Origin of the sequence: Micromonospora sp. NPDC047707 (assembly GCF_040704235.1) — a bacterium.
Taxonomy (GTDB): domain Bacteria; phylum Actinomycetota; class Actinomycetes; order Mycobacteriales; family Micromonosporaceae; genus Micromonospora.
In genome coordinates this window covers 57,080-111,471 of the sequence record NZ_JBEYSU010000014.1, presented here as the reverse complement: position 1 = coordinate 111,471, position 54,392 = coordinate 57,080, and the positions used below count along the sequence as shown (strand labels likewise).

60 protein-coding genes, 1 tRNA gene and 3 pseudogenes (2 of these 64 running past the window's edge) are annotated in these 54,392 nt (G+C 71.4%); 37 read left to right on the top strand and 27 right to left on the bottom strand.

Features of this window, described 5'->3' with window-relative positions; genetic code table 11:
- Positions 1-128, top strand: partial view of a hypothetical protein gene (locus AB0873_RS17715; RefSeq protein ID WP_366600816.1) — the 3' end only. The gene continues 769 nt to the left of window position 1, outside the view; the window shows 128 of its 897 coding nt (coding positions 770-897); its start codon lies off the left edge, out of view; it ends in the stop codon at positions 126-128.
- Here AB0873_RS17715 and AB0873_RS17710 read toward each other — a convergent pair.
- From AB0873_RS17710 to AB0873_RS17690, 5 genes are all read right to left on the bottom strand, one after another.
- Complete coding sequence (locus AB0873_RS17710; RefSeq protein ID WP_366600779.1) at positions 103-813, bottom strand: ion channel; 711 nt, start codon at positions 811-813, stop codon at positions 103-105. The genes AB0873_RS17715 and AB0873_RS17710 overlap by 26 nt on opposite strands.
- 192 nt (positions 814-1,005) lie before the next feature.
- Complete coding sequence (locus AB0873_RS17705; RefSeq protein ID WP_155333237.1) at positions 1,006-1,185, bottom strand: DUF4236 domain-containing protein; 180 nt, start codon at positions 1,183-1,185, stop codon at positions 1,006-1,008.
- 183 nt (positions 1,186-1,368) lie between these two features.
- Positions 1,369-1,878, bottom strand: a complete 510-nt coding sequence (locus AB0873_RS17700) for a GNAT family N-acetyltransferase (protein ID WP_366600778.1) — start codon at positions 1,876-1,878, stop codon at positions 1,369-1,371.
- Positions 1,878-2,333 carry an Rrf2 family transcriptional regulator gene (locus AB0873_RS17695; protein ID WP_366600777.1) on the bottom strand — a complete coding sequence of 152 codons (456 nt, stop codon included), beginning with the start codon at positions 2,331-2,333 and terminating at the stop codon, positions 1,878-1,880. Before AB0873_RS17695 ends, AB0873_RS17700 begins: the two co-directional genes overlap by 1 nt.
- A 7-nt stretch (positions 2,334-2,340) precedes the next feature.
- The gene (locus AB0873_RS17690; protein ID WP_366600776.1) at positions 2,341-3,312 is read right to left on the bottom strand and encodes an AraC family transcriptional regulator; all 972 of its coding nucleotides are present in this window, start codon (positions 3,310-3,312) and stop codon (positions 2,341-2,343) included.
- A gap of 264 nt (positions 3,313-3,576) precedes the next feature.
- On the opposite strand from AB0873_RS17690, the gene AB0873_RS17685 reads away from it, so the two are divergent.
- A complete protein-coding gene (locus tag AB0873_RS17685; protein WP_366600775.1) occupies positions 3,577-4,353 on the top strand; it encodes an SDR family oxidoreductase in 777 nt (258 codons plus the stop codon).
- A gap of 149 nt (positions 4,354-4,502) precedes the next feature.
- Here the strand turns inward: AB0873_RS17685 and AB0873_RS17680 are convergent, their stop codons facing one another.
- Positions 4,503-4,934, bottom strand: a complete 432-nt coding sequence (locus AB0873_RS17680) for an SsgA family sporulation/cell division regulator (protein ID WP_007457244.1) — start codon at positions 4,932-4,934, stop codon at positions 4,503-4,505.
- A gap of 294 nt (positions 4,935-5,228) precedes the next feature.
- Here AB0873_RS17680 and AB0873_RS17675 point away from each other — a divergent pair, with 294 nt between their 5' ends.
- Positions 5,229-5,786, top strand: a complete 558-nt coding sequence (locus AB0873_RS17675) for a TIGR02611 family protein (RefSeq protein WP_366600815.1) — start codon at positions 5,229-5,231, stop codon at positions 5,784-5,786.
- 50 nt (positions 5,787-5,836) lie between these two features.
- Positions 5,837-5,908 (top strand) — tRNA-Val (locus AB0873_RS17670).
- Between the two features lie 77 nt (positions 5,909-5,985).
- Here the strand turns inward: AB0873_RS17670 and AB0873_RS17665 are convergent.
- From AB0873_RS17665 to AB0873_RS17655, 3 genes and pseudogenes are all read right to left on the bottom strand, one after another.
- Positions 5,986-6,640, bottom strand: a pseudogene (locus tag AB0873_RS17665) (site-specific integrase).
- A gap of 213 nt (positions 6,641-6,853) precedes the next feature.
- Complete coding sequence (locus AB0873_RS17660; protein WP_155333138.1) at positions 6,854-7,438, bottom strand: HD domain-containing protein; 585 nt, start codon at positions 7,436-7,438, stop codon at positions 6,854-6,856.
- A pseudogene (locus AB0873_RS17655) lies at positions 7,435-8,561 on the bottom strand (helix-turn-helix transcriptional regulator). Before AB0873_RS17655 ends, AB0873_RS17660 begins: the two are co-directional and overlap by 4 nt.
- A gap of 233 nt (positions 8,562-8,794) precedes the next feature.
- Here AB0873_RS17655 and AB0873_RS17650 point away from each other — a divergent pair.
- The 4 genes from AB0873_RS17650 (at position 8,795) to AB0873_RS17635 (ending at position 10,191) form a co-directional block, all read left to right on the top strand.
- Entirely contained in the window at positions 8,795-8,971 is a 177-nt protein-coding gene (locus AB0873_RS17650; protein ID WP_366600774.1) for a hypothetical protein, read from the top strand.
- A 171-nt stretch (positions 8,972-9,142) separates the two neighbouring features.
- Entirely contained in the window at positions 9,143-9,361 is a 219-nt protein-coding gene (locus AB0873_RS17645; RefSeq protein ID WP_366600773.1) for a hypothetical protein, read from the top strand.
- Positions 9,358-9,531: a hypothetical protein gene (locus tag AB0873_RS17640; RefSeq protein WP_366600772.1), complete on the top strand. Its 174-nt coding sequence runs from the start codon at positions 9,358-9,360 to the stop codon at positions 9,529-9,531. Before AB0873_RS17645 ends, AB0873_RS17640 begins: the two co-directional genes overlap by 4 nt.
- A 357-nt stretch (positions 9,532-9,888) precedes the next feature.
- A complete protein-coding gene (locus AB0873_RS17635) occupies positions 9,889-10,191 on the top strand; it encodes a DUF4193 domain-containing protein (protein ID WP_366600814.1) in 303 nt (100 codons plus the stop codon).
- Positions 10,192-10,200: 9 nt separating this feature from the next.
- Here the strand turns inward: AB0873_RS17635 and AB0873_RS17630 are convergent, their stop codons facing one another.
- Positions 10,201-10,419, bottom strand: a complete 219-nt coding sequence (locus tag AB0873_RS17630; RefSeq protein WP_366600771.1) for a hypothetical protein — start codon at positions 10,417-10,419, stop codon at positions 10,201-10,203.
- Positions 10,420-10,655: 236 nt separating this feature from the next.
- Here AB0873_RS17630 and AB0873_RS17625 point away from each other — a divergent pair, with 236 nt between their 5' ends.
- On the top strand, positions 10,656-10,871 hold the full coding sequence (locus tag AB0873_RS17625; protein WP_366600770.1) for a hypothetical protein: 216 nt from the start codon (positions 10,656-10,658) through the stop codon (positions 10,869-10,871).
- A 169-nt stretch (positions 10,872-11,040) separates the two neighbouring features.
- Positions 11,041-11,535: a GNAT family N-acetyltransferase gene (locus AB0873_RS17620; RefSeq protein WP_366600769.1), complete on the top strand. Its 495-nt coding sequence runs from the start codon at positions 11,041-11,043 to the stop codon at positions 11,533-11,535.
- A 443-nt stretch (positions 11,536-11,978) separates the two neighbouring features.
- Here AB0873_RS17620 and AB0873_RS17615 read toward each other — a convergent pair whose 3' ends face one another.
- Positions 11,979-12,419: a VOC family protein gene (locus AB0873_RS17615; RefSeq protein ID WP_366600768.1), complete on the bottom strand. Its 441-nt coding sequence runs from the start codon at positions 12,417-12,419 to the stop codon at positions 11,979-11,981.
- 97 nt (positions 12,420-12,516) lie between these two features.
- Positions 12,517-12,690 (bottom strand): hypothetical protein, encoded by a 174-nt coding sequence (locus AB0873_RS17610; RefSeq protein WP_366600767.1) that lies wholly within the window; start codon positions 12,688-12,690, stop codon positions 12,517-12,519.
- Between the two features lie 368 nt (positions 12,691-13,058).
- Between AB0873_RS17610 and AB0873_RS17605 the strand changes: the two genes are divergently transcribed.
- From AB0873_RS17605 to AB0873_RS17565, 9 genes are all read left to right on the top strand, one after another.
- Positions 13,059-15,383: a DUF4132 domain-containing protein gene (locus AB0873_RS17605; protein WP_366600766.1), complete on the top strand. Its 2,325-nt coding sequence runs from the start codon at positions 13,059-13,061 to the stop codon at positions 15,381-15,383.
- A gap of 401 nt (positions 15,384-15,784) precedes the next feature.
- Positions 15,785-16,330 (top strand): hypothetical protein, encoded by a 546-nt coding sequence (locus AB0873_RS17600; protein WP_366600765.1) that lies wholly within the window; start codon positions 15,785-15,787, stop codon positions 16,328-16,330.
- 245 nt (positions 16,331-16,575) lie between these two features.
- Positions 16,576-17,442, top strand: a complete 867-nt coding sequence (locus AB0873_RS17595) for an NAD(P)-binding domain-containing protein (protein ID WP_366600764.1) — start codon at positions 16,576-16,578, stop codon at positions 17,440-17,442.
- 123 nt (positions 17,443-17,565) lie between these two features.
- The gene (locus tag AB0873_RS17590) at positions 17,566-18,426 is read left to right on the top strand and encodes a helix-turn-helix domain-containing protein (protein WP_366600763.1); all 861 of its coding nucleotides are present in this window, start codon (positions 17,566-17,568) and stop codon (positions 18,424-18,426) included.
- Between the two features lie 144 nt (positions 18,427-18,570).
- On the top strand, positions 18,571-19,473 hold the full coding sequence (locus tag AB0873_RS17585) for an alpha/beta hydrolase (RefSeq protein ID WP_366600813.1): 903 nt from the start codon (positions 18,571-18,573) through the stop codon (positions 19,471-19,473).
- 215 nt (positions 19,474-19,688) lie between these two features.
- On the top strand, positions 19,689-20,531 hold the full coding sequence (locus AB0873_RS17580) for an arpA protein (RefSeq protein ID WP_366600762.1): 843 nt from the start codon (positions 19,689-19,691) through the stop codon (positions 20,529-20,531).
- 21 nt (positions 20,532-20,552) lie between these two features.
- Complete coding sequence (locus tag AB0873_RS17575) at positions 20,553-21,404, top strand: hypothetical protein (protein WP_366600761.1); 852 nt, start codon at positions 20,553-20,555, stop codon at positions 21,402-21,404.
- Between the two features lie 22 nt (positions 21,405-21,426).
- Entirely contained in the window at positions 21,427-23,232 is a 1,806-nt protein-coding gene (locus AB0873_RS17570) for a choline/carnitine O-acyltransferase (RefSeq protein ID WP_366600760.1), read from the top strand.
- Between the two features lie 100 nt (positions 23,233-23,332).
- Positions 23,333-23,938, top strand: a complete 606-nt coding sequence (locus tag AB0873_RS17565) for a YdeI/OmpD-associated family protein (protein WP_366600759.1) — start codon at positions 23,333-23,335, stop codon at positions 23,936-23,938.
- A 69-nt stretch (positions 23,939-24,007) separates the two neighbouring features.
- On the opposite strand, the gene AB0873_RS17560 is transcribed toward AB0873_RS17565, so the two are convergent.
- Positions 24,008-25,048 (bottom strand): questin oxidase family protein, encoded by a 1,041-nt coding sequence (locus AB0873_RS17560; protein ID WP_366600758.1) that lies wholly within the window; start codon positions 25,046-25,048, stop codon positions 24,008-24,010.
- Between the two features lie 34 nt (positions 25,049-25,082).
- Positions 25,083-25,757: a uridylate kinase gene (locus tag AB0873_RS17555; protein ID WP_366600757.1), complete on the bottom strand. Its 675-nt coding sequence runs from the start codon at positions 25,755-25,757 to the stop codon at positions 25,083-25,085.
- Between the two features lie 263 nt (positions 25,758-26,020).
- On the opposite strand from AB0873_RS17555, the gene AB0873_RS17550 reads away from it, so the two are divergent.
- Positions 26,021-26,671: a hypothetical protein gene (locus AB0873_RS17550; RefSeq protein WP_366600756.1), complete on the top strand. Its 651-nt coding sequence runs from the start codon at positions 26,021-26,023 to the stop codon at positions 26,669-26,671.
- Between the two features lie 49 nt (positions 26,672-26,720).
- On the opposite strand, the gene AB0873_RS17545 is transcribed toward AB0873_RS17550, so the two are convergent.
- Together AB0873_RS17545 and AB0873_RS17540 are read right to left on the bottom strand one after the other, a co-directional pair.
- Positions 26,721-26,984, bottom strand: a complete 264-nt coding sequence (locus AB0873_RS17545) for a type B 50S ribosomal protein L31 (protein ID WP_155333099.1) — start codon at positions 26,982-26,984, stop codon at positions 26,721-26,723.
- A pseudogene (locus AB0873_RS17540) lies at positions 26,981-28,260 on the bottom strand (GTP-binding protein). The gene AB0873_RS17545 and the pseudogene AB0873_RS17540 overlap by 4 nt, the downstream one beginning before the upstream one ends.
- 231 nt (positions 28,261-28,491) lie before the next feature.
- On the opposite strand from AB0873_RS17540, the gene rpmB reads away from it, so the two are divergent.
- The 15 genes from rpmB to AB0873_RS17465 all read left to right on the top strand — a co-directional run bounded on the left by rpmB (position 28,492) and on the right by AB0873_RS17465 (position 42,159).
- Positions 28,492-28,728 carry a 50S ribosomal protein L28 gene (rpmB, locus tag AB0873_RS17535; RefSeq protein WP_155333097.1) on the top strand — a complete coding sequence of 79 codons (237 nt, stop codon included), beginning with the start codon at positions 28,492-28,494 and terminating at the stop codon, positions 28,726-28,728.
- A complete protein-coding gene (gene rpmG, locus AB0873_RS17530; protein WP_095565727.1) occupies positions 28,728-28,895 on the top strand; it encodes a 50S ribosomal protein L33 in 168 nt (55 codons plus the stop codon). Before rpmB ends, rpmG begins: the two co-directional genes overlap by 1 nt.
- Positions 28,895-29,200, top strand: a complete 306-nt coding sequence (rpsN, locus tag AB0873_RS17525) for a 30S ribosomal protein S14 (protein WP_366600755.1) — start codon at positions 28,895-28,897, stop codon at positions 29,198-29,200. The genes rpmG and rpsN overlap by 1 nt, the downstream gene beginning before the upstream one ends.
- A 139-nt stretch (positions 29,201-29,339) precedes the next feature.
- Complete coding sequence (locus tag AB0873_RS17520; protein ID WP_366600754.1) at positions 29,340-30,812, top strand: choice-of-anchor M domain-containing protein; 1,473 nt, start codon at positions 29,340-29,342, stop codon at positions 30,810-30,812.
- Between the two features lie 129 nt (positions 30,813-30,941).
- Positions 30,942-32,195: a DUF916 domain-containing protein gene (locus tag AB0873_RS17515; RefSeq protein ID WP_366600753.1), complete on the top strand. Its 1,254-nt coding sequence runs from the start codon at positions 30,942-30,944 to the stop codon at positions 32,193-32,195.
- Between the two features lie 25 nt (positions 32,196-32,220).
- A complete protein-coding gene (locus AB0873_RS17510) occupies positions 32,221-33,807 on the top strand; it encodes a TIGR03773 family transporter-associated surface protein (protein ID WP_366600752.1) in 1,587 nt (528 codons plus the stop codon).
- Complete coding sequence (locus tag AB0873_RS17505; protein ID WP_366600751.1) at positions 33,804-35,399, top strand: anchored repeat ABC transporter, substrate-binding protein; 1,596 nt, start codon at positions 33,804-33,806, stop codon at positions 35,397-35,399. Before AB0873_RS17510 ends, AB0873_RS17505 begins: the two co-directional genes overlap by 4 nt.
- Positions 35,399-36,391: a choice-of-anchor M domain-containing protein gene (locus AB0873_RS17500; protein ID WP_366600750.1), complete on the top strand. Its 993-nt coding sequence runs from the start codon at positions 35,399-35,401 to the stop codon at positions 36,389-36,391. Before AB0873_RS17505 ends, AB0873_RS17500 begins: the two co-directional genes overlap by 1 nt.
- On the top strand, positions 36,388-37,131 hold the full coding sequence (locus AB0873_RS17495) for an anchored repeat-type ABC transporter ATP-binding subunit (RefSeq protein WP_366600749.1): 744 nt from the start codon (positions 36,388-36,390) through the stop codon (positions 37,129-37,131). The genes AB0873_RS17500 and AB0873_RS17495 overlap by 4 nt, the downstream gene beginning before the upstream one ends.
- A complete protein-coding gene (locus AB0873_RS17490) occupies positions 37,131-38,006 on the top strand; it encodes an anchored repeat-type ABC transporter permease subunit (RefSeq protein ID WP_366600748.1) in 876 nt (291 codons plus the stop codon). Before AB0873_RS17495 ends, AB0873_RS17490 begins: the two co-directional genes overlap by 1 nt.
- A gap of 62 nt (positions 38,007-38,068) precedes the next feature.
- The gene (locus AB0873_RS17485; protein ID WP_366600747.1) at positions 38,069-38,716 is read left to right on the top strand and encodes a choice-of-anchor M domain-containing protein; all 648 of its coding nucleotides are present in this window, start codon (positions 38,069-38,071) and stop codon (positions 38,714-38,716) included.
- Entirely contained in the window at positions 38,713-39,366 is a 654-nt protein-coding gene (locus tag AB0873_RS17480) for a choice-of-anchor M domain-containing protein (RefSeq protein ID WP_366600746.1), read from the top strand. The genes AB0873_RS17485 and AB0873_RS17480 overlap by 4 nt, the downstream gene beginning before the upstream one ends.
- Before the next feature lie 214 nt (positions 39,367-39,580).
- The gene (locus AB0873_RS17475) at positions 39,581-39,973 is read left to right on the top strand and encodes an SCO5389 family protein (RefSeq protein ID WP_366600745.1); all 393 of its coding nucleotides are present in this window, start codon (positions 39,581-39,583) and stop codon (positions 39,971-39,973) included.
- Positions 39,963-41,054, top strand: coding sequence for an LLM class flavin-dependent oxidoreductase (locus AB0873_RS17470; RefSeq protein ID WP_366600744.1), 1,092 nt, complete (start codon positions 39,963-39,965; stop codon positions 41,052-41,054). The genes AB0873_RS17475 and AB0873_RS17470 overlap by 11 nt, the downstream gene beginning before the upstream one ends.
- 127 nt (positions 41,055-41,181) lie before the next feature.
- Complete coding sequence (locus tag AB0873_RS17465; RefSeq protein WP_366600743.1) at positions 41,182-42,159, top strand: ATP-binding protein; 978 nt, start codon at positions 41,182-41,184, stop codon at positions 42,157-42,159.
- 56 nt (positions 42,160-42,215) lie between these two features.
- Here the strand turns inward: AB0873_RS17465 and AB0873_RS17460 are convergent, their stop codons facing one another.
- The 10 genes from AB0873_RS17460 to AB0873_RS17415 form a co-directional block, all read right to left on the bottom strand.
- Positions 42,216-42,875, bottom strand: a complete 660-nt coding sequence (locus tag AB0873_RS17460; RefSeq protein WP_366600742.1) for a DUF1775 domain-containing protein — start codon at positions 42,873-42,875, stop codon at positions 42,216-42,218.
- Positions 42,872-44,560 carry a copper resistance protein CopC gene (locus AB0873_RS17455; protein WP_366600741.1) on the bottom strand — a complete coding sequence of 563 codons (1,689 nt, stop codon included), beginning with the start codon at positions 44,558-44,560 and terminating at the stop codon, positions 42,872-42,874. Before AB0873_RS17455 ends, AB0873_RS17460 begins: the two co-directional genes overlap by 4 nt.
- Position 44,561: 1 nt before the next feature.
- Positions 44,562-45,305, bottom strand: coding sequence for a YcnI family protein (locus tag AB0873_RS17450; protein WP_366600740.1), 744 nt, complete (start codon positions 45,303-45,305; stop codon positions 44,562-44,564).
- A gap of 195 nt (positions 45,306-45,500) precedes the next feature.
- Positions 45,501-46,964: a PepSY domain-containing protein gene (locus AB0873_RS17445; protein WP_366600739.1), complete on the bottom strand. Its 1,464-nt coding sequence runs from the start codon at positions 46,962-46,964 to the stop codon at positions 45,501-45,503.
- A 131-nt stretch (positions 46,965-47,095) separates the two neighbouring features.
- Positions 47,096-49,063 carry a cytochrome c oxidase assembly protein gene (locus AB0873_RS17440; protein WP_366600812.1) on the bottom strand — a complete coding sequence of 656 codons (1,968 nt, stop codon included), beginning with the start codon at positions 49,061-49,063 and terminating at the stop codon, positions 47,096-47,098.
- Positions 49,064-49,320: 257 nt separating this feature from the next.
- A complete protein-coding gene (locus AB0873_RS17435; protein WP_366600738.1) occupies positions 49,321-49,905 on the bottom strand; it encodes a copper resistance CopC family protein in 585 nt (194 codons plus the stop codon).
- A 20-nt stretch (positions 49,906-49,925) separates the two neighbouring features.
- Positions 49,926-51,128, bottom strand: a complete 1,203-nt coding sequence (locus AB0873_RS17430; protein WP_366600811.1) for a Dyp-type peroxidase — start codon at positions 51,126-51,128, stop codon at positions 49,926-49,928.
- Between the two features lie 23 nt (positions 51,129-51,151).
- Complete coding sequence (locus tag AB0873_RS17425; RefSeq protein WP_366600737.1) at positions 51,152-51,745, bottom strand: copper chaperone PCu(A)C; 594 nt, start codon at positions 51,743-51,745, stop codon at positions 51,152-51,154.
- Positions 51,746-51,842: 97 nt separating this feature from the next.
- On the bottom strand, positions 51,843-52,595 hold the full coding sequence (locus AB0873_RS17420; RefSeq protein ID WP_366600736.1) for a zf-HC2 domain-containing protein: 753 nt from the start codon (positions 52,593-52,595) through the stop codon (positions 51,843-51,845).
- 69 nt (positions 52,596-52,664) lie between these two features.
- Positions 52,665-53,231 (bottom strand): sigma-70 family RNA polymerase sigma factor, encoded by a 567-nt coding sequence (locus tag AB0873_RS17415; protein ID WP_366600735.1) that lies wholly within the window; start codon positions 53,229-53,231, stop codon positions 52,665-52,667.
- A 133-nt stretch (positions 53,232-53,364) separates the two neighbouring features.
- On the opposite strand from AB0873_RS17415, the gene AB0873_RS17410 reads away from it, so the two are divergent.
- On the top strand, positions 53,365-53,979 hold the full coding sequence (locus tag AB0873_RS17410) for a superoxide dismutase (protein ID WP_366600734.1): 615 nt from the start codon (positions 53,365-53,367) through the stop codon (positions 53,977-53,979).
- Positions 53,980-53,985: 6 nt separating this feature from the next.
- Positions 53,986-54,255, top strand: coding sequence for a superoxide dismutase (locus AB0873_RS17405; protein ID WP_366600733.1), 270 nt, complete (start codon positions 53,986-53,988; stop codon positions 54,253-54,255).
- A 58-nt stretch (positions 54,256-54,313) separates the two neighbouring features.
- Here AB0873_RS17405 and AB0873_RS17400 read toward each other — a convergent pair whose 3' ends face one another.
- Positions 54,314-54,392, bottom strand: partial view of a LysE family translocator gene (locus AB0873_RS17400; protein WP_366600732.1) — the 3' portion only. The gene runs 545 nt beyond the window's last position; the window shows 79 of its 624 coding nt (coding positions 546-624); its start codon lies beyond the right edge, outside the window — the gene reads right to left on this strand; the stop codon is at positions 54,314-54,316.

The window sequence follows — 54,392 nt, the reverse complement described above, 5'->3', positions numbered from 1 at the left end:
CCGTCTACCGGGCCGCGGACGTGCAACGGGCGCTGACCGGGCTGCTGCACTCCGGCGCCGTGACCCGCGACCCGGAGCACGGCCGGCTCGGCGGGGACGCCGTCATCGCCGCGGGCCCGCAGCCGTAGCGCCGGGCTCTCCCGGACTCGCCCCATCCTGCGGCCCGTTCGGCCGGGAACCACCCGGCCCCGGTTCCGGCCCATCCTGCGGCCCATCCTCCGGCCCCGCCTGCGGCCCGCTCGGCCGGGAACCCGCCGGCCCCGGTTCCGGTGGAACGGCCGGCGTCAGCGCCGACGGGGCGGGCGGGGACGTGCCCGGGACCAGCCTCCGGACCACGATCGACACCCCGGTGGCGATCACTCCGATGCTGAAGACCATCTGCGCGCAGACCGCCGCGCGAGCGAGCTGTCCGTGCGGGTACACGTCCCCGTAGCCGATGGTGGTGAGGGTGGTGAGGGCGAAGTAGAGCGCGTCGATCCGGGTCTCCAGGTTGGCGAACTGGCCGGGAAGACTGCGGGCGATGACGAAGTCCGCCAGCGCGAAGGCGAGAATGCCGGCCACCAGGGCGACGGCGAGCTTCAGCAGCGACGGCACCTCCCGGCCGGCCGCACTCTCGTCGACGCGAAGCTGCCGGCGCACCTGCCGGGTGACCAGCCAGGCGATCGACGCCACCAGCACCCCGGTGATCGTGCTGCGGACCAGCAGCCGGGCCCGGTCCGGGTCGGGCTCCACCGGCACGACGAAGTACGCCACCAGCAGGAGCAGGCAGGCCAGCAGGGCACGGCGGCGCTCTCGCCGCCAGGGCCGGGTCATGCCGCGATTCTCCGCCCCACCGTCCGCCGGCAGGGCCGGTTTCGGCGAGTGCCGGTGCCGTGCCGGGGCGGCGGCGGTGCGGGGTGCCGTCGGTCGGGGAGGCCTATCGCCTCGCGCCGCCGCCGGTGCCGGGACACGGCGAAGGGACCCTTCCGCAGCGGCGGGCAGGGTCCCTTCGTCGTGCCGCAGCCGTCAGGTGCGGGACTTGTCCTGCTTCCAGGACAGCGGGCCGGGCAGGTCGACGCGGTGCGCCCGCGCCCGGGAGTTCCACGACCAGCGGCCGATCTTGATGCTCCAGGAGGAGAAGCCGTTCTCGGTGAAGTTCAGAATGATCGGGCCGTACTTCTTGCGCTTGCGGAACATGAGACCCATTGCGGGGCTCCCTTCGGTATCCCTTCCCTGCCGTGTCGAACCTGAACATGCCCGGACGGTCTTTCCGCGAAACCCGGCTGCTGCTCCACCGTGGACGGCCCGGCCGCCGGCATCAGCGCCTCCCGTCGCTGTCCATGCAGGAGGCGGTCCACCGACCGGTGGGCGGGCCTCGCCGGCCCGGGATCAGCCGGCCGGCGTGACGGCCAGGACGCGGGTGGCAGTGCCGTCGGCCTCCGTGATGTCGCGCTCGTGGCTGAAGCCGATCTTCCCCAGCAGGGCCAGGCTGGCGTGGTTGGCGTCGGCGACCGTCGCGTACACCACCGGCAGGGCGAGCGTGTCGAAGCCGTACCGCACCAGGGCCCGAGCCAGCTCCGTGCCGAGGCCGCCGCCCCAGGCCGGCTGGGCGAGGGCGTACACGATCTCGTGGCCGTCGACCTGGTCGGTGCGCTTGATCTCGGCGTGCCCGATGTAGCTGCCGCCACGGCGGACGGCCCACACGTCGAACAGGTCGTTCGCGTAGACCTTGCTGAACACGCGGCCGAACAGCGCGCCCGCCTCCTCGGCGTCGAGCGGGCCGTCGCCCATGAACCGGCCCACCTCCGGGTCGGTGAAGAGGGTGACGAAGTCCTCGGCGTCGTCCGGACGGTACGGCTCCAGCAGGAGACGGTCGGTGTGCAGCACGGGGGTGGGCATCAGCGGGGCTCCCAGGCGTCGGGCGGGGCCGTCAGTCTGCGCACGTGCGCGGGGAGCCGGCCGCTGACGATCTCGGCGAGGCTCACCTCGTCGACCACCCGCCGCACGGCCGCCCGGACGGCCACCCAGAGGCCGGGCAGGTTCTCCGCCGCGCCCTCGTACCGCGTCTCCTCCGGACGGAGGCCGCGCACCCCGGCGAGCGGGCCCTCCACGGCCCGCAGGACCGCGCCGACCGTCACCTCCCGCGGCGGCCGGGCCAGGGTGTAGCCGCCCTCGGCGCCTCGCTGCGCGCGGACGACGCCGGCCCGTCGCAGGTCGGCCAGGACCGCCTCCAGGAACTTGCGGGGCAGGTCCTGCTCCGCCGCGATGGCCTGGGTGGAGAGCAACCGGGGGTACGCGGTGGCGAGGCTCAACGCCGCCCGCACCGCATAGTCACCGCGCGCTGAGATCTGCACCAGGCCATCATGCCGGGCGCCGGTCTCCCGCGGTGTCGGCAGGTGGGCGTGGGCGGACGACGCGCCCGGCCGCCCCGGTCTCCCGGCCGGGATCGGCGGGTGGGTCCGGCGGCTCGTGGGCCCGGCCGGGCTCGGGCTCGGGCCGGCCGGGCTCGGGCTGCCCGCGGGCGGCGCGGAAGGCGCCCGGGCTCATCCCGACCTCGCGGGTGAAGAACCGCCCGAAGTTGGTCGGCTCGGAGAAGCCGAGGCGGCGGCCGATCCGCGCCACCGGCTCGTCGGTCGCGGCGAGCAGCCGTCGGGCCTGGAGGGCGACCCGGTCGTCGACCACCTGCTTGGCGCTGCGCCCGGTGACCGCGAGACACGCCCGGGTCAGGGTCCGGACCGAGCAGCCCAGGTGGGCGGCGTAGTCCTCCACCCGGCGGGTGTGCTGGTAGCCGCGCTCGACCTCCCGGCAGAGTCGCTCGAAGGTGATCATTTCGGCACGTGGTGCGGGCCGGACGGCGTCCGGCAGCAGGGCCAGGCGGAGCAGCAGCACGGCCAGTTGGTGGCGGAGCAGGCCCGCCGCGGCGGCCACGCCCCGGTGCCGCTCGCAGTCCACCGCGAGCTGGCTGACCTCGGTGATGATGGCGTCCTCGTCCTCACCGGCCAGTTGGAGCCAGGCCGGGACGGCATCGGGGTCGACATCCAAACCCCGCAGTGCCTCCGGCCGCCAGCGCACCACGGTCGCGTCCAGTTCGGGAAGCGCGCACCGGAGCACCTGGCCGGCCCGGGCCCGCAGCAGTGTGCCCGGCCGGCACGGCAGGGCCTGGAAGTCCAGCTCAGTGCGGCCGTGCCCACCGGTGACCAGCACCAGCAGGTCCCGGTCCAGCAGGAGCGGACGCCGCCACGCCGGATCGGCCACCAGGTCACCCAGGGTGAGCGTCTCGATCTCAGGAGGCGCGGAGAACGGAACGGGGGAGGGCTGACCAGGAGAAACCATCACCTGCGACGGTAGCCCGGGGCGACGATCATCGCATCTCCGAGCGCGTATCCGCCGCGCCCGCCGATGCCCGCGCCCGCCCATTGTGCTGGGCGCACGGTCGGGTGAAGAGCGGCCTCCGGCCGCCCGATGGGCGTCCCTTCCCGAAAGTGCGGCCACGTTTCGGGGTGTGGGTGGGCGGCGCGGTGGGACGGCTGGGGTTGTCGGGGCCGGTGGGGGCGGTTACGTTACCGGGCGGTAGGGGCGTATCGCGAGAGGATGGGCATGGCGGATCTGTTCTCGGTCGAGGGAAAGACGGTCCTGGTCACCGGCGGCTCCCGGGGGATCGGACTGATGATCGCCCAAGGGTTCGTCCAGGCCGGCGCACGCGTGGTCATCTCCTCGCGCAAGGCGGACGTGTGCGAGACGGTCGCCAAGGAACTGTCGACGCAGGGGCACTGCGAGGCGATCCCCGCCGACCTGGGCACCGACACCGGCGCCGAGGCGCTCGCCGCCGCCGTGCGGGAGCGCTACGACCGGCTGGACGTGCTGGTCAACAACGCGGGCGCCACCTGGGGGGCGCCGCTGGAGGCGTACCCGGAGACCGCGTTCGACAAGTTGTGGGCGGTCAACGTGAAGGCCGTCTTCCGGCTCACCACCGCGCTGCTGCCGGCGCTGCGCGCCGCCGCCACCGCCGACGACCCCGCCCGGGTGATCAACATCGGCTCGATCGACGGCATCCGGGTGCCCTGGATGGAGGTGTACGCGTACTCCGCCACGAAGGCGGCCGTGCACATGCTGACCCGCAGCCTCGCCCACCAGCTCGCTGGTGAGCACGTCACGGTGAACGCGATCGCGCCCGGCCCGTTCGAGAGCAGGATGATGGCGTTCGCGCTCGACGACCCGGCGTCCCGAGCCGCGATCGAGAAGCAGGTGCCGCTGGGTCGGATCGGCCGTCCGGAGGACATGGCCGGCACCGCCATCTACCTGTCCTCGCGCGCCGGTGCCTACCTCACCGGCGCGGTCATCCCGGTCGACGGCGGCATCACCACGCACGGCTGAGGGCCCCGTCGCCGCAGCGGCCGGCTGCGCGCACGGAGCAGGCCCGCCTGGCCCCGGGCGGGAGGCTGTCCGCGTACGTCCAGGCAAGCCGGAGCCGCGCGGACTCGGCAGATCCGCGCGGCCCCGATGTGGCCGGTTTTTCCGGTTTTTCAGCGGCCGGCGAGCAGCCGGTTCACCGCCGTGTCGACGTCCAGGTGCTCGGCCTCACGGCCGCGCGGTACGACGACGTAGGTCCGCCGCAGGAAGCGCACCAGGACGCTCCGCGGCACCTCGAACAGGGCGTTGCCGTCCGGGGACGACAGCGCCAGAGCGACGAAGTCCCCGCGCGGGGTGGCCCACGGCCAGACCCGCACATCGCCGATGCCGGCCGGCTCGTCGAGGCCGGTCACCAGCAGTTCCCGGGCGAACGACCAACTGACCGCCTCGCCGCCCGCCGATTCCGCATGGAACAGGACATGGACGGCATACGGGTCAGCAGGGTCGTAACGCAGACTGGCACGCACCGGCAAGGCCGTGGCGTCAGGTGCGACGAGCCTTAGCGACGTCTCGACCTCTACGGTCGTCGGTCGGATGACACTCATGGACGTTCTCCCCCCGGCACCGCTGCGGAACGCGCGTGTCCCGCTTTTCCCATACTCAGGTGCTGCTCCTAGCTACGCTCCGCCATACGCTGACTTCACCCAGTGGTGGGAAGGTGATCGGAACGTCCTCGAGAATGTGAATATTCCTGTAGGATTTCCGCTTCTACCCAGTCCGCGGTGCCGCCCGGCAACGGGTGGTTCAGACGTCGACTTACTCCGGTAACGTCCAGTCCACGGTTGCAGTGACGGGCGCGCGCCACACTGGGGGAGGAAATGGTGACGAAGCGATCCTCAGTGGATCGGGTCACGCTGCCTGGCGCGCCGAACGTCGCGCTCAAGGCAGCCGAAAAGCGGGGGTACGGGGTGCCGAACGAGCAGCGTGACCGGCCCGGTCGGCCGGCACGGGACAAGGGTGGGCCGTCCGGGGGGACGGCGGTCGCCACCCGGCGGGAACGGCCGCGCTGGCGGCAACGGGTGTCCACCACCCTCGCGCTCATCCGGGCCAACCCCACCGGCCGGGTGGCCCTCAAGATCTTCATCGCCATCGCCGGCGCGCTCGTCGTCACGATCGGACTGGCGCTGATCCCGCTGCCCGGGCCCGGCTGGCTCCTGGTGATCGCCGGCCTCGGCATCTGGGCGGTCGAGTTCCACTGGGCGCGACGGCTGCTCACCTTCACGCGACGGCACGTCCACAACTGGACCGAGTGGGTGAAGCGCCAATCACTCGGAGTGCGGTTCGTGCTCGGCGGCGTCGGCCTCGTGTTCGTGTCGACCATCGTGTGGCTGTCGCTCAAGTACAGCCTCGGCGTCGACGTGGTGGCCCGGGCCCTGCACTACCTCGCGACGCACTGAGGGCCGGTTTTTGGTCCGTGCCGGCGATCAGGTAGAGTCGTCGGCGCTGAGGGCGATTAGCTCAGCGGGAGAGCGCTTCGTTCACACCGAAGAGGTCACTGGTTCGATCCCAGTATCGCCCACGCAGGTCAAAGGCCACTTCCCGGCTTCGGGGGTGGCCTTTTTGCTGTCCGTACAGCAGCGAAGTACGGCAGCCCGGTCATTGCCCGAGTGATTCGCCGAGGCGCTTCAGGGCGTCGCGGGTGGCCTTCGACGAGACCTGGGTGTAGATCTCCATCGTTACGGAGAAGCGGGCGTGCCGGAGGACCTGCATGGCGACTCGCGGGTGGACGTCGAGGTCGGCCAGGAGCGTGGCGCAGGTCCGGCGGGCGTCGTGGACGGTGATCGGCTTGACGCCCGCTTTTCTCGCATCTCGTCTGCCAGGAGCGCTGGAAGTTGCGCGGCTCGATGGGTGTGCCATAGCGGGTGGTGAATACGAGGTGTGTTTCGTGCCATGCCTTGCCGGCGGCTGCTCGTGCCTCATCGCGCTGTTCCTGTCTGAGCTTGAGGGCGGTCAGGCAGATGTCGGGCAGGGGGAGAGTGGCGGACGCTTGGGTCTTGGTGTCCCGGTGGAGGAGCTGTCCGCGTACGCGTTGCAGTTGGCGGCCGATGGTCAGCTCTCCGGCGTCGAGGTCGACGTCTGCCCAGGTGAGTCCGAGCGCTTCGTCCTTGCGCAATCCGGTGACGAGGACCAGGGCGTAGGCGGCGTAGAGGGAGTCCTCGTCTGCTCTGGCGGACTCCAGGAACTTCCGCGCCTCGTCGCTCGACCAGGACTTGCCCCGCCGGCGGCGGACGGTGGCGAGGGTGACCGGCACGGCGGGGTTCTTGGTGATGAGGTCTTCGGCCTGGGCGTGGGTGAGGGCGGCCCGCAGCGCGGCTCGGATGTCGCTGACCGTGCGCGTGGACGGGACGGCCCGGCAGCAGCGGCCGACAGCGCAGCAGCGCCGCTTGTGCTTCGGCCGGGTGGCGTCCTTGCCTTGGGCGCAGCACTGGCAGGTCCGGGCCACCGGCAGGTCAACGCCAAGTGACTAGGGCTTACTCGGTGGCGGGGGAGTGAGCCAGGCGAGGGGTTGTCCGCTGAGGGCGGCGTCGGCGAGGCGGTGGGCACTCGCGGTCTTGAGTGCCGCTCGTGAGCTGTCGATCCAGCGCTGGACGTTGTCGACGCCCTGGTGGCGGTACTCGACGGCTTGGACGAGGCATTCGAGCTTGTCGGCGTCGCGGGCGACGGTGGCTTCGAGGGTTTCGCCAGCTTCGTATTCGGCGACGGCGGCGGTGATGACGTCGGCGACGGCCGGTGGGCAGGCGGCGACCTGGTCGGCGGTGACAGCGGTGTTGGGTACGGCGGTGAGGTAGCGCTTGGCGATGTGCGGGATGTCGGTGATTCGGGTTTCCTGGGTGTCGTGCAGTACGCAGAGCATCGACACCCGGGCCGGGTCGGCTCCTTCCATGGCGGCGAGCATCATCCCGATGAGCGCGGTCCGGAAGGAGTGTTCGGCGATGGACTCGGGGTGCTTGACGCCGGCGAACCACCAGCCGGTGCGGGCGGCGCGTTTGAGGACGCCGGCTTCGAAGATGAAGCTCATTGCTCCGGCGGCGTCGTGGTCGTCGCTCATCTGCCCGTCCCTGTGCCGGTGAGTCCGTCCGCCCGCAGGCTGTAGACGATAGAGGTTAGTTCCTGCCGGGACTGCGCGGAGATCCGGTCACTGTCCAGGAGCGGGACACTGCGGTCGAGGAGTGCCCGAGTCGCGGCGGGGTTGTCGACGGTGAGACCGCGTCGTGCGGCCAGTAGAGCCCAGACGTTGTGGATGTTGAGGTCGACGAAGAGGTGCCCTGGATCGAGGCGCTGGACCAGGTGCCGAAGAAGGATCGATCCGTGCCAGTCAGCGAGCGTTCCGGGCATGAAGGAGTCGTCGCGGTGGCGGTACGGGATCTCGCCCACCCAGTAGGCCGAGTAGTTGAGGGCCGCTCGCTCGCAGGCGTCATCCGGGTGTGCGCGGGTGATGAAGTCTCGCAAAGGTTCCGGGTCGCCCTGGTTGGCGAGGGACGTGACGACGGAGCGAGCGTCCGGCCACAGCGGTGACCAGGTGCGGAAGGTGGTCACCCGGCGGGCGTGGGTGGTGCTCTGGGCGAGCCATCCTGCCGCCGCCCTGGTGGGGTCCATGCCGGCGAGGAAACAGGCTTGCCGGTGCAGCAGCACGTTCGGATCCCGTCCGGCGGCTGCGCGTTCGGCGAGCACGTGAAGGTGAGCGAAGAACGTGCGTTGCTCGTCAACGGCCAGGGTCGGCCGGAAGCGACCGGACCCCGCCGGGGGTGGGCGACGGGTAGCCCTCTGGCGAAGGTCGGTGCCTGCCCGAGGACGGCCCAGAGGATCAGATCGGTCAGACGGTGGGTGAGTACGGACGAGCCCAGCGGTTGTTCGGCGATGTCGCAGCGGTCCACCTGTTCGTCGAGGACTGCGGCGAGGATGAAGTCTGCCTCGGCGGCATCGTCCAGCGCGGCGAGCAGGACTGCGTTCGCGCCGAGCCGTCTGAGCCGGTGCCGGACGGCGATCACTTGCCCGAGCGGCACCGCGGTGAATGGCCGGCGCCCGGATTCCCAGCTCTGCACGGTTGCGCGGTCGACGCCCAGGTCGACCGCGAGCTGCTCCTGCGTCAGCGGGATGGACTCCCGGATCAGCTTCAACAGGTAGCCGGTCACCTCGCCGCGCTGTAGTGCTGATCGTCCGCGACCTGCCATTCGTCATCCCTACGTTGACCGGTGGTCGATGTTCCCGCCCGTGAAACCGACGCTGCGGAAGGGCATTTGGCCTGCTCACTCGTACTGCGGGTGAGTCCAACCGCCGTCGTCGTGATCGTAGCGTCGCAGTTACCGAGCGTCCCAGAGCTGGTCCCGTGGTTCGGGGTCGGTCGTGGAGCGCTGCCCGGCGGAGGGAGGCAGTGATGCGGGGCAGGACGCCACCGTGGCGACGAGTGTCCTACGACCAGTACCTGATCGCCGTCGCGATGACCCTGGCGCGGCGACACCGCCCGGCATGGTCGTGGCGGAAGTGGACCTGGATCTGCCGCTGCGGGGCCGACCTGCCCTGCCGTAGCCGACACCGCATCCCGATCAACCGGAAGCACTGGCCCGCCGAGGAGGAGCAATGAGCAACGAGGCGGAGCAGCGGATCCTGGTCGTACATCTGCCGGGGACGGATGGCCTGTGTACCGGTTGCCGGGTGTGGTGGTCGAGGCTGACGCCGTACCCGTGCTGGCAGGTGGAGTGGGCGACCAGCCGGCAGGCGCGGTCCCTGACGGCGGCGCTGCTCGGAGGCCTGCATGACGACGCACGGCCCGGTGCTGCCGATCTGGAGCTGTGGCGGCTGCGACGCGCCCTGGCCCTGCCGCACCCGGCAGCGGGAGCTGCGCGCGGAGTTCGACGGCGCTCCGATATCCCTGGCTCTCTACCTGGGTGCCCAATTGGTGCGCGCCTCCGAGGACCTGACCTGGGTGCCGGCGGGGGTGCTGCACCATCGTTTCCTCGGCTGGATGCGGTGAGCATTCTGCGGCTTGGCGACGAGAAGTTCCACTACAGCGACGGCTCCCACAAGTGGATCCCGCCGGACCCCGACTACGACCAGGATGCCTGGGACGAGCAGGTCCGCCAGCACAAGCAGGGCCACCTCCGGAACGAGCAGCCGAAGGTGCGCATTCAGCGCCTCGTCTGATGCCAGCAGTACAGCGGTGAAGTACAGCAGCGGGTGCCAGCCGAACCGGACCGAGGCGAGCGCCACCAGGCCGGTTGACCTCGCATCGAGCCCGACCCGACCCGCTCGCCGACAGTTCACACCGAAGAGGTCACTGGTTCGATCCCAGTATCGCCCACGCAGGTCAAAGGCCACTTTCCGGGCTTCGGGGGTGGCCTTTTTTGCTGCCCGTACAGCAGCCCGGTCGCACTCATTGGCACGGTGGCGCGCACTCGCATCCAAGGGCGAGCTACCCTTCAGCGCTGTCTTGAGCGCCACGACATGACCCTGCGGTCCACCGTCGTGACACTCATCAATCAAGCCGGAGAGGCCATCACGATGAGCAAACCCATCGATTACGACGCACCGCGCCGACCCGCCGTTGAGGTTGAAGAGGACAGCTTGGAGGAACTCAAGGCGCGCGGCGCGGCGGCGCAGTCAGCGACAGTCGACCTCGATGAGGCTGAGGCTGCCGAGAACTTCGAGTTGCCCGGCGCGGACCTGTCCGGCGAGGAACTGACCGTGGCGGTCGTGCCGGTGCAGCCGGACGAGTTTCGATGCGCGCGCTGTTTCCTGGTGCACCACCGCAGTCAGCTCGCCGCGCAGCCCGACGGCCGGGAGGTCTGCCAGGAGTGCTCCTGACGTGCACTGTCAGGGCGCCAGTTCCCGCCACTCCGGGCGACCACCCAGCCATGCGTCGGCGAGGATCTGCGCCGACGCCCGACTCGGACAGGGGTGTAGCTTCGACCGGCCTGCGATGCCGCCGGTCTGCGCCTCTACTTCCCATCGCTGGCCGTCGGTGCGGATGTAGACGTCGCGACGCCCCCGCAGACTCCGGTCCCCGTTCCACCAGTGACGCTCGATTCTCACCCGCTGACCGTATAGCACTGCCTGCGGAAAGACGACCGATGGCGATCTTGGGCAGAGGGCCGGCGTGATGGGGAAAATCACGGATCGTGGGACGAGAGTCAGCGGCCGCTGACCGGGCCAACGCAGAACGCATCCGCACGGAGCGCCTCGTCCGCCGAACCGGGGCCGCAGTGGCAGTCAGGACCGACAGGTCCTGAAGGAGCCGGACCAGCCTCAGCAACGCGAACGAGGTTCCGGTGCTCTGGCACGACCTGCAACACCTGGCCGGGATCGTCCGGCTGCTGGCCTACCTCGACCTGCCTGCCTCGATCGCCGAGGTGCATCATCCGTCGAGAGAGTCACCGAGCCGCTTCCGGACACGCTCGGGCATTTCGTCGATCCGAATCTGCAAACCGCCAGAGGTAGATCTGCGTACCGGACCCGTTCGTCGTAACCATTGGCGGGCAGTCTGAGCGTCAGGCCGTCACGATGAACACCGAATGGGCTTCCCCCCTGAGATGTGGACACCCTGAGACTGGACGTTGGTCCAGAGGAAGGGGTGTCCCCGTTGGGGCGTCCATCGAAGTACACGGAAGCCGGTACCGGGTTGCCTGCCCGCCACGCCTGCGGAACGCTCTCCGCATGATCAATACCCGTGTGCTCGGCGAGGGCGATTGGAAGATGTGGCGGGAACTGCGGCTCGCTGCGCTGGCGGAGGCCGGGTACGCCTTCGGCGCCCAGTTGGCGGACTGGCAGGGTGACGGCGACCGGGAAGAACGCTGGCGTGGGCGACTGGCCATCCCCGGCTCGTACAACATCTTGGCCATGCTCGACGGGCAAGCCGTCGGGATGGCCAGCGGGGTGCCCACCGACCACGACGGGGTCGTGGAGCTGATCTCGATGTACGTGGCACCCGCGGGACGCGGCCAGGGCGTGGGCGACCACCTCGTGCGGGCGGTCGAGCAGTGGGCCCGGCTGGTGGGCGCGCGGACGCTGCGGCTGGCCGTTGTGGAGGGCAACACGAACGCCTGGGCCCTCTACGAGCGGAACGGCTTCCGTGACACGGGTGAACCCGGCGACCTCATGCCCGACGGCGTGCGCCGGGAGCACATCATGGCCAAGAGCCTCGTCGGTTAGCGGTCGGCCATCGGTCGAGGGGCTCCGACCGGAGGTCGCACAGCCGGTAGCCAGCGGACGGGACATCGTGTAACCCGTCAAGCGGAGCTACCGCGTAGGGATATCTGCCCACAAGATCGCTCGCTTGCGGAGGCCGGAAGCGCGCCGCCAGCCAGCTCTGCACCGCTGAGGCTGGCGGCCATGGTGGGGAGGGCTGTACCGGCGCTTCGGACAGAGCAGCAAGAAGGCAGGTGCTTCCGGCTGGTGCCAACTGGTTGCGAGCGTGCCGCCGCTGCCACGGGCCGCCCCAGTTCCAACGATCCTCTTGCGGCCCGTGATAGCGGACGTAGCTCAGCACGTCGTCATCGTGGTGCCCGCCTGGCCTGCCTGTCGCGCTGGACTGCGGGACGTCTCCGGCCGGGCAACCCAGCCGGCCCGACACCAGCCGGGCCCAGGGTGCGCGGTCAGTCCGCCTTCTGCAGCTCCTCGGCGAACATCACGAGAATGCCGCCGGGACCGCGGAGATAGGTGAGTTTGTAGACGTCCTCGTACGTGGCGACACCGCGGAGCGGGTGACAGCCGTGCCTGGCGGCGACCTTGAGGGCGGCGTCGATGTCGTCCACGGCAAAGCAGACGCGGTGCATGCCGATGGTGTTCGGTTGGACGGGCTCGGCCTCGATCGCGTCCGGGTGCACGTACTGGAACATCTCAATGCGACCGTTGCCGTCGGGCGTCTGGAGCACGGCGATGTCGGCGGTGTTGCCGTCCAGACCCACGGCGGTGTCAGCCCACTCGCCGCTGATCCGGGCGCGTCCGAGCACCGTCAGGCCGAGATCGGTGAAGAAGGCGATGGCGGCTTCCAGGTCGCGGACGGCGATGCCGACGTTGTCGAGTCTGATGGACATGAATGCTCTCCTATGTCAAGGCACGGCCGGCACGAGGTTCCCGCCGTGAACGAACGGTGGGGTTCCGACGGTGTTGAAGACGGTACGGGTGCGGTTGTCAGTCCGTCGCCGACGACCCCGGGGGACCGGTCAGGACGGTGGGAACGAACTCCAAGAGCTGAAGCCTGCCGTCGAAGGTGCGCGAGTCGACCATCCGCAGCGCCACGTCCGGCCATCCGTCGTAGATCCGGTCCCTGCCGGTCACGCCGTTGACGACGGGGAACACCACCATGTCAGTGCCTTCCGTGTCGTGCCGGCGGGTTCCTCAACAGGATCGACCTGTCAACGCCGCGCGACTCATCGCGCCACGCCATCCAGGGCACCTCACGCCGGTCATGCGGGCCCCACCGGCCCGGGCGACCGTCGTGCTGTTAGCCCGTGTCATAAGGCTCGGAGGCAGGCCTGCTGCCGCGGGGTGGCTCGAATGTCGGTGTGCGGTTCTATGCTCCCGCCCGTGTTGATGGCTATCGCGCAGCCGACTGAGCGGTTCGGCGGCCTGGTCTGGCCGACTGAGTTCGTTCGGCTGGTCGCGCTGGTGGGCGGATGATGTCGGCACCGTTGTCCAGGCATCGGGAGCAGGCACGTGACCTCATCCAGGGCGTGCGCTTCGACGACAACGAGGCGGTAGGCCGCCTGCGTCGGCACGTCCTGCCGACGCTTGACGACGAACGAGCTCTGTCGCTCTATGTTGTCCTGGTCGATCGGGCATCGGCGTGCCGGGCCTGGAGCTGGGGCGGCGCCCGGCTCTTTGTGGATCTGAACCGGCGTCTGCTGCCCTGGACGGCCGGCGACGTCCAACTCCTCTTCGCGTTGACCATTGACGCGGCGTACCCGACCGACATCACTGTGCTCAAGGCTGCGGCTGCCGCGGCCGAGCAGCTCGACCCTGCCGAACGGACGGATTGCGTGGACAGCTTCCAGCAGGCATTGCGGCAAGTGGACGCGGGCTGGTACGACTCAGGTGATCGGGCTCGTCTGCGGCTGCGGCTGAGGGCCCTGATCGAGTCCGTTTCCCCGTCTACTCCTGGCAAGGTCCAGACCGGTGTCATCCACGTCGAGGACGGCTGGAGCCGGGTGGCCGTCGAGCGGCTGTCGGCGGTGACCGCGGACGTGGACGTCGTCTCCAACCTGCTGGCACATACGGGGACGATTCCCGCGGGTCCGCGGCCGAGCAAGACATGGCTCAAGCGGACCGGCGAACTGCTGGCCGACCGGCCTCGCGTGGTCGCCCTGGTACGTGAGCTGCTCGAACTGGCGCACACCTGCGAGCCCGCCGAAGTGGAGTCGTGGGGGTTCCAGTTCCCGCAGCGGATCGGTCCGAACAATGCGGACCTCGCCCGGGGGCTGCTGTGGGCTGCGGCCGCCAGCGGTGAGCCATGGCTGACGCCGCTGGTGCTGGCCCTACACGCCTCCGGACCCGAACCCAAGGTGCTCAACACCTGCATCGCGGTACTCGGCCGGCGCGGCGACGCCGCAGCAATCGCCGGGCTGGTCCAGTTGCAGCGCACGACCCGCGACCGGGGAGAGCTCACCCAGATCGCGACCGCCCTCGACGAGGCGGCCGCCGCCGCCGGTATCAGCCGCTCGGAGCTGACCGAACAGACCATCTCCGACGCCGGTCTCGACCGGCAGGGAAAGCGCCGGATCGTCCACGGTGATGTGACCGCCGTCCTCGCTATCGACGAACCCGCGAAGGTGACTCTGGTCTGGGAGCACGATGGTCGAAGGAGCGTCCGACCTCCCGCTCACGTCGACCCGGATCTGGTTCGCGCGCTCAAGCGCGACACCGCCGAGTTGAGAAAGCTGATCGCCAGTGAGCGTGACCGGCTTGAGGACCTGCTCGTCGAGGACCGCGAGTGGCCGTTGGACACGTGGCGGCAGCGCTACGCCCATCATCCGGTGACCGGCAGCCTCGCCAACCGGCTCCTGTGGCTCGTCACCGATGCCGGCCGGAGCGTGGCGGCGCTTCCCGCCGCGGACGGCCGGTTCACGCTCGCCAACGGCGACGTGATTGACCCGAGCGACCACGCACGGGTCAGGGTCTGGCACCCCGCCACCGCCGACCCCGACGAGGTCCGTGCCTGGCGCGCCCACATCCTGGCCCGGGAGCTGACCCAGCCGTTCAAGCAGGCATTCCGTGAGGTCTACCTGCTGACCCCCGCCGAGGAGGAGACCCGCATCTACTCCAACCGATTCGCGGCGCACGTGCTGCGTTATCAGCAGACGTACGCGCTGATGAAACAGCGCCGCTGGGCCACCAACTACCTCGGGGGCTGGGACGGCGGCTACGACGGCGAAGCGAAACGGGACTTCCCGTCCCACGGGCTGCGTGCCGTGTTCTTCCACCAGCCGGCCGGCGACGAGGACGGCCACACGGTCCAGTACTGCACCACGGACCAGGTGCGGTTCCAGCGACTCCGCGGGCGGGACCGGGAACCGGTTCCACTGGCCGACGTCCCGCCGGTGGTCTTTTCCGAGGCCATGCGCGACGTCGACCTGTTCATCGGGGTTGCCTCGATCGCGACCGACCCGACCTGGTTCGACCGCGGCGCGGACCGCCACTTCGCCTACTGGCAGAGCGTCGCCTTCGGTGACCTCAGCGCCAACGGACAGATCCGCCGGCACGTCATCGAACACCTGCTACCCAAGCTGAAAATCAGGGACCGGGCGAGGCTCGATGGCAACTACCTGGTGGTCAACGGCCAGAAGCGCACCTATCGAATCCATGTGGGCAGCGGCAACATCCTGATGTCGCCGAACGACCAGTACCTCTGCATCGTTCCAGCGCGAGCGACGAAACCGACCGGAGTCCGCTTCTTGCCGTTCGAGGGCGACGACATGTTGGCCGTTGTGCTGTCCAAAGCACTCCTGCTGGCCGACGACCACCGCATCACCGACCCGTCGATCGTGCATCAGATCCGCTGAGCGCGGATCGGCACGCTTCCGAACCGCCTCAGCCTCGCCCTTGGCATAGGCGTAGGCGCACTCGGCGCACCGGGCGGACAGCTTCAGAAGCTTCGTCATCGGGCTGCCATGCTCGGATGGTTGGCACGGCATGACATGACCGTTCATCTCCGTCACCAGCGCCGGCCACTGGGGCCGACAGCGGCAGGTAGATTTCTTGGTCCTGAACAGCTTGATCACGTACGCTCCCGCACTCTGACGTCGAGGCGAGGAGCCTAGCGGGCGGTTGGACCATCGGACTCCGCCCCGAACCCCGGCCACCCCAGGCCATCCATGGGTCAGTATCGGGGCACGTAGCCGTTACATGCGGGCCGGGCCGCGCCCGGGCCATGCGGTGGTCAGCTCATCGCTACCCTGCCGGGATGGATGTCGACGAGCGCCTGCGGCGGACCCGTGGCTGGCTGTGGGTCGTGGTGGTGGGGCTGTTCCTGAGCGGGGTGACCGCGTTCCCGCTCGAGATCGAGGTGCGCTGGCTGCTGCGGGCGGTCGAGCCGCTCGCCGATGAGGTGCCGGCGTTGGTCGGCTGGGTCGAACGAGTCCACGTGGGGCTGGTGGAGACCGGAGACCGGTACCCGTTCATGCGGTACGGGACGGACTGGCTCGCGTTCGCTCATCTGGTGCTCGCGGTGGCGTTCTGGGGGCCGCTGCGCGACCCGGTGCGCAACGTGTGGGTGGTCCAGGTCGGCATGATCGCCTGCGCCGGGATCGTGCCGCTGGCGCTGATCTGTGGACCGGTCCGGGAGATCCCATGGTTCTGGACGGTGGTGGACCTGTCCTTCGCTGTCGGGGCGTTCCCACCGCTGTGGTTCGCCTACCGGCACATCCGGGCGGTCGAGGCGCAGCAGGCCTGGCAAATGGATGTGGCCGGCTCGTCGACGTCCGAGGCCTTCGGGTCGGCAGGTGCGTAGCGGCCGACGGCCGCCGGCGACACACGCACCGAAGCCCCTCCGCAACCTCGGACGCGCACTCACCCGTACGGTCCGTGCTCCAGACGCCCGGCGGCCGCGGTCGCATCGAGATGGTCCAGTACGTGCACCCGGACGCGATCGAGGCCGAGCCCGGTCCAACCGAACCGCACCCGTCGCCCGCCGGCCTGCTCATCGAACGGGCGCCAGCTTGACCTCAAGCAAGGTTCATGTTCGAAGATCGAGCCATGGTCGACGTCGAGAAGTCAGCACCCAGGATCGCAGTCATTGGCACAGGGGCCATCGGTGGTGCGGTGGTACATCGACTGCTAGGAGATGGGCGCCACGTCACGGTGTGGAACCGTACCGAGGGCCGGGCAAGGGACCTGGTGGTCGCGGGGGCGCTGCCAGCGCAATCCGTCCGGGAGGCGGTGTCATCAAGCACCCTGGTCTTCCTGACCCTCAAGGACTACGCGGCGGTTGAACAGTGCCTTGGCCAGCTCGACATGGACCTGTCGGGGCAGACCATCGTCGGGATGTACACGGGTAGCGCCAGCGAAGCCCGGCAGGCTGCCCAGCGGGTCGCTGGCCTGGGCGCGCAATACATCGACGCGGGGATCCAAGCCTCGCCCGAGGTGATCGGCACCGATGCCGCAACCATCCTGTACAGCGGATCCCCCGAAGCATTCGAGCAACACAGGGCGACCCTCGAGCTGCTGAGCAAGCCACGCTTCGTCGGTGAAGCGCCGGAAGCGGCCGCGGTCTGGGACCTCGCCCTCTTCGGAGTGTGGTACGACGCCCAGCTCGGCCTGCTACGAGCCCTTGAAACGGCACACGCGGCTGGTATCAATGTGCTGGAGTTTTCTCGCACGGCGAGTACGCAGCTCGGCCACGTCGTTGCGGCGGTTCCCGCCACCGTCTCGGAGATGCAACAGGGCATCTACCCTGCGGGCCCCGCAGACCTCACTGAACATCTGACAGTCGTCCGCCACCTCATCGAACTGCGGGCGGGCCGACGGCTCAGCGATGGGGGACTACCAGAGGTGGCAGCGAAAATCGAAGCGCTCATCGCCGACGGCCGCGGAGGCGAGGGCTTGACCGCGACGGCCGGGTAGCGTTCGGCCCACCGACACCCGCTGCTCCCATATAGGCGCACCTGACCGGCCGTGGGCAGTCACCTGGCCGACGAGCGGACGCTCTGAATCGGAGCCGGGTGAGGTGACACGTACCATCGTGGTGTGCGATCTGCCGAGCCGGTCCGCGTCGGTTCGCCTGCTTGGGATATCGCGGTCCCATCACGACCGGGCCGACTGGCAGGGGCCACTATGGCGGGGTTCAGCGATCGGGCTGACACCCTTGTCGAGGTTGAGGTTGTGCCGCACCCCGCGCTCATGGTGATCTTCGACCTCGGCGACCAACCGCTTGTCGTCGACGACGGCAGTGGACAGCAACAGCGAGGCTGCGTCACCGCCGGACTCGCGCCTCCCCATGGGGCTCGAGGACGAGGCCAGGCCGGAAGCTTCGCGTGCCTTCAGGTGCGGCTGTCACCCGTGATCGCGCACGCGGTCCTGGGCGCCGCGCCGGAGCTGAGCGGGGCCGTGACAGCCCTCGACGACCTCTGGGGGCGCGACGCGGCGCGAATCCAGGAGCGGCTGCGCGCCGCCCGATCCTGGAACGACCGGTTCGCGATCGCCGAGGTGGCGCTGGCCCGACGTCACGACGCGGGCCGCGCGGTCGATGCGGAAGTCGCCTACTGCTGGAGGCGGATGGTGACCGGCCGGGGGCAGGTGCGGGTCGAGCGGCTGGCAGCCGAGGTCGGATGGAGCCGCAAACGGCTGTGGGCCCGGTTCCGGTCCCAGATCGGTCTCACCCCCAAGCGCGCCGCCCAACTCATCCGGTTCGATCATGCGGCCCATCGCCTCGCCGCGGGTCACAGCGCGGCAGCGGTGGCGGCAGACAGCGGTTACGCCGACCAGTCCCACCTGCACCGCGACGTCATGACCTTCACCGGGACGACGCCCGCGACCGTGGCAAGCGCGCCGTTCCTCGCCGTCGACGATGTCGCTTGGCCTGCCCGCCCCAGACGCCAGACCGGGTGAAGTCCGTGCCTGACATTCGTCCAATCCACCGGCACGCACCGACTGTGACAGTGAGTTCATAGCGTCTGCATCCCGGAGGACACCATGAGAGGCAAGGCTCCACTGGGCACCCGGATCCTCAAGGACACCCAGGACTGGGAGGCTATGACCAACGATCAGGTGATCGCCGCGCGCGAGAAGACCAACCGCGCGGCATCGTCTCGTGCCGCGCGAATCATCACCGGCCTGCCGGACCGCCGCGCGCGCATCGAGGAAACCTCGATCGAACTTCCAGGCCGCCGCCTGATGCTGCGGGTACACCGCCCGAAGGACGCCCGCCGGAGCCTGCCGCTGATCGTCTCATTCCACGGCGGAGGTTTCTTCGCGGGCACCGCAGCTCAGAACGACTGGCTCAACAGCCACCTCGCGGCCCAGTGCCCGGCGGTGGTCGTCTCGGTGGAGTATCGCCTCGCCCCGGAGCACCCGCTGCCCCAGCCGATCGACGACGGCTACGACACCGTCGTCCGGCTCGTCGACGACGCCACCCGTTGGGGCATCGATCCCGCAGCCGTCGCGGTCATGGGCGAGAGCGCGGGTGGCACGATCGCCGCACTAATCGCCTTGCGTGCCCGCAAGGACGGCCCGCCGCTGCGTGCACAGGCGCTGATCTACCCGGGCACGGACTGGACCGAGAGCATGACCGAGTACTCCTCGATCACGGAGAATGCCGACAACCCCACCCTGTCGGTGTCCCGGCTGCGCGCAACCCGCAAGTTGAGCGTGCCACCCACCCTCGACCCGCGCAGTGTGTCACCCGTCAAGTTCGACAACCTCGCCGGACTGCCACCGACACTGGTCATCACAGCCGCGCTGGATCCGCTGGCCGACCAGGGACGCCGCTACGCCGACCGGCTTCGTGAGGACGGCACCGACGTTCGCCTGACCTGCTACCCGAGGGCCACCCACACATTTCTGAGCACTCCAGGCCTGGTACCGGCCGCCCGGCCGGCGCGCCGCGAGATAGTCGCCTTCCTGCGCAGCCATGTTCATCGGGCTACGCGAAGCTGACCGACGAGCAGGACAGCATCCGCTCATGCCGCTGGCCTCGTGACCCATCAACGTCGCTCGAAGCGAAGCTGAGAGCGTAGTGCTCCATGATGATCGACGGGCGGCACTCGGTGGCGCTGTGAACAATGTAACCGACACTGGGCTAGACGCCGGTGAATCTTGTTAGGATTCCACAATTTCTTCATGCCGCCACCATTGAAGAAGGGATCCGTCCAATGAATATCGTGGACACCGTGCGCTATCCACTGGCCGACCCGCGAAGCGACGCATGGGAACGCGTCGTTTCGCAAACCCGCGCCGAACTGCGCGAACTCGGATGCAGCGTGCTACCGGAGTTCATTGTGCCGAGCAGTTGGGAGGCGCTGCGGCGGGAAGGCGCCGGGGTCGCCCCGCTGGCGTACTACGACGTTGAGGAGACCAACGTCTACAACATCGCGTTCGACGACGACCTGCCGGCGGAGCACCCGGGCCACATCGTCATGCGGCGCGGCAACGCGTTCGTCCCGCGCGACCGGATCCCCACCGACAGTGTCATCCACCGGCTCTACACCGACCCGTCGTTCGTGCGCTTCGTCGCCGCCTGCTTCGAACTCCCGGAGCTGCACGAACTCGCCGACCCGCTCTCCGGACTGGTGCTCAACGTCGTGCAGCCCGGCATGGAGCACCCGTGGCACTTCGACACCAACGAGTTCACCGTCAGCATGCTGACCCAGGAGCCGGAGGAGGGCGGCGTCTTCGAGTACTGCCCGAACATCCGTTCGGCGGGCGCGGAGAACTTCGACGCCGTCCGTTCGGTGCTCACCGGCGCCGACCGCTCGCCGGTGCGGGCCCTGACCCTGCGCCCCGGTGACCTCCAGCTGTTCAAGGGCCGGTACGCGCTGCACCGGGTGAGCGCGGTGCGCGGCGCCACCGCCCGGCACTCAGCGATCTTCGCCTACTCCCAGCGCCCCGGCGTGATGGGCAGCGTCGCCCGTACGCGGCAGCTGTTCGGCCGGGTCCTGCCGGCGCACCGCGACGCCGAGCGCAATGCCGTGCGAGTCGACCAGTTGCTGGACTAGTAATCGCGAGGAGCCGCCCCCGTGCGTTTCGACCGGACCGGAAAAGTTTCCCTCGACGGCATCTACACGCAACCCGATCCCCGCGCCTATTTCACCACCCTGCGTGAGCTCGACTATTACATTCCCCAACTCGCCAAGCCCTATTTCCAGCGCATCATCGGGCAGTACCGCCAATCGCGGCAGGTGGCCGTCCCGACCGTCGTCGACGTCGGCTGCTCCTACGGCGTCAACGCGGCCCTGCTGCGCTGCGACGCCACCATGGACGACCTGTACGACCGCTACGCCGGCGCCGAGTGCACCCGGCAGGCGCTGCTGGAACGCGATCGTGAACTGGTCCGGGCGCACCGGTCCCCGGCCCGGTTCGTCGGGCTGGACGTGTCCCGACCGGCGCTGAGGTACGCGTCGGCGGCCGGGTTCCTCGACGACGCCGTGCAGGCCGACCTGGAGGCGCGCGAACCCACGGCACGGCAGCGCGCCCTGTTCGCCGGTGCCGACATCGTGATCTCCACCGGATGCCTCGGATACGTCACCGGCAGGACGCTCATGCGCGTGGTCGACTCCCACCAGGACCGGCTGCCGTGGATGGCGCATTTCGCGCTGCGGATGTTCCCGTTCGAACCGATCGCCGACAGCCTCGCGGCCCTCGGTTACGACACGGTGCGGGTGGACCGGACGTTCCGGCAACGCCGTTTCGCATCCGACCGGGAACAGCGGCAGGTGCTGGCGACGATGTCCGCCGCCGGCGTCGATTCGGAGGGCCTGGAGAACGACGGCTGGTTGTACGCTCAGCTCTACGTTTCCCGGCCCGTCGGCAGTCCCGACCCGTTGACCTTCGACGATGACCAGTCACTGATCCAGAAGGCCGCCCGATGAGCAGCGAATCCCAGGAGACCGAGTGAGCACTTTCAAAAACGAGGACACGCTGCCGCGGGTGCCGTTGCCCGCACTGGAGGACACCTGCGCCCGGTTCCTCGAATGGTCTGCGCCGCTGCTGACGGAGGAAGAGTTCGCCGACACCGAGGCCGCCGTGCGGGAGTTCGGGCGGGCCGACGGTCCGGGGCCGAAGCTGCACGCCGACCTGGTGCGGTACAACGCGGACCCGGCCACGCACAGCTGGTTGGACGCGTTCTGGCCGGCACGCTATCTCGGTCGTCGGGACCGGATCGCGTTGAACGCCAACTTCATCTTCCTGTTCCGCGACACGCCGTTGCGCGGGTTCGCCGAGCCGCAGGTGGAGCGCGCGGCGAGGCTCATCGCCGCCGCCGTGAACTACAAGACCCAGCTCGACGACGAGCGCATCCCGCCGATCGTGACGCGCGGGCAGCCGTTGTCGATGGAGCAGAACAAGTTCCTGTTCTCGACCACCCGCATCCCCGGGCCGGTGCAGGACACCGTCCGAGCGCCGTACAGCGAGGAGATGCCGGGCCCGTCGACGGTGCGGCACATCGTGGTGTTCCAGCGCGGCAACCCGTACCGGATGGACGTGATCGGTCCGGACGGGCGCCCGTACTCCCTCGACGACCTGGTGGCCGGCCTGCGTGAGGTGCGGAAGGTCGGTGCCGCGCGGGCCGCGACGGCCACCGCGGCCGGCCATCTCACCACCATGGCCCGGGCCGAGTGGGCGGCGGCCAGGGACCGGCTGGCGGCACTGGATCCCAATAACGCCGCGGCGCTGGACACCATCGAGACGGCGCTGTTCTGCGTGTGCCTGGAGGACCTGACGCCGGCCGACGACCTGGCGGCCTGCGACCAGTTGCTGCACGGCGACAGCGGCAACCGGTGGTTCGACAAGGCGGTGTCGCTCATCGTCTTCGCCGACGGCACGGCCGGCATCAACGTCGAGCACTGCGGGCTGGACGGCACCACCATCCTCAGCTTCGTCGACACGATGCTCACCGCGTCGCCCGAGGAGCACGCCGCGCAGTCGGGTGCGGCGGCGCAGGGGGTGCCGGCGATCGAGCCGGTCACGTTCGTGCTCGACGACGCGCTGCGGGCCGACATCGCCGCCGCGGCACGCTCGTTCGCCCAGTACGGCGCGGACACCGCCACCGTGACCCTGTCCTTCGACGAGTTCGGGGTGGACGAGGTCAAGCGGCTGCGGATGTCGCCGGACGCGTTCGTGCAGATGGCATACCAGCTCGCGCACAAGCGGGCCAAGGGCTTCGTCGGCGCCACGTACGAGTCCATCGCCACCCGCCAGTACCTGCGGGGGCGGACCGAGGCGATGCGCGTCGTCACGCCCGAGGTGCTGCGGTTCGCAGCCACGATGGACGACCCCGCCGCGTCACCCGACGAGCGGCGGGCGGCGTTGCGGGCCGCGGCCGACAAGCATGTCGAACGGGCGAAGCAGTGCCAGGCCGGTGCGGCACCGGAGCAGCACCTGTGGGAGCTGCAGCTGATCCAGAAGCGGCGTGGCGCGGCGCTCGGCGTGCCCGAGTCGCCCCGGCTGTACGAGACGCCGGGGTGGCTCACGATGCGCGACGACTACCTGAGCACCAGCTCGGCGCCGTCGAGCAGCATCCGCTACTTCGGGTTCGGGGCCACCAGCAGTCGCTGCATCGGGATCGCGTACGTGCTGCTGCCGGACCGATTCAACCTGTACCTCAGCACCCCGCGCCCGGTCGCCGACATGATGTACACCTTTGCCGACCGGCTCCGCGAAGCGTTGCGTGAGCTGCGCGACCTGCTCGACGAGCGGTAGCCCGGGTCACGCGTCCGCCGCAGGCCGCGGTGTCCTTGTACCGGATCCCGCCCGTCGCCCGGCGTGCCGGCAGCCCGTCGAGTCGGGTTAGCCTGCCGTCATGGCGAGCGCCGAACTGGATGAGTTGATCGTCGCGGACGCCGAGGCGCTGCGCGCGTGGTTGTCGGCCAACCACGCCACATCGCCCGGCGTCTGGCTCGCTCTGACCAGGAAAGGCGGCACCGCCACCACCCTGACCTGGCAGCAGGCGGTCGACGAGGCACTGTGCTTCGGCTGGATCGACGGGCAGGCCCGCAAACGGGATCAGGAGACCTCCTGGATCCGGTTCACCCCGCGCAGGCCCCGCAGTTCCTGGTCACAACGCAATGTCGCCCACGTGGCCCGGCTCGAGGCGCAGGGGCGAATGATGCCCCCGGGCCGCGCCGCGGTGGAAGCCGCGAAGGCGGACGGGCGGTGGGCGAGCGCCTACGCCCCGCCGTCGGAAGCCGAGGTGCCGGCCGACCTCCTCGCCGCCATCGCCGCCGAGCCCGCCGCCCAGGCCATGTTCGACGTACTCACCAGGACCAACCGGTTCGCCCTCATTTACCGCCTCAATGCCGTCAAACGGGCGCAGACCCGCGAGCGGAAGATCGGCGAGTTCGTCGCCATGCTGGCCCGTCACGAGACGATCTACCCGCAGAAGGCCAAGCCGCCGACCTCGCCGTAATCAACATTCCGGCTCGGGCAAGCCGGACCGGACGATCGGCTCGCGCATCATGCGGCGTGGGCAGTGCCCTCACCATCGTCCGGTCTGTTCGGTCGCGCGCACCGAGGCGGCGAGGAGAGCGGCGTCGCCGGTGATGGCGTACGCGTCGAGCGCGGCGTCGGCGAACTTGATGGCGTGCGGGCCGGCCGAGTCCACCGCGAGCCGCATGACCTCGACGGGATCCAGGTCGGGTACCGCCGGCGGGGCGGAACGTCCGGTCGCCGGGGCGTACGCGGCGGTGACGGCCGCCGTGGCGGCCCAAGCGGCGGCGAGGCTGGCCGCCCAGAGCGCCCCGGGCAAGGCGGGTAGCGTGCGCAGGACCGCGTTCGGTGCGGTGGCGGCGTGCACCAGCATGACCGGACTGGCGTACCCGTGGGTGCCGTGCCGGACGACCGCCGCGTGCACGATGCCCGCCAGGCGGGCCGACACGGCGTCCTCATCGACGGCGGTCTCGCCGCCCGGCGCCGCGCCGGCCACCGCCGCCCAGCGGGGAAATTCGGCGAGTTGGGCGAGGCGGGCCCGGATGCCGTGGCGCTGGTCGGGTACGCGCGGCACCGCGTCGAGCGCGGCCCGTGGATCAGTGGCCAGGTACGGCCCGGCACCGGGCGATGCGAGGGGCTGCCAGCGGGCTGCCCAGTAGGCCAGCCCTTGGCCGAGTTCGGTGACGCGCGGCGCGGTCTCCTGGTCCAGCAGTGCGCGCACCGCGTGGCCGACCCGGATCACGCCGTGGGTGGCGCCGGCGGCGATGCCGGGCAGCAGGCGGGGCCACCATCGGGCGAGCACCTGCCGCCAGGGCTCATCGGCCAGTTCGCGCTCGAAGTAGTCGAGCCAGTCACCGGTACGCACCGGGTCGCCGAGCGGATCCCGCCACTCGTCGACGGCGATGGGCGCGATTCCCCGCGGTCGTTCCTCCAACCGGTCGGCGTACCCGTCCAACCATCGGTGCACGGCCTCACCGTGGCCGTGTCGGGCCAGTGCCTCGACCGCCATGGGCGCGTGGTTGGACAACCACCCGTCCCGTTCCGGACCGGAATGCCGTACCCGCTGGTAAGCCTCGTCGAGTTCGCTCATGCAGGGGACGGTAGGAGTTGAAGTGCGGTTGAGGTCAACCGTGGGGGGTCTCCCAGACCGGTCGCTGGGGTTCGTCGTTGTGCACGATGATGTCGACGTGATCGGTCGGGCGGACCGTAGCGAGGTAGAGCTGTTGGGAGGGGATGTAACGCTCCCGCCAGCGCCGTTCGACCTGGGCCCGAGATGACACCTGGCGCTCTCGGATCACCGCACGATGCACGGTCTCCTCGAACGCGGTCGACACGAAGATACGCAGGTCCCACCGATCAATCAGTTCCGGGCGCATGAGGAAGACGCCGTCGAAGACCAGCACCGCGTCGGACGGGGCAGTCATGACCGGCGGGGACAGCGCGGTATCCGCGGTGCGGTCGTAGACCGCGTACTGGAAGCGTCGATCTCCGCCCGGGCCGAGCGGATCGAGCAGAACTCGGTTCAGCGCGTCGCAGTCGTGGGTGTCGAAGTAGCAGCCTTCGGCCGAGTACTCGCCGCGCGGATAGCGTTGCGCCCGGGGGAAGAGGAAATCGTCGATCGTCGCGCGGATGACGTCGCGGCCCTGTTCCCGCAGAACGACGGCCAACTCGTCGGCGAGCGTGGTTTTGCCTGCGGCGGGCGGTCCGTCGATGGCAACCCGCGTCGGATGGGCGACTGCGACGGACCCGACCGCCTCAGCCAGGCGGCCAATCACGTCGTCCCGGGTGCCTTGATCCATGTCCCCGCCCCGTCCTGGTCTGGCGAAGGCCGCCGTGCGAGCCGACCATATGCGCCAGCGTTTCGCGCCCGCCACTCCCCGAATGAGCGAGATCGACCGGTTGCGATGGGGGCCGTCGTCACGTCGAACGCGGCAGCGGTGCCCACAACCAGCACCGGTGAGACGACCGGGGACCCGGCCTGGCTACAATCGTCCGGAGCTCTGGCCGTGGATGGGGCGTTTCGGCGCCGCGCACCCTCAAGACCTGGTTCGCTCTGTCCCTCATGGACATCCATAGCCAGGCGAAGCATTTCTCGTCGCAGCGCCCGCAGAGCGTGCACCGCAACGACGTTGCCACGCTGGTGGAGCTGGCGACGACCATCCGCGAGTCCGGTGGGCTGCCCGCCCTCGTCACAAGCGAGGAGGGCCGCAGGGAGGCCGGCCGGGTCACCGAGTACTGCGTCGGCGGCCCGTCGGCGAATCCGCGCACCGCGGCCCACGTGCGCATCGCGCTGCCCGGCGTACGGTTCACCGCAGCCGAGCCCGACTCGTTGCTGCCGTTCGTGGTTGGCGGACGCGCGTTTCGCCGCCGTCCCGGCGAAGAGCAGTTCGCGCTGCTCGCCCGGGTGCGCCCGGCCGCATCGGCGGCGCCCGTGTTCATCCTCGCCGGGCAGACCGCGCTGGACAATCTCGGTGCCGCGCGCTACCTGATGGCCAACTGGAGACGGCTGCGGAAGACGTACGGGAAGCGGAACTTCTGCCTGGTGCTCGGGCTGCGGGAGCCGTCGACGTTCGGCGCCGATCACGTCCATCTGGTCGCCGACGTGTCCGCATCGGCATTTACCGCCATCGCCGGGGCACCCGGGCCTGACCACGAGCGCCGCCACGAGCCGGAGACTGCTGGCGCAGCCCTGGACTCCTCGCACCACGACTGATGCCCGGCCCCGCGAGATCATGGGCGCCTGCGGCGCATGCGTGCCTCGGTCATCGTGTCTGCCGCGGTCCGCGGCGGGCGTACTTGGCGCGGAACTTCTCCACCCGGCCCTCGGTGTCGAGCAGGCGCTGCCTGCCGGTCCAGAAGGGGTGGCTGGCGGAGGAGATCTGGACGTCGATGACGGGGTAGGTGTTGCCGTCGGTCCACTCGATGGTCTGGTCGCTGGTGGCGGTGGAGCGGGTGAGGAAGGCGAAGTCGGCGGCGCGGTCGCGGTAGACGACGGGCCGGTACTCGGGGTGGACTCCGGACTTCATGCGGGCTCTCCTTCGGTGGGGTCGGGGCCGGCGAGCGGGAAGCAGCCGGCGAACGGGTCGTCGTAGCGGCGCCAGGTCTCCTCGCCGTCGGCGAGTTCGGCGTCGGTGAGCAGGCAGCCGGTGAGGGTGCGGTGCAGGCCGGCGGGATCGAGGTCCAGGCCGACGAAGACCAGGTGCTGGTGTCGGTCCCCGTAGTACGGGTCCCAGTCGAGGGCGGCGGCGAGCCGCCGGTGGTCGGACACCTCGTCCCAGTACGGGTCGGGCAGGCCGGTCAGCCAACGGCCCAGGGAGCCGAGGGCGAGGCCGCCGCCGGCGAAGTCCCAGGCGATGACCAGGTCGGGTTGGCTCGCGAGCCACAGGTGCCCCCGGGAGCGGACGACCTCGGCGTTGACGTCCTCGAGGACGTCGTGCAGCCGGCGGGGGTGGAACGGTCGTCGGGCGCGGAAGACCACCGAGACGACGCCGCAGTCGGGGTACGGCTCGTGCACGCCGAGGACGTGGCCCTCCAAGCCCGGGTCAGGACGCCGGGGGTCTCGGGGCGGTGCCGGAGCGTGCCGCGCAGCTGCCGGGTCAGCGCGCCGGCGTCGACGAGGTCACCGTCGACGCGGACCTGCGTCGCCCACGGCGCCATCCGGTCGAGCAGTACCGACAGGCGGCTGGTGTCGTACGCGCCCTCCCGGGACTGGCCCCACAGCACGAGGGTGTCGGCGTACTCGATCTGCCGGACGACGACGTCGGCGAGCGCCCGGTCGTCGTTGTCGGCGGCGGCGATGCCGAGGGTTTTCAGGTCGTCGGTGCTGGCCAGGCCGTCGAGCAGGTGCTCGGCGTCGACCACGGTCAGGTAGGAGTCGACCCGGACCAGGTCGGTCAGTGGCGTCCCGTCGACGAGGCAGTGCGCGCAGACGGCGGCGACCGCCTCGGGCTCGACCACCTCGGGCAGCATCAACAGCAGGTCGCGGTCCGGTTGGGCGCGGGCGAGCCGGGCGAGGGTGGGCAGCACGTCCTCGCGCAGCGTGCAGGAGACGCAGCCGTGCGCCAGGGTGATCCGCTCGTCCTCGAGCACGCCCGCACCGTCGCGGACGATCCGGTGCACGGTGCCGGCGGCCAGGTCGGTGAGATCGTGCCGGACCAGCAGCAGCGAGGGGTCCGCCGCCAGCAGCGTGCGGGCGACGGCGTACGTCGCGGCCGGCCAGAAGCCGCTGAGCACGGTCAGCGACGGGCGGGCGTCGGCCGCCGGGGTCCCGGTTTCGGCGGGCGCGAGCGGGGACGTCGACATCACAATCCTCTCGACACTTGTTGAAAACGGTTGTCATTATAAGCACGTGGTCGGCGGCGAGCGGCGTGCCGGGGTTCCCCGAGCGGGGGACCACGACGGTCGGCGTGTGCCGACCCGGCGACACGGTGCGGTCGACGTGGCGGGCGACCCCGCGTGAAGGCTGGCCGATCGGCCGATGTAGAAACGAAAACCGTTGTCGTTACCGTCTAGCTGAACCTGGAGGAGTGAATCGTGTCCCGACGTTGTGACGTCACCGACGCCAAGCCGAGCTTCGGCAACGCCGTGTCCCACTCGCACCGGCGCACCCGTCGCCGGTGGAACCCGAACCTGCAAAACCACCGCTACTGGCTGCCGTCGGAGCGCCGCTGGGTGCGGTTGACCCTGACCGCGAAGGCGCTGAAGACGGTGGACCGCAAGGGCATCGAGGCGGTCGTCGCGGAGCTGCGCGCCCGGGGAGTGAAGCTCTGATGGCCCGGCAGACCGACGTCCGTCCGATCGTGCGGCTGCGCAGCACCGCCGGCACCGGTTACACGTACGTCACCCGCAAGAACCGCCGCAACGACCCGGACCGCCTGGTGCTGCGCAAGTACGACCCGATCGTGCGGCGGCACGTCGAGTTCCGCGAGGCACGCTGATGGCCCGCAAGAGCCTGGGAAACCGGCAGGCCCGCCGGGAGGACCTGGTCGCCCGGCATGCCGGGCGCCGGGCGGAGCTGAAGCGGCTGATCGCCCACCCGGACACCGACCCGGCCGTACGCGACGACGCCGTGCGCCAGTTGGCCCGGCTGCCCCGCGACTCGAGCCGGGTGCGGCTGCGCAGCCGGGATGTGATCGACGGCCGCCCGCGCGGTGTGCTGACCCGCTTCGGGTTGTCCCGGGTCCGGTTCCGGGAGATGGCGCTGCGTGGTGAGTTGCCGGGCATCCGCAAGGCGTCCTGGTGACGGTTGCCGGCACCGGTTCGGCGCGGGCCACCCGCTCCGCGCCGACCGCCGCCCGCCCGGCGAAGGCGTTGCCCACCGGCAGGCCTCCGGGGCGCAGGTACCACCGCGCGCAGACGCGCGCGGCGTGGAAAGGGGAGGTATGAAGGCGACACTGAGGGCTCGCGGTCTCGCGGCCCTGGTCACCGGGGCGGTGGTGGCCGCCGGCACGGTGCTGGCTCCCACCGCCGCCTCGGCGGCCGAGAAGGTGGTGCTGTCCAAGGGGCACACCGACGCGGTCGACGTGCACTACACCGACGGCGAACTGTCCCTGAAGGTGAGGGACGACACGGGCAGCCCGATGGTCATCCGGGATCCGGCGGACGTCACGTTCCAGGTGCTGCCGCAGGCGGCGATGGAGGTCCCGGACGACCCGCGGTTCGGGTTCCTGGGACCGGCCGGTTCGCAGATCTGGCTGCTGCCGATGACGCAGGACCCGGACCTGCTCTGGCCGGGCTGGAACACCACCGAGCTCGACTCGGGGGTGTTCGCAGGGAACAAGGTTCGGCTGAGCCTGGTCGGCGTTGAGGGCCCTGGCAACGTCACGCTGTTCACGCAGGACTCGTTCGGCGGCCCGATCATCAAGTTCCGCGGTGAGGACGGACTCCCGGACGCGATCGACGTCCCGGTGCACACCCACGCGCACTCGAACTGGGCGTTCAGCGCGCTGGGCAACTACACCTTGAAGTTCCAGGCCGACGCGACGCTGACCGACGGCACCACGCTCAGCACCGGGCCGGTCGACTACTCGTTCGTCGTCGGCGAGCTGACCGGCGGCGGCCCGGAGGTCAGCCTGGCGATCAGCGGGATGGCCGACGAGTACCAGCCCAACGACACGGTCACGCTCACCGCGGTGCAGACGCCGCAGACCGAACTGGACCACTACCACTGGTTCAGCAGGTGCCCGGGCGCGGCCGACTGGAGCATCATCCCGGGTGAGGGGGGCGCAAGCTACTCGTTCACCGCGACCCGGGAGCTGAACGCCTGCGAGTACGTGGCCAAGCTCTACGACGACGACCACGCGGTCGTCGCGACCAGCGAGCCGGTGACCCTGTGGGTGGCGTTCCCGCCACAGGAGCCGGGCGCCTCGCAGACGATCACCGCGTCGATCGACGAGACGCAGGGCTCGCTGGTGATCAGCGTCAACCCGGACGACCGGGCCGTGGTGCTGCCGCCCGCACAGCTCAACGCCGCCGGTGACCGGTGGGAGAGCAACGGTGAGCTCCGGCCGGTCACGGTGACCGACACCCGCGCCGGTCAGCCGGGGTGGAGCGCGTCCGGGCAGATCCCGGCGGACTTCACCGGGCCGGACGGGGCCACGTTCAGCGCCGGCTACCTCGGCTGGACCCCGCGGGTCCTGACCCAGGGCGCCGGACAGGGCGTGGTCGCCGGTCCGGAGGTGGCACCGTACGTCGTCGGAGTCGGCGGCGGTCTCGGCACCAGCGCGGTGCTGGGCTCGGCACCGGACGGCGCCGGACGGGGTACCGCGCAGTTGGGCGCGGGCCTGCGGCTGAGCCTGCCCACCGAGACGGCGGCGGGGACCTACACCGCGACCCTGACCCTCACCGCCATCTGATCGCACCAACCCGTCCGGTGGTCGGGCGTTGAGCCTGGCCACCGGACGAACGCGGGGTGGGCGTGTCGTTGCCGCGACCCGCCCACCCCGCACCTCCCCTCGTACCCCAGGAACGGAACCGTCCCCGCAATGCGCCTGCTCGCCACCATCGCCGCCGGGATCGCCCTGCTCGGCGTGGTCCCCGCGCCACCTGCCTCCGCGCTGGCCGCACCCGCCCCCGCCACCCCGCCGGCAACGCGAGGGACGTCGCCATCGCCGGCACTGTCGCCCGCCGCCGCGACCTGGGGCGTGGCACCGTCGAGCGCGCGCGGGCCGAACGGCCGGCCGGCGTTCAGCTACAAGCTGGACCCGGGCGCCACCCTGACCGACTACGTCGGTGTCACGAACCACTCCAACCGCCCGCTCACCCTGAACCTCTACGCCAGCGACGCGGTCACCACCACGCAGGGCGGGTTCGATCTGCTGGCCGCCGACCGGAAGCCCACCGACGTGGGCTCCTGGGTCCGCCTGCCGAGCCGAACCCTGACCATCCCGTCGACGTCCCGGCTGGACGTACCGTTCACGCTCACCGTCCCGCCCAACGCCACGCCCGGTGATCACGCCGGAGGGATCGTCGCCTCGCTGGCCGGCGCAGCCGTCGACGCGCAGGGTAATCAGGTCGCCGTCGACCACCGGGTCGGCGCCCGCATCTACCTGCGGGTCACCGGTGAGCTGCGGCCGACGCTGACCGTCGAAGACCTGCGAGTGCGGCACACCGGCCCGGTCAACCCGCTGGCCGGGGGCACGGTCACCGCCACGTTCACCGTCCGCAACACCGGCAACGTACGGCTCGCCGGGCAGCCCGTGCTCGGCGTGTCCGGACCGTTCGGCCTGGCCCGGCGGTCCGTGGACGGTACCGCCCTGCCGGAGATCCTGCCCGGCGGCGAGCTGACCACCACCGTACGCATGTCGGGTGTTCCGCCGCTGTTCCGGCTGACCGCGAACGCGACCGTCACGCCGGCAGCCGTGGGGGACCAGATCCTCGACCCGCCACCGCAGGCGGGCTCGGCGCGGGCCGCCGTCTGGGCGGTGCCCTGGCCGCAGCTGGCCCTGCTCGCCCTGCTCATCCTCGCCGGCTGGGCACTGATCGCGGCCCGGCGCCGCCGGGCGGAGCAGCTCGCGCGAGCGGTGGCCGCCGCCCGGGAGGAAGGCCGCGCGCAGGCCGGCCGGGAGGAAGGCCGCGCGCAGGCCGGCCGGGCACCGGACGGCCAGGACGCCCCAGTGGCCGCCGGTGACGGCGGATCAGCACCCGACGACCACCCGATGCCGGACGCCGAACGTCCCGGTCCGGGCCACGACAACCGGCATCCCACCATCGACCACACGGGGAAGGACGAGAAGTGACTCGGCTACGCCTGGGGAGCGACCAATGAGGATGAGAAGCATGCGCGCCGGCGCCGCGAGCCTTGCCGCCGTCGTGCTGGCACTGGCCCCCGCGGCAACGCCGGCCGCCGCGGAACCGGCCGCCGTCGCCTCGGCCGGCGCCGACCTGGTCTCCGTCGCGCTCGACGGTGACACGATGTCGCTGCGCTTCCGGGACGCCGCACAGGCGGCCGGCGGTGCGGCCGGGCGCGACCCGGGCGAGGTGGTGCTCGGCCCGGACGGCGGCCTCGCCGGTCGGGTCCCGACCGGCCAGGCCTTGGCCTTCCTCGGGAAGCCGGGCCACGGCGTGTGGGCACTCTCCGCCGGTGACACCGGGTTCCCGGCCCTGGACACCACCGGGGTACGCCCCGGCGTCGTCGCCGACGACCGGGTGACCCTGACGCTGGGCTCGGTCGAGGGGCCGGGGACGTTCACCGCGTATACCCTGTCCGGTCTCGGCGCGGCGACCCCGCTGTTCGGCAGCGGTGCCGGCGTACGGCGGTCGACGCAGCTGCCGGCGGGCACGCGTACCGGTGGCGTGGTCTGGGCCTTCGACGCGGCCGGCGAGTACCGGCTCACCCTGACCGGCTCGGCCGCCCTGCGCTCGGGTGAGACGGTGCGCGCCGAGGCGACGTACCGGGTCCGCGTTCCGGCGATCCGGCCTGCGGAGCCGGCGTTGCCCGCTCCGCAGGCGCAGGCGGCGCGACCGCGCGCCGAGGCACTCGCCGCACCGGCTGCCGCGCCGGAGCCCGCTGCCGCGCCGAAGCCCGCTGCCGCGCCGAAGCCCGCTGCCGCGCCGAAGCCCGCTGCCGCGCCGGAGGTGGCGAAAGTCGCTGCCGGTGCTCGTCAGGTGATCAGTGACGGGCACATCGACATGGGCCCGAACCTGTCCGGGGACAGCTGGACGATTCGGATCAAGGACGACCGGACCAGCCCTCCGGTCTGGCGGGAGACCGCCGACGTGGTCCTGCACGCCAAGGACAAGGCGAAGATCACGGTGCCCGCCGGGGCGGACTTCCTCGGCAAGCCGGGCGACACCGTGTGGGTGCTGCCGCAGACCCAGCAGGCGGGTCTTGTCTGGCCGGGCTGGAACACCCAGCACGCGTCCGTCGTGTCGGGCGTCAAGGGCAGCGTCACGTGGACGCTGAAGGGGGTCAACGGGCCTGGCCGGTTCGCCCTCTTCCTGACCGGCTCGTTCGGCAAGGCCGACGTGCTGTTCGACTCCGCCAAGCCGTTCCCGCAGAAGCTGGACATCCCGCTCAACACCCACACGCACGGCAACTGGGCGTTCAGCAAGCCCGGTCTGTACCGCCTCGCGGTGCAGATGAGCGGCACCACCACCGCCGGCAAGGCGGTCACCGACACGAAGACGCTCACCATCGCCGTCGGCGACAGCACGGATCCGAACGCCGGCTTCGGCCCCGGCGGCGGTGCCGGCGACGGCGACGGCGGCGACGGGCGCCGGGACGGGCCGCTGCCGCGCACCGGCGCCGGCTGGGTGCTGACGGCGGCAGCGCTCGGCGTCGTCCTGGTAGCGGTCGGTGCCCTGCTGTTGCTGCTGGCCCGCCGCCGCGCCGCCCTCCGGACCGGGTGACGGCGGTGCCGAGGACGGCTATCCACCGGGTCGGCCCGCGGCGGCTGGTCGTGCTGCCGCTGCTGGCCGCGTTGCTCGCCGGCGGCTGCCGGTCGGAGGTGACGTTGAGTTCGCACGACGAGCGGGTCCAGGTCCTGACGACCACCGGGATCCTGCGGGATCTGGCCCGCAACGTGGGCGGCGACCGGGTGACCGTCACTTCGATGGTGCCGGACGGAGCCGATCCGCACAGCTACGAGCCGTCGCTGCGGGACATCCGCGACGTCGTCTACGCCGACGTGGCGTTCAGCAACTACCTGCTCCTCGAGGAGCAGGCCGTCATCAAGGCGCTGGACGCCAACCTGCGTGACGGCGTACCGAACATCTCGCTGGCCGAGGGGGCGGTGAAGTACGCGGCGGAGATCATCCCGCTGGTCGAGGACGTGTCGCTGGACACGATCTGGCTGGGCATGCGGGTGCGCGGCACCGGTGCGGCGCAGGGCGCGGACCGGTCCTCGGAGGTGTTCCTCAGCGCGACTGGCGCGGACGGGCCGGGTCGGATGTTCGCGTACCTGACCGAGTCGTTCGGCAACCCGTCGTTCTACGTCGACTCCGGCGACGGGTTCGACCCCGCCAACGGCTACCGGGACGACACCGCGACGCTCCCGCCGGACGCGCACACCCACATGAGCTGGGCGTTCACCGAGCCGGGAATCTACCGGCTGACCATGCGGGCGCGGCTGGCCGTCGACCCGCAGACGGCGCCCGTACCGATGGGCGAGCAGGTCTTCACCTTCGCCGTCGGGGTCGACCCGCACTCGGTGCCGGGGATGTCGGAGGTGCTGACCGGCGGGCACGCCGACGTCACCGTCGACCTCGACCAGCGGCGGCTCTACCTGCTCGCCGACCCGGAGGGTGGCGGCGAGGCGACCCAACGGGTGTACGACCCGGCGCGCACCGTCATCGAGGTGCCGAACAGGGCGCTGCTGGAGGTGCCCGGCGACCGGCGGTTCCGGTTCCTCGGCCGGCCCGGCACCCAGGTCTACCAGCTGCCGCAGGCCGTCCTCGGCAAGCACGTGCACGGCGAGATCGACCCACATCTGTGGCAGAACGTCCACAACGCCATCTCCTACGTGCAGCTGATCCGGGACACCCTGATCGGGGTGGACCCCGAGGGCGCCGCCGAATACCGGGCGAACGCCTTGGCCTACATCCGGCAGCTGGAAGAGCTCGACAGGTACGTCCGGGACACCATCGCGCAGATCCCACCCTCGCGGCGCCACCTCGTCACCACACACGACGCGTTCGGCTACCTGGGCCAGGCGTACGGGGTGCAGATCTCCGGCTTCGTCACCCCCAACCCGGCCGCCGAGCCGAGTCTCGCCGACCGCCGCCGGCTCACCGAGACGATCCGCAACCTGCGGATTCCCGCCGTGTTCCTGGAGCCGAACCTGGCGGCCCGGTCCGCCACGCTGACCGAGGTGGCCCGGGAAGAGGACCTTCGGGTGTGCCCGATCTACGGCGACGCGTTCGACCGCGACGTCACCACCTACGCGGAGATGATGCGGTTCAACGCCGAATCGCTGCGCGACTGCCTGACCACGGAGAAGTGATGGAGGAACCAGTGACGGCAGGACGGGTGCACCGCCGCAGCCGCGCGACCACAGTCATCCTGCGAGGCGCCCTCGCGACGTTGCTCGTGCTGGCGACGGCACAGGCCCCGGCGCGGGCGGCGGAGCCGACGCCGAATCTCAGCCAGTCGATCGCGGCCGACCAGCCCCTCGCCACCGGACGGACGACGCTCACCACCGGGCACGTCGACATCGGTCCCCGATACGTCGACGACCGGTGGACGCTGCTGATCCACGACGGTACGCAGGCGCAACCGGTGTGGCGTGATCCCGACGACACGCTGCTGCGGGTGTCCGACGCCGCGCTGCAGACCGTTCCGGACGACCCGGCGTACGCCTTCCTCGGCATCGAGGCCGGCAAGCGGGTGTACGTGGTGCCGCAGGTCCAGGACCAGGATGTCGTCTGGCTGGGCTGGAACACCCAGGATCCCCGGGTGATGCGGACCATCGACCGGGGCGTCACCCTGACCCTGCTCGGGGTGCGTGGTCCGGGGACGCTCACGACCTACCTCCAGTCGGGCAACTTCTCCGCACCGCAGCCGCTGTGGCGGTCGGCCGAGTCGAAGGCCCAGCCCTTCTGGGTCGAGGTCAACACCCACACCCACGCGAACTGGGTCTTCTCCGCACCGGGTGTCTACCTCGTCGCGGTGCGGGTGTCGGCCGACCTGGTCAACGGGGAGAAGGTGTCGGCGACCCGTACGCTGCGCTTCGCGGTGGGGGACGCCACCAGCGCCGACGAGGCCTTCGCCGCGACGGCGGACATCCCCGTACCGGCTGGCCAGGAGCCGCCCGGCGAGGCTCCGGCCGGAGCCGACGATCGGGCCGACGGTTCCCGGACGCTGCTGATCACGGCGCTGGCCGGGACGGCCGTCGTGCTCGCTCTCGGCCTGGTCGTCCTCCTGCTGCGTGGACGCGGCGCCAGACGGCGGGCCGAGCAGGAACGCGTCATCGCGTCGTCCGGGGGCCAGCGGTGAGAGCACTGGAGATCGACGGGCTGGACGTGGATCTCGGTGGCCGGCCGGTCCTGCGGGACGTACGGCTGCACCTCGATCGCGGCGAGCTGGTCGGGCTGCTGGGCCCGAACGGCGCCGGCAAGACCACCCTGCTGCGCGCCATCCTGGCGCTGATCCGCAGCCGCGGCGGCCGGGTGCTGGTGGAGGGCGGGCCGACGCGGCCCGGACGGTCCGGGATCGGCTACGTCCCCCAGCGTCACGAGTTCAGCTGGGACTTCCCGATCTCCGTCGAGCAGGCCGTGATGTCCGGCCGCACCGGCCGGATGGGCCTGCTCCGCCGCCCGGGCGTGGCCGACTGGCGGGCGGTCGGCGGCGCGCTGGACCGGGTACAGCTGACCGGACTGCGCCGCCGGCCGGTCGGCGAGCTGTCCGGTGGCCAACGCCAACGCGTCCTGGTCGCGCGGGCACTCGCGCTCGCGCCGAGCATCCTGCTGCTCGACGAGCCGTTCACCGGGCTCGACATGCCCACCCAGGAACTGCTGGGCGACCTGTTCACCAGCCTGGCCCAGGAGGACCGCGCGGTGCTGATGACCACCCACGACCTGGTAGCCGCGGTGGACTCCTGCACCCGCCTGGTCCTGCTCAACGGCCGGATCATCGCCGACGGCCGCCCGGCGGACCTGCAGGACGCCGACCTGTGGACGCAGACCTTCGGCGTCAGCGCGACGTCTGCGCTGCTGAAGCTCGTGAGGGCGGCCTGATGTCGATCACCGAGTTCCTCACCGACCTGCTCAACCCCGACCTCGCGTTCCTGCCCAAGGCGCTGGCGATCGCGGTCATGTCCAGCATCGTCTGCGGCGTCGTCGGCTGCTACGTCGTCCTCCGGGGGATGGCCTTCATCGGAGACGCCGTGGCCCACGCGGTCTTCCCGGGCATCGCGGTCGCCTTCGTCCTGCAGGGCAGCCTGGTCCTCGGCGGTGCCGTCGCCGGTATCGCCACCGCGCTGCTGATCGCGATCTTCTCGCAGAACCGGCGCGTCAAGGAGGACTCGCTGATTGGTGTCTTCCTGGTCGCCGCGTTCGCTCTCGGCATCGTGATCATCTCGCAGGCGCCCGGCTACGCCGGTTCGCTGCAGCAGTTCCTGTTCGGCTCGATCACCGGGATCCCGGACCGGGACCTCTACGTCGTCGGCGGCACCGGCCTGGTCATCCTCGGCTTGGTGCTGGCCTTGCACAAGGAGTTCGTCGCGGTCTGCCTCGACCGCGAGATGTCCCGTGCGATGGGGCTGCCGGTCTTCTGGCTCGACATCGCGCTCTACGTCCTGGTCACCCTCGCCGTGGTGATCTCGTTGCAGACCATCGGCAACATCCTCGTCCTGGCCCTGCTGATCACCCCCGCCGCGGCGGCCCGCCTGCTCACCGACCGGCTCGGCGTGATGATGCTGCTCGCCCCGGTGATCGGCGGCACGTCGGCGCTCGTCGGGCTGTACCTGTCCTGGAGCTACGACACCCCGGTCGGCGGCACCATCGTCCTGGTCGCCACCGCCGCCTTCCTCGCCGCCTGGCTGATCGCGCCCCGACACGGCGTGCTGACCCGGCGGTGGAAGCGTCCGGTCGAGCAGCCTTCCCCAAGCTAAGCAAAACGACTATCGTTCTCGATAACGTGGTCCATTGGGGACCGCGCGGAAGGAGTTCCTTCGTGCGTAAGCCCATCCGCCTGCTGCTCGCCTCCGGGGCGGTGACCGCGGCGCTGCTCGCGGCAGCGCCGCCGGCGCAGGCCGCCGTGGTGACCTTCAACTCCGGGCACCTCGACCTGGTCGACATCGCGTACGAGGCCGGCGAGCTGGAGCTCGGCGTCCACGACGAGGACAACGACGTCGAGTACGCCGCCGACGACGTCAAGATCGTCGTCAAGCGGCAGGCCAAGGTCACCGTCCCGAACGACCCCGCCTTCGGCTTCCTCGGCACCCCCGGGGTGTCGAAGGTGTGGATCCTGCCCGAGATCCAGAACACCAACCTCGTCTGGCCCGGCATCGCCGCCGAGGAGGTCGAACCGGGCACCTTCACCGCCGACGCCCTCACCCTCAACCTGCAGTCGGTCAGCGGGCTCGGGCAGCTCGCCATCTACACCGAGAACGCCGTCGGGCAGCCCACCATCCTCGCCGACAGCGGCGACGGCCTGCCCGACACCATCGCCCTGACCGCCGGCGACCACCTGCACGCCAACTGGGCCTTCGACCGCGCCGGCACCTACTGCATCACCTTCCGGGCCACCGGCACCCTCGCCGCCACCGGCGAGCAGGTCACCAGCGAACCGGCCACCCTGCGCGTCGTGGTCAGGGCGTGAGCACCATGCGTACCCGCAGTCGTTTCCTCGCCGGCCTCGCCCTGACCGCCGCGCTGCTCGCCGGCACCGCCACCCCCGCCACCGCGGCGCCGATCGTGCTCTCCAGCGGCCACGTCGACGTCATCGACGTCGACTACGCCGGCGGCGCACTGACCGTCAACCTGCTCGACGACACCGTCAGTCCGTCGGTCGAGCGCAACCCCGCCGACGTCGTCCTGCGCGTTCCCAACACCGCCAAGCTCACCGTGCCCGGCGGCAGCGCCTGGTCGTTCCTCGGCACCGGCGGCCAGGCCTGGGTGCTGCCCCAGGCCAGCACCGCCGGACTGCTCTGGGCCGGCTGGAACACCACCGAGGTGCCCAGTGGTGTGCTCCAGAACAACCGGGTCACCTTCAAACTGACCAACGTCACCGGGCCGGCCGGATTCAGCGTCTACACCGTCTCCGGCGGCACCCCGACGGTGCTGTTCGACAGCGGCAACGGCCTGCCCGACAGCCTCAACGTCAACCGCAACACCCACGCCCACGTCAACTGGGGCTTCGACGCCGCCGGCACCTACACCGTCACCTTCGAAGTCACCGCCAAGCTCGCCTCCACCGGCGCCACCATCAGCTCCGGCGCCAAGACCTGGACCTTCGACGTCCTTCCCTGACCACCACCGTCACAAGCAGCCGAACACAGACGTCCGCCGAGGTAGGGGGTACCGGCAAGCGGCGGACTCCGGCCGGCGCGAGCCCACCGTCCACCCGGGCCTCGCGCCGGCCGGCCCCCATGGCGTCAGCGGCCATTGACGCCACGCACGGTGCGTGGTGTGCTCGTGACGCGACGCTAACGACAATTGTGATCGTTATCGTGTGAGGAGGAGCATGTCTCTCACCGTGCCACCCAACCTGTTGCAGGCCGCCGAATCGGGGCCCGTCGCCGACGAGGAGTTCGTGGCCTGTGTCCGCGACTCACTGCCGTACGCCTGGCAGACCGTCAGTCGGGTAGTGGCGGAGCTGGAGTCGTCCGACGGCGAGTTCGCCGACAACGTCATCCCGCCGCCGAGCGAGGCCGAGCGGGGCCAACTCCTGCGCGCCCTGGCCAGCGACGCCATCCGGTCCAGTCTCGAGCGCCACTTCGGCGTCAAACTGGCCTTCCAGAACTGCCACCGCATTGCGGCGTTCCGCCTGGCCGCCGTCGACTCGGACACCTACCGCCGCTTCGTCTCCACCCGCGGCCAGTTGCTCAACCAGTCACCCGAGCTGCGTGACTGCTGACCCGATTGCCGCCCGGCGAGCAGGCAGGGACGTCGAGGTCCACCTGTTCCTGCTCGCCGGGCACCGCCCGGGCGGCACTCACGCCACGGCTCTGGCCGACGCCCATCAGTACGGCCGTGCCGCCGAGGCCGTCGGATACGCCGGGGTCTGGATCGCCGAACACCACTTCATCTCCTACGGCGTGTGTCCCTCGGCGACCACCTTCGCCGCGCACCTGCTCGGCTCCACCGCACGCATCGCCGTCGGCACCGCGGCCTGCATCCTGTCGAACCGTCACCCGGTCGCTCTCGGTGAGGAGGCGGTGCTGCTCGACGAGTTGTCCGGCGGCCGGTTCCGGCTCGGGGTCGGCCGGGGCGGCCCGTGGGTCGACCTGGAGGTGTTCGGCACCGGCCTGGACCGCTTCCACACCGGCTTTCACGACGCACTTGAACTGCTGGACCGGTGGCTGTCCGGCGTGGCGACCGTGGCCGGCAACGACCGATTCCCCTTCCGGCCGGTGCCGGTCGTGCCGCGTCCCGCGCGGCGGATACCGGTATGGGTCGCGGCGACGTCACCGCAGACGGTGGACCTCGCCGCGCGGCACGGCATGCCGCTGCTGCTCGGGCTGCACGCCGACCTCGCCGAGAAAGCGCACCTGCTCGACCGTTACGCCGGGGTGGCGGCCGCGCACGGCCACGACCGGCACCCCGTCGGCCACGCCAGCGCCCACCTGGCACACGTCGGGGACAGCGACGCGCAGGCCGCCGACGATGTCCGCGCCGGGCTCCCGGCGCTGCTCGCCGGCACCCGTGAGTACGTCCGCCTCGACGGCACCCCCGCGAGCCACCGGGATCTGGACGCCTACGTGGAACGCCTCGTCACCATCCACCCGGTCGGCTCGCCCGGCCGCTGCGGGGAGATGCTGGACCAGGCCGCCACCCTGCCCGGCGTGCGGCACCTGCTGCTCATGGTGGAGGGCGCCGGCGGACGCGACCGTACGCTCGACACGATCCACCGCATCGCGGTCGACGTGCTGGGCCTGTCGGCCGAGGCGCCCCCGCTGCGAGCGGGACAACGCGCCGACGCCGACCGGCACCTCTGACCGCTCACCACGGACGGTCGCCTGCCGATCGGTGGACACATTGGCGGGTCGCCGTCCGGACCACCATGCGACCGGTTACAGTGCCTTACATGCAAACGATTACCGTTAGCGTTGCGGGGGTCGTGCGATGAAGGTCGCGTTCGTCGGCAAGGGCGGCAGCGGGAAGACCACCCTGGCCGCGCTGTTCGCCCGCCACCTCGCGGCGCAGGGTCGGCCGGTGCTGGCCATCGACGCCGACATCAACCAACACCTCGCAGTGGCCCTCGGCGGACCGGAGGGCGCCACCGCGACGATGACCCCGCTCGGCGAACACCTGCCCGTGATCAAGGAACACCTCCGTGGCGACAATCCCCGCATCGGCTCCGCCGATGAGATGGTGAAGACCACCCCGCCAGGCACCGGCTCGCGCCTGCTGAGCGTGGTCGAAGACAACCCGATCTACGAGTCGTGCGTCCGGCCGGTAGGTGGGGTGCGGCTCGCGGTGACCGGTGAGTTCACCGCCGAGGACCTCGGCGTCGCCTGCTACCACTCCAAGGTCGGCGCGGTCGAACTGCTGCTCAACCACATGGTCGACGGGCCCGGCGAGTACGTGGTGGTGGACATGACCGCCGGCGCCGACTCGTTCGCCTCAGGGCTGTTCACCCGCTTCGACCGCACCTTCCTGGTCTGCGAGCCGACGGTACGCAGCGTCAGCGTCTACCGCCAGTACGCCGGCTACGCCCGCGACTACGGAGTAGCGCTGACCGTCGTCGGCAACAAGGTCGAGGACGCGTCGGATGTCGAGTTCCTCCGCGAGCACGTCGGCCAGGACCTCCTCACCTGGGTGAGCCGCTCGGCGTACGTGCGCCGGGCCGAACGCGGCACGGTGGGGCCGCTGGACGAGCTGGAAGCCGCCAACCGGGCCGTGCTGGGACAGCTGACCGAGGCCGTCGACCGCAGCGTCCAGGACTGGACCGCCTTCACCCGGTGGGCCCACGAGTTCCACCGGCGCAACGCGGCAGCCTGGGCCAACGAACGCGCGGGCATGGATCTCAGCACGCAGATCGACGTCGACTTCCGCATGGGGCCGCAAGCCCGCAACGTGCCGACCGCGATCACGGCATGACGGCGGTGGGACACCTGGTGGCTTCGGCGCGGTGTCCGGCTGCTGTCGCTGTGGTGTCAGAGCACCGAGCTGTCGCGTGTGTGCGTGGGTGAGGATGCCGGGTGCCGGCGAGGACGGGCGAGGGCGGTCGCCGTCGCGGCGGCGACGACGAACAGGGCCAGTGCGCCGAGTGCCTGTGGCAGGGTGGCGGCACCGCCGGTGCCCGGTGCCGGGGCGGTAGCGGCCCGCGTGGCCGTGGGGGTCGGGGCCAGGATCGCACCGGTCGCGATCAGGCTGGGCGCGGGGTGTTCGTCGCCGGGTTGCGGGTCGGTCCATTCGTACGCCGCACCGTTGGCGCAGCGCTGCACAGTGGGGAAGCGCAGTGGCTGTCCGATCGTGCCGGTCAGGCGGGTGGTGAGGGAGAACGCGGCTTCGGCGCCGGCCTTGAGCCCGGGTCCGGTCCAGGTGACCCGGCTGGGCGCGGTACTCGCCGTCCATCCGGCGGGTTGTTCGGTGCGGCTGGCTGGGGTGGCGCCAGCCGGCAGGGAGACGATCAGTTCGGTGGTGGGTGATTCGCCGCAGCCGTGGTCGAAGGTGAAGGTGAGGGTGGTACTGCCGTCGCCGTTGGGTTGTGCCTTGGCGAGCAGGACGTGCGCGGTGGCGGGCGAGCCGGTGAGCAGGAGGACCGCCGCCGCGGCGGCCAGGGCCGCGACGACGCGGCCGACCGGGCGTTTCATGGAATCTCCACGGGTATGCGGGCGACCGGGTTCTCGTACTTGGAGGTGCGGACGCTGACCTCGACGATCCATTGGCCGGGCAGGGGGAACTCGGCGACGGCCTCGTAGCGCCCGGGTGCGGTGCGGGAGACGGAGCGTTCGAGCGGACCGACGTTCTGGGCGGGCAGGCTGAAGCGCAGTTCCGGCGCGGTGACCGGCTCGACCGGTCGGCGCTCGCCGTCGAGGATGGTCAGTTGCAGCGCGTTGACGCCGGTGGCGCCCGGGGTCAGCACGATGGCGGCGCGGTGGTTGCCGAGCTGCGCGGTGAGCTCCACGGACGCGGGGCGTTCGGGGGGCGCGGACGGGTCGCCGTCCTCGACGGGGCTCCGGGTCACCAGCACGCCGGTGGTGGCGATGACGACGGCGAGCAGCCCGGCTTCGGCTCGTACGGTGCGGCGCAGCGCCGACCACGCCGGGCCCGTGCCGTCCGCGGCGGTGATCCGGGGAACCAGCCGGTAGCGGTTCCAGGCCGCGATCCCCACGATGACGGCGACGCATGCGCCCTTGACGAGCAGGGCGGTGCCGTACGCGGTGCCGAACAGCGCGGACCAGGTCTGGACGATGCGCCAGCCGAGCAGGACACCGGTGATGGTGAGGGCGGCGACCAGCCATGCGGCCGCCCGGGAGAACGCGGTGATGGCGGTCGCCGCCGCCGTTGGTGTCGCCTGGGAGGAGGGCAACAGCAGGAGGGTGAGTCCGATGAGCCCGCCGAGCCAGAGGGCGGCGTTGGCCACGTGCAGCAGGTCGGCGGTGAGAACGAGCACGGCGGGGCCGAACGTACGGGTGTGCCCGGTCAGGGCCAGCGATCCCACGGCGAGCGCGGCGCCGGCCAGGCCGGCCGTTGCCGCGTACCGCCGGGTCTGTGACCGGGTGGTGTGAGCGGCGAAAAGCGCCACGGCCAGGCCCGCGACGGCGAGCAGCGCGGCGAGCGCGGTGTCGGTGCCCAGCGCCGTCCGCCACGTCGACGCTCGGGCCAGTGCGGCAAGGTCGGCACCGTCCTGCCAGGCGACGACGACGGGCAAGGCGACGAGCACCGTGACCGCGGTCACCGGAACCGACCAGCGCAGCAGGGCGTAGATCCGGCGCCGGACCACGGCGGTGCCGGCGGCGGCGGGCAGCAGCAGGAACGCGAAGGCGGCCAGGCCTGCGCCGCCGAGCACGCCGGTGTAGCCGAGCGCTTCGGTGAGCTGCCGGGTCAGCCGCACGCCGCGGCTGGGCTCCGGGACGGTCGCGGCGTCGATCGCGCCGGCGGTGGGGGCCCCGATGGCGAACGTGAAGCCGCCGGCGACCGGGTGACTGTCGGCGGAGATGACCCGCCAGGTGACCACGTAGCTGCCGTCGCTCAAGCCGGGCGGCACGTCGAGCACGACCCGGGTGTCCACGGTGCGCACGGCCGCCGGCTGCTCGGTACCGGTGGCGTCGAGCAGCCGGACGGCTCCGGCGCGGACCTGGACCGGTTCGTTGAAGGTCAGGGTGACCTTGGCCGGTGTGCTCGGCAGCACGGCACCGTCGGCGGGGTCGGTGCCGAGCAGCGTGGCGTGCGCGTGTGCCGGTGCCGCCGGCCCGAGCGCCAGCAGGAGCCCGCAGAGCAGGGCACCGGCGAGGCCCGCCAGCCGGGCTGGCGGGCGTCGGACCGGGATCGGCATGTCAGGCGTCGGTGCCGCGGGACCGGGCGATGGACGGGCGCAGGACGGCGAACCCGCCGAGCAGCAGGCCGAGGATGCCGGCCGCGAGCGCGATCCAGCTCACCGTGCTGGTCCCGCCGCTCTGCTCATCGGCGGCGTCGCTCTCCGCGCCGGCCAGCGCCACATCGGCGGCGGGGCTGGGATCGGCGGCGCCTTCCTTCGCGGCCTCGGTCACTGTGAAACCGGGAGCCGGGTGTTCGAGGTCGTCCGGGTTCTGCCCGTCGGCGGGCACCTGCACCCAGGCCGTCTCGCCCTTCTCGCAGGTCTGCACGGACGGGAAGACCAGCGTCTTGCCCGGCGTGTCCGGCAGCTTCAGCGACAGCTGGAAGGTGTCCCGCAGGTCATCGGGCAGCGGTGCCTTGGCGGTGTAGACGACCTCGGAGACGCGCTGGGTGATCTCGTTGCCGTGGCTGTCCTTGACCGGTGGGTTCAGGTCGGTCATCACCTTCGACACGGTCCAGTTGACGTTGACGGTCGGCGTCACCGAGATGATCTCTTCTGGGATCTTGACGGCGACCTTGGTGGTGCCGGCGCCGTCGCAGCCGTGCGGCACCGAGACCGTGAGGACGGTGTAGGAATTGGCCGCCGTCCCGGTCGGGGTGACGGTGACGTGCGCGGCGGCCGGCGCGGCGGTCAGCAGCACGGCACCGGCGGCCAGCAGGGTGGCAGCGCCGGCCTGGGCCGTACGCCGCAAGGCGGTCCTCATGACGTGGATCCCTTCGACAAGACGGCTCCGCGCGGAGCCGCGGTGGGCGGATGGGGCGGTGTGGCTCAGCAAGTAGTCGGCACCGGGCCGGGAGAAGTTCCCGACGACGTTTCAGCGGGTCGCCGCTGGACCGTCAGCCGTGGCGGCCGCGATCCCTCGGTGGGCGGAGGCCCTCAAGCCGAGGAGCCTGGTGGGTCACCTGCCGGCCGGAGCCGGGGAGACCGGTACGGCGGGGCGGCGTCGGCGGGCGATCGTGCCGAGGATGACGTCGACGATGAGGAAACCGAGCAGGGTGACGCCAAACCAGGGCAACGCCCAGCCGACGGCCACGGTGACCGGCACGCCGGCCAGCAGCACCCACCACCGCAGTCCACGGGCTCCGCCCCGGGCGGGTGGTGCGCCGAGCGGGGCGCGGCGGTCGGCGCGGGTGGGACGGCGCTGCCACCACATCCGGTAGCCCCAGACGATGACGCAGAGCAGGCCCAGGGCGAGCGCGGCGAGCAGGATCTGGTTGAGCGGGCCGAACAGCAGACCCATGTGGGCCTGGATGCCGAGGCTGCTGAGCTGGGCGAGCAGCGGCCAGTCGGCGAAGTCGCTGCGCGCGGTCACCAGACCGGCGGCCGGGTCGACGGCGATCCGGTCCTTCGCGACGGGCCAGGTGTTGTCGACCTGGGTGACCGTCCACGCGGTGCCGGGTTCCCCGGCGGGGCTGATCTCCACCGGTCCGGAGAGGCCGGCGTCGCGCGCGGTGGCCAACACCTTGTCGTAGGTGGCCGGGTTGTCCGCGGCGCCGCTGGTCGGTCCGCCGTGCTGGTGCTCACCGCCGCCGGTGGTCGGGGGCGTTCCGTCGACGGCGGTGGAGACCTCCGGGGTGCCGGCGCGCAGGGCGTCCAGGCCGGTGCCGAAGTTCGCGCCGGCGTACCGGGACCAGGTCAGTCCGGTGGCGGACAGGAACAGCAGGCCGACAGCCAGCCAGACGCCGGTGGTGGCGTGCCAGCCCCGCGTGCGGCGGACTCCCTTGCGGACGGACAGGTCCGGCACGAGCAGGTGTCTCGCCCGGGCACGCGTGGCGCTGCGTTGACGCCACCACAGGATGACACCACCGAGGACGAGGACCCACAGCCAGCTGGCGGCGATCTCCGAGTAGTGCCGGCCGAGGTCGCCCAGGTGCAGGTTGCGGTGCAGGTCGTCCAGCCAGGTGGTGGCCGGGGTGGACCCGAACCAGGTGGTGAGCTGGCCCTTGACCTCGCCGGTGTACGGGTCCACGTACACCGTGTGTTGCTTCTCGCCGAGTTCCTCCAACGAGAACACCACCTGGGTGGTCTTGTCGCCGGTGCCGGGTGACACGGCGGCGAGGGTGCCGTCGGGATGCGCGGTCCGGGCGGCGGTGACCTGCTCGGCGAGGGGCCTTGGCTGGTCGCCGACGGCGGCGACGGTGAGCTGGTTGCCGTAGAGCGCCTGGTCCAGTTGCGGGGTGATCGTGTACGCGAGGCCGGTCACGGCGGCGATCAGCAGGAACGGGGCGACCAGGATGCCGGCGTAGAAATGCAGCCGGGTCAGCATCGCCGCGAACGGCGTGAGCCGGCGTGCGGGTCGTGCGGTGTCCGGCGCGGCGGCGGACTCCGCCGGGCGGTCGCCGGGCAGTTCGGTGACGGACATGGAACTACTCCGATCAGGCTCATAGGTCAGGGGTCTGGTAGCTCGTGCCCATCGAGCCAGGGCTGCCCGGTCTCCGTCTCCCGGTCCAGTAGTCGGGCAGAGGCCCCGGAAAGTTCCCGGCTCCGCTCCGGTCAGCTCGCGTCGAACCGGCGGGGGGAGCGGGCGGCGGCGAGGAAGGCGTTGTAACGGGCGAGGTCGTCGTCCTCGCCGGTGGCTTCGGCGCGGTCGGCGGCGCGGTCGAGGCGGGCCTGCTCGCGCTGGTCGGCGCGGACCCACTGCCGGACCAGCAGGATCATGACGACGGCGGCCGGAATCTCCCCGAACGCCCAGGCGATGCCCGCGCCGAGTTTCTGGTCCGCCAGCAGTGCGGACGCCCATTCGGGGTGGACGGCGAGGTACCAGTCGGGGGCGATGACGGTGGTGGTCTGCATGAGCACCAGGCCGAAGAAGCCGTGCGCCATCATCGCCGCCAGGTGGACGAGCACCAGGATCGGGTGCGGCACCCGGGGGCGGCCCGGGTCGACACCGATGAGCACCCAGAACAGCAGGTACCCGGCGAGCACGAAGTGGCCGAGCATCGCGAGGTGGCCGAGGTGGGAGCGCATGAGCGTGCCGAGCAGGTCGCTGAAGTACAGGCCGAAGAGGCTGCCGGCGTAGATTCCCAGCGCTACGAGGGGGTGGGTGAGCAGCTTCGCGGGCCGGCTGTGCAGCGCGAGCAGCAGCCACTCCCGGGCACCGCGCAGCTGCGGGTCGGCGGGGCGGCGGAGCGCCCGCAGGGCGAGGGTGATCGGGGCGCCGCCGACGAGCAGGATCGGCACCAGCATGGACAGCACCATGTGCTGCACCATGTGCACGCTGAACAGCACGTACGCGTACCGGGCCACGCCGAGGCCGATGATCGCGCCGAGTACGGCCAGGCCGGCGAGCCAGCTCGCGGTCCGGACGACCGGCCAGCGGTGCCCGGCCCGGTGCAGCCGCCGCACCCCGGCCAGGTAGCCGGCGGCGCCCAGGACGACGACGGTCAACACGAACAGGTCGGGCAGCGGCTGGCCCAGCAGGCGCCCGGCGGTGGGTGCAGCGGGCATCGGGAAGCCGAGCACCTCGGTGACCGGGTCCGCCGCCACGGGGTCCTCGGTGACCGGGGTGGGGCTGCGGGAGAGCGCCACCGCCAGCCCGAGGGTTGCCGCGAACACGACGACCTCACCGGCCGCCAGCCGGGCGAACGAACCCCGACGGCCGGCCCGCAGGGCGGGCAGCGCCCGGGCCCGGTGTGCGGCGCCGAGTACGCCCAGCACGGCGAGCGCGGCCAGTTTGCCCAGCACGAGCCAGCCGTACCGGGACCGCCACAGTTCCTCCAGGCCACCGAGGCGGACAGCGGCGTTGACGGTGCCGCTGACCGCGACCGCGACGAAGCAGCCCAGCGCCAGGCGGCTGTAGCGGCCGGCGGCGTCGGCGAGGTGCCGGCCGCGACGGACCATCAGCAGGGCCACCAGGCAGCCGACCCAGAGGGCGGCGGCCATGACGTGCAGGACGAGGCTGGAGACCGCGATCTGATGGTCACCAGCCCCGGCGGCGTGCCCGGTGAACGCCGGTGGCACCACGGCGACCAGCGCCACCAGCGCCCCGGCGGCCGCGAGCCCCCGGGATACGCCCACCCGGGCGAGCACCGCCACGGCCGACGCCAGGCCGGCCTGCAGCAGCAGCGCCTGCCCCTGCGAGATCGAGGTGGCGAAGCTGACCACGGTCGCCGCACCCAGCCGGTCGACCGGCACGCCGAGCAGGTCCGACACGGTCAGCACGACCATGACCAGGGCGGCAGCCGCCCAACCAGCCGCCGCCAGGCCCGCGCGGCGCAGCAGCAGCCACCCGTACGCCGACACGCTCGGCCCGTCGCCGGGCAGCAGGATCGCCGCCGTGACCGCCAGCCCCACCGTCACCGTGCCGAGCCCGTCGGCGAGCAGCCGGACGACCGGCAGCGCCCAGGTCGTCACCGGCCCCGGGTCCGGCAGGCCGGGGATCGCTGCGACCAGCGCGTCGCCGGCCCGCAACCCGGTCAGGAGTACGCCCAAAGCCCCCACCAGCGCCGCGACGGCCAGCAGCGTTGCGTCGGCGGCGGAGCGGTTCGGCTCGGCCGGGCGGCTGGTCCGCTCGACCCGCGACACCGGCGGAAGGTGCCGGGGCGGCTGGGCCGGGGAGGAAACGGTGTCGGGCACGTAGTTGACCTTGGTTTCGATGAGTCGGCGAGGGCCGGGTTCGTGTCGGCGGCAGCGACTGGGCACGGCGGGACGGGCTGCCAGCAGCGGGACGCCGGGTCCCGGTATCGGCGGGTGCCGGCGGACGGTGCCGCCGGTGCGGGTCAGGACGATCGGGACCGTCGGCGTACCAGGGCGACGGCTCCCGCGACGACCACCGCCGCCAGGAGGATCCCGCCGACCAGGACCACGGCTCCGGGGCCGTTGTCGGAGTCTCGGGAGGCGGCGGCCGGGCTGGCCGACGGGGCGGCCGGGGCGGAGGTGGCCGGGGTGGGCGGTGCGGTCGCCGCGGGGCCGGCGGTGGGGTCGGCGACGGTGAACCGGTACGAGCCCTGCACCGGGTGCCCGTCGGCGGAGACGACGCGGTAGGCGACGGTGTAGGCGCCGTTGGTCAGAGCCTGGTCGATGGTGATGGCGCCCTTGGTGCCGGTGACGGCTGGTTCGCTGGTCGGCACCTTCTGCTGAGCGGCGTCGGACAGGGTGATGGTGGTGAACGACGGGTTCAGCTTCTGCATGAACTCGAGCGTGATCTGCGTCGGCGGCTCGGTGAGCCGGGCGTCCTTGGCCGGGGTGGCGGCCTTCAGGGTGTTGTGTGCGGCGGCCGGCGCGGCCGGTACGAGCAGCAGTGCCGCCACGGTCAGCGCGGCGGCGAGGCCGGCGACTGTCGGCCGGCGAACCTTGGTGCGCATGTCTCTCCTGATGGGTGTGGTCAGCCGAGCAGTTGCTGGCCGATCCAGCCGCCGTCGGGGCAGCCGGGTGGGATGGCGAAGACGGCGGAGCCGATCGGGGTGGTCCACTCGTTGAGCAGGTCCCGTTCGGCGAGGCGCCGCTGGATGGGCAGGAACTGCTCCGCGATGTCCGTCTGGTAGGAGGCGAAGATCAGTCCGCTGTCGGCGGTGCCGTCGGCGGCGGGTACGCCGTCGTAGTTGTAGGGGCGGCGGAGGATCTTGAGCCGGTCGTCGGTGACGTGGGCCCGGGTGAGGTGGGAGAAGTCCGGGATGACGGTGAGTCCGTCGGGGCCGAGGGCGGCGAAGTCGGGTTCGTCGTGTTCGGCGGTGCCGGTGAGCGGGGCGCCGGTGTCGAGGCGGCGGCCGACGGCCAGTTCCCGGTCGGTGCGGCCGAGCAGGTCCCAGGTTTCCAGGTTCATCGAGATGCGGCGGACGACGAGGGTGGTGCCGTCGCGTAGCCAGTCGGGGCCGTCGGTCACCCAGACGGCGCTCTCCAGCGGGCCGCCGGGTTTCGGGTTGGCGGTGCCGTCGAGTTGGCCGAACAGGTTGCGTTGCGTGTGGCCGGGTTCGGCGCCGGCGGCGCGGCGGAAGCCCTGTTGCACCCAGCGGACGGTGGCGAACGGCCGGCTGTCCTTGACCAGCACCCGTTGGGCGTGGGCGACGGTGAGCGGGTCGTCGGCGCAGATCTGCAGCAGCAGGTCCCCGCCGGACCAGCGGGGCTGGAGCCGGTCGATGCGGAAGGACGGCAGGTCGGCCACCGACGGCGGTCGGCGGTCCTCGAGGCCGGCGGCGCGGTAGAGGCCGGGCCCGAAGCCGAAGGTGACGGTCAGCCGGGCCGGCAGTAGCCCGAGTTCGGGTTCGGTGTCGGCGAGGGCGGGGCGGCCCTGGGTGAGGCGGGCGGCGTCGTCGGAGAGCAGCCGCAGCATCCGCCCCAGCGTGGCCCGGTCGGTGCCTGGTTTCAGGGTGAACGCGACGAACGCCGCGTGCGCCTGGGGTTCGGTGGCGATCCCGGCCTGTCGGGTGCCGTGGAACGGCTCGACCGTGGTGCCGACCGCCGCCACCGGTACCGGGTCGGCGGGACGCACGACGGGAGTGTCGGAACGGGCGGCGGTGGCGGCGGCGGCGCCGGCGAGCGTGCCGCCGGCGGCCAGCGCCCCACCGGTGAGCAGGCCACGCCGGCTCACCCGGTGGGGCGTCGGCGTGCCGGTCACGGCGCCGGGCTGGGGCTGGCCGAGCCGCCCGGCATCGGCTGGCCGTGACCGGGGGCGTAGCTCTCCTGCGCGCCGGTGAACGGCTTCGCCACCGCCGTGAACGTCTGGGTCCGGCCGTCGGCGAAGGTCAGCGTGAAGGTCAGCTCGTCACCGGCCTTCACCGGCTGCTTGAGGTCCATCAACATGAGGTGGTCGCCGCCGGGCTGCAGCACGTGCTCGCTCTTGGCCTTGATCACGACGCCGCTCTGCTTGGCCCGCATGACCATCTTCCCGTCCTTCATGGTCATCTCGTGCAGCTCCATCGGCGACACCTCGGTCGCGGCGGCGGTGATCGTCACGTCGCTGTCCCCGTCGTTGACGAGGGTGCCGAACGCGGCGGTCATGCCCGTGTCGGCGGCCTTCACCCACGGATCGCGGATGCCGAGCACACCCGCCGCCGTGCTGGCCGACGCCGCGGCCGTCGGCGACGCGGTGGGCGTGGCGGACGACGAGTCGTCCGACGATCCGCAACCGGCGACGGAGGTGACCAGGACGGCGGCGGCGAGCAGGACGGCCGGGCGCAGCCGACGGCCGGTGGTGATGGTGGGCATGGAGGATCCCCTCGGAGGTCGGGTGTCTTCGAGTGGTCGGATCCGCGCGGGCGGGAGTTCCCGTCGGCGCGGTAACTTTCGTCACATATCCCGCAGGTCACGCTGCCGTGTCCTGGCGGTGGTGGGCGGAGCCCGGGAATGGCGGTTGCAGCAGCCGCAGGCTGGGGGCGGGGGTCTCGTCCTCCGTCAGCCGCCACCGGCTCTCGTCCCGGCGGGCACGGCCGGAGGGGGCACCCGGCCCTGTCCGGGTGCGGGACATGGCCACGACGACGACGTACCCGGCGAGCAGGAAGGCGTGGCTGACCAGCCGGGTGGGATCCACCCGGCCGGTGGCGAGATCGTTGACCGACAGCAGCACCAGGGTGCCGACGAATGCGGACAGCATCGGCACCAGTCCGGTCGGTGGGGTACGCCGGGCCGCCACGAACAGGAAACCGGCGCCGACCGCGATGTTCCACGCCGCCGACTCGTGCCACAGATGCCCGGAGGACAGCGGACCGCCGGCGTGGACGTGCGTGCTGGCGGCACTGCGGCCCACCTGTGCGAGGCCGAGCATGAGCTGCAGCACACCGATCAGGCCCAGCGCGGCTCGCAGGCCCACCGTGATCCGGTGCGAACGGCGCCACCACGGCGTCGGAGCGGGCAGGGCGGCCAGCACCACGTCGGTGAGGTCGACACCGTCGGCGCTGAGCGAAAGCCGGGCACGCCGGGTCACCGCGGCGGCCCGGTCGTACCACGCCCGGCAGCCCCCGCACCCGGCCAGGTGGTCCTCGGCCGCCAGCCGCTCGGCCGGGCTCTCCTCGCCGTCGAGCTGGGCCGACAACACCTCACGCCACTGCGCACACCCCATGTACCAGTAGTCGGCCGACGCGCCTCGTTGGTTCCCGCGTCTCGGCGCGGGCGGGCAGGTCAGGGATGCTCACCCGGCGGCGTCGTCCCGCCTGCGCCACAGTTCGGCGGGCTGCGCGGCCACGGCGGCGATCAGGTCCTCGCGGGCCCGGGCCACCCGGGAGCGGATCGTCCCGACCGGGCAGTCGCACACTTCGGCCGCCTCGGCGTACGACAGCCCGAGCACCTGGGTGACGACGAACGCCTCGCGCCGGTCGTCGGGTAGTGCGGCGATGAGCTGCTCCAGCGCCACCTGCCGGTCGAAGCCGCTGCGATTCGGGTCAGCCGTGTCGTGGGAGTCCGACAGGGGGACCGTGCGGGGACGTGACATCGCCATCCGCACCTGGTCCACCGCGACCCGACGGGCGATGCCGAGCAGCCAGGTGCGCGCCGAGGACCGGCCCGCGAACGACGGCAGCGACCGCATCGCCCGCAGGTACGTCTCCTGCGCCAGATCGTCGGCCTCTTCAGGGGAGGCCAGCGCGGCGAGGAAGCGCCGGACCTGCGGTTGCGTGGCCCGGACGAACGCGCCCGCGGCGTCGCGGTCACCCCGACCCGCGGCGAGCGCCCATGCGGTGACCTGCGCCTCGTCCGTCACCCCGGCACCTCCGTGTCGCCCGCCCTGAGGTGATCACGACGGCGTGTAGTAGTAGCCTCACCACGACACGGCCGGTTCTGTTGCAAAATACTGGCAACAACGAAATGCAGGCAGCACCATCGGAGGAGACCGGATGGCCGTCTACAACCTGCCCGACATGCCCTACGACTACGGCGCCCTGGAGCCGGCGATGTCCGGGCAGATCCTGGAGTTGCACCACAGCAAGCACCACGCGGCGTACGTCAAGGGCGCCAACGACGGCCTCGAGCGGCTCGCCGAGGCCCGTGCCAAGGGCGACTTCACGGCGCTGGTCGGGCTGGAGAAGACGTTCGCGTTCAACCTGTCCGGGCACGTGCTGCACACCATCTTCTGGGGCAACCTGTCACCGGACGGCGGCGACCGGCCCGACGGTGAGCTGGCCGCCGCGATCGACGAGCACTTCGGGTCGTTCGACGCGTTCGCCGGGCAACTGTCGGCGGCGACGAAGAGCGTGCAGGGCTCCGGCTGGGGAGTCCTCGCCTGGGAGCCGCTCGGTCGGCGGCTGATCGTGGAGCAGGTGTACGACCACCACGGCAACGTCGGTCAGGGCTCCACCCCGCTGCTGGTCTTCGACGCCTGGGAACACGCCTACTACCTGCAGTACAAGAACGTTCGCCCCGACTACGTAGACCGGTTGTGGAACCTCGTCAACTGGTCGGATGTGATCGCCAGGTTCGACGCCGCCCGCGCTGCGACGCCGAAGATCTGATCCACCTTGGCTGACACCGCCCCGGCCGCGGCGGAGCTGGTCCAGCGCGCCGCCGGAGTCATCGCCGCACGACACCGCGGTGACCTCGCCGGCGCCGAGGAACTCCTCACCGCGTTCCCCAGCGAGCAGGCCCGGACCCTCGGCTTCTACCTGCTCGCCGACCTGGCGCTCGGCCTGGTCCGCGCCAGCACCGGAGAGTCCATGGACGACCTCGTGCGCGAGCTGTCCCTGCTGGTCGCTGCCACGGCCGGCCAGCGACCGCCGGCCGGGGACTGAGGGCAGGGGCCCGGAGCCGGTCCGCCGGCCCCGGGCCCCTGCTTGCGGCGGCCCTCTGTCAGCCGGCGGCCAGTCGTAGTCCGAGCGCGACGAACGCAACGGCGCAGATCCGGTTGATCCGCCGGGACCAGCGGCCG

What these genes read in the sequence shown, in the direction of transcription:
- AB0873_RS17615 (WP_366600768.1), bottom strand. Translation starts at nt 12,419, where the DNA reads ATGTCCATCAGACTCGACAACGTCGGCATCGCCGTCCGCGACCTGGAA.
- AB0873_RS17580 (WP_366600762.1), top strand. Translation starts at nt 19,689, where the DNA reads ATGAATATCGTGGACACCGTGCGCTATCCACTGGCCGACCCGCGAAGC.
- AB0873_RS17420 (WP_366600736.1), bottom strand. Translation starts at nt 52,595, where the DNA reads ATGGGGTGTGCGCAGTGGCGTGAGGTGTTGTCGGCCCAGCTCGACGGC.
- AB0873_RS17595 (WP_366600764.1), top strand. Translation starts at nt 16,576, where the DNA reads ATGGTCGACGTCGAGAAGTCAGCACCCAGGATCGCAGTCATTGGCACA.
- AB0873_RS17585 (WP_366600813.1), top strand. Translation starts at nt 18,571, where the DNA reads ATGACCAACGATCAGGTGATCGCCGCGCGCGAGAAGACCAACCGCGCG.
- AB0873_RS17410 (WP_366600734.1), top strand. Translation starts at nt 53,365, where the DNA reads ATGGCCGTCTACAACCTGCCCGACATGCCCTACGACTACGGCGCCCTG.
- AB0873_RS17685 (WP_366600775.1), top strand. Translation starts at nt 3,577, where the DNA reads ATGGCGGATCTGTTCTCGGTCGAGGGAAAGACGGTCCTGGTCACCGGC.
- AB0873_RS17700 (WP_366600778.1), bottom strand. Translation starts at nt 1,878, where the DNA reads ATGCCCACCCCCGTGCTGCACACCGACCGTCTCCTGCTGGAGCCGTAC.
- AB0873_RS17460 (WP_366600742.1), bottom strand. Translation starts at nt 42,875, where the DNA reads ATGAAACGCCCGGTCGGCCGCGTCGTCGCGGCCCTGGCCGCCGCGGCG.
- AB0873_RS17520 (WP_366600754.1), top strand. Translation starts at nt 29,340, where the DNA reads ATGAAGGCGACACTGAGGGCTCGCGGTCTCGCGGCCCTGGTCACCGGG.
- AB0873_RS17635 (WP_366600814.1), top strand. Translation starts at nt 9,889, where the DNA reads ATGAGCAAACCCATCGATTACGACGCACCGCGCCGACCCGCCGTTGAG.
- AB0873_RS17555 (WP_366600757.1), bottom strand. Translation starts at nt 25,757, where the DNA reads ATGGATCAAGGCACCCGGGACGACGTGATTGGCCGCCTGGCTGAGGCG.
- AB0873_RS17445 (WP_366600739.1), bottom strand. Translation starts at nt 46,964, where the DNA reads ATGTCCGTCACCGAACTGCCCGGCGACCGCCCGGCGGAGTCCGCCGCC.
- AB0873_RS17705 (WP_155333237.1), bottom strand. Translation starts at nt 1,185, where the DNA reads ATGGGTCTCATGTTCCGCAAGCGCAAGAAGTACGGCCCGATCATTCTG.
- AB0873_RS17565 (WP_366600759.1), top strand. Translation starts at nt 23,333, where the DNA reads ATGGCGAGCGCCGAACTGGATGAGTTGATCGTCGCGGACGCCGAGGCG.
- AB0873_RS17510 (WP_366600752.1), top strand. Translation starts at nt 32,221, where the DNA reads ATGAGGATGAGAAGCATGCGCGCCGGCGCCGCGAGCCTTGCCGCCGTC.
- AB0873_RS17435 (WP_366600738.1), bottom strand. Translation starts at nt 49,905, where the DNA reads ATGCGCACCAAGGTTCGCCGGCCGACAGTCGCCGGCCTCGCCGCCGCG.
- AB0873_RS17690 (WP_366600776.1), bottom strand. Translation starts at nt 3,312, where the DNA reads ATGGTTTCTCCTGGTCAGCCCTCCCCCGTTCCGTTCTCCGCGCCTCCT.
- AB0873_RS17455 (WP_366600741.1), bottom strand. Translation starts at nt 44,560, where the DNA reads ATGCCGATCCCGGTCCGACGCCCGCCAGCCCGGCTGGCGGGCCTCGCC.
- AB0873_RS17450 (WP_366600740.1), bottom strand. Translation starts at nt 45,305, where the DNA reads ATGAGGACCGCCTTGCGGCGTACGGCCCAGGCCGGCGCTGCCACCCTG.
- AB0873_RS17545 (WP_155333099.1), bottom strand. Translation starts at nt 26,984, where the DNA reads ATGAAGTCCGGAGTCCACCCCGAGTACCGGCCCGTCGTCTACCGCGAC.
- AB0873_RS17600 (WP_366600765.1), top strand. Translation starts at nt 15,785, where the DNA reads ATGGATGTCGACGAGCGCCTGCGGCGGACCCGTGGCTGGCTGTGGGTC.
- AB0873_RS17465 (WP_366600743.1), top strand. Translation starts at nt 41,182, where the DNA reads ATGAAGGTCGCGTTCGTCGGCAAGGGCGGCAGCGGGAAGACCACCCTG.
- AB0873_RS17490 (WP_366600748.1), top strand. Translation starts at nt 37,131, where the DNA reads ATGTCGATCACCGAGTTCCTCACCGACCTGCTCAACCCCGACCTCGCG.
- AB0873_RS17620 (WP_366600769.1), top strand. Translation starts at nt 11,041, where the DNA reads ATGATCAATACCCGTGTGCTCGGCGAGGGCGATTGGAAGATGTGGCGG.
- AB0873_RS17680 (WP_007457244.1), bottom strand. Translation starts at nt 4,934, where the DNA reads ATGAGTGTCATCCGACCGACGACCGTAGAGGTCGAGACGTCGCTAAGG.
- AB0873_RS17660 (WP_155333138.1), bottom strand. Translation starts at nt 7,438, where the DNA reads ATGAGCGACGACCACGACGCCGCCGGAGCAATGAGCTTCATCTTCGAA.
- AB0873_RS17560 (WP_366600758.1), bottom strand. Translation starts at nt 25,048, where the DNA reads ATGAGCGAACTCGACGAGGCTTACCAGCGGGTACGGCATTCCGGTCCG.
- AB0873_RS17500 (WP_366600750.1), top strand. Translation starts at nt 35,399, where the DNA reads ATGGAGGAACCAGTGACGGCAGGACGGGTGCACCGCCGCAGCCGCGCG.
- AB0873_RS17645 (WP_366600773.1), top strand. Translation starts at nt 9,143, where the DNA reads ATGACGACGCACGGCCCGGTGCTGCCGATCTGGAGCTGTGGCGGCTGC.
- AB0873_RS17475 (WP_366600745.1), top strand. Translation starts at nt 39,581, where the DNA reads ATGTCTCTCACCGTGCCACCCAACCTGTTGCAGGCCGCCGAATCGGGG.
- rpmG (WP_095565727.1), top strand. Translation starts at nt 28,728, where the DNA reads ATGGCCCGGCAGACCGACGTCCGTCCGATCGTGCGGCTGCGCAGCACC.
- AB0873_RS17610 (WP_366600767.1), bottom strand. Translation starts at nt 12,690, where the DNA reads ATGGTGGTGTTCCCCGTCGTCAACGGCGTGACCGGCAGGGACCGGATC.
- rpsN (WP_366600755.1), top strand. Translation starts at nt 28,895, where the DNA reads ATGGCCCGCAAGAGCCTGGGAAACCGGCAGGCCCGCCGGGAGGACCTG.
- AB0873_RS17710 (WP_366600779.1), bottom strand. Translation starts at nt 813, where the DNA reads ATGACCCGGCCCTGGCGGCGAGAGCGCCGCCGTGCCCTGCTGGCCTGC.
- AB0873_RS17550 (WP_366600756.1), top strand. Translation starts at nt 26,021, where the DNA reads ATGGACATCCATAGCCAGGCGAAGCATTTCTCGTCGCAGCGCCCGCAG.
- AB0873_RS17425 (WP_366600737.1), bottom strand. Translation starts at nt 51,745, where the DNA reads ATGCCCACCATCACCACCGGCCGTCGGCTGCGCCCGGCCGTCCTGCTC.
- AB0873_RS17515 (WP_366600753.1), top strand. Translation starts at nt 30,942, where the DNA reads ATGCGCCTGCTCGCCACCATCGCCGCCGGGATCGCCCTGCTCGGCGTG.